The 57,513-nt window shown below is 48.8% G+C and carries 59 protein-coding genes, 2 pseudogenes and 2 riboswitches (2 of these 63 only partly in view); of the genes and pseudogenes, 43 read left to right on the top strand and 18 right to left on the bottom strand.

The annotated features are described in order from the left end of the window. Positions 1-806 carry the 3' portion of a GTP-binding protein gene (locus ADS79_RS31140; protein ID WP_049742371.1) on the top strand. 403 nt of this gene lie to the left of the window's left edge, so the window shows 806 of its 1,209 coding nt (coding positions 404-1,209); its start codon lies beyond the left edge, outside the window; the stop codon is at positions 804-806. A 23-nt stretch (positions 807-829) separates the two neighbouring features. Beyond that, positions 830-979: a 50S ribosomal protein L33 gene (rpmG, locus tag ADS79_RS31135; protein ID WP_049742370.1), complete on the top strand. Its 150-nt coding sequence runs from the start codon at positions 830-832 to the stop codon at positions 977-979. A gap of 88 nt (positions 980-1,067) precedes the next feature. Here rpmG and ADS79_RS31130 read toward each other — a convergent pair whose 3' ends face one another. Next, a complete protein-coding gene (locus tag ADS79_RS31130; RefSeq protein ID WP_049742369.1) occupies positions 1,068-2,219 on the bottom strand; it encodes a cation:proton antiporter in 1,152 nt (383 codons plus the stop codon). A 261-nt stretch (positions 2,220-2,480) separates the two neighbouring features. Between ADS79_RS31130 and ADS79_RS31125 the strand changes: the two genes are divergently transcribed. Next, positions 2,481-2,852 (top strand): cupin domain-containing protein, encoded by a 372-nt coding sequence (locus ADS79_RS31125; RefSeq protein WP_236700163.1) that lies wholly within the window; start codon positions 2,481-2,483, stop codon positions 2,850-2,852. A gap of 56 nt (positions 2,853-2,908) precedes the next feature. Here the strand turns inward: ADS79_RS31125 and ADS79_RS36470 are convergent, their stop codons facing one another. The 3 genes from ADS79_RS36470 to ADS79_RS31115 form a co-directional block, all read right to left on the bottom strand. Continuing rightward, positions 2,909-3,043 carry a hypothetical protein gene (locus ADS79_RS36470; protein WP_255323591.1) on the bottom strand — a complete coding sequence of 45 codons (135 nt, stop codon included), beginning with the start codon at positions 3,041-3,043 and terminating at the stop codon, positions 2,909-2,911. Positions 3,044-3,071: 28 nt separating this feature from the next. Further along, positions 3,072-3,362, bottom strand: a complete 291-nt coding sequence (locus ADS79_RS31120) for a hypothetical protein (RefSeq protein ID WP_049742367.1) — start codon at positions 3,360-3,362, stop codon at positions 3,072-3,074. A gap of 140 nt (positions 3,363-3,502) precedes the next feature. Continuing rightward, positions 3,503-3,916: an Lrp/AsnC family transcriptional regulator gene (locus ADS79_RS31115; protein WP_049742366.1), complete on the bottom strand. Its 414-nt coding sequence runs from the start codon at positions 3,914-3,916 to the stop codon at positions 3,503-3,505. A 118-nt stretch (positions 3,917-4,034) separates the two neighbouring features. Here ADS79_RS31115 and ADS79_RS31110 point away from each other — a divergent pair, with 118 nt between their 5' ends. From ADS79_RS31110 to ADS79_RS31085, 6 genes are all read left to right on the top strand, one after another. Continuing rightward, positions 4,035-4,793: an MBL fold metallo-hydrolase gene (locus ADS79_RS31110; RefSeq protein ID WP_049742365.1), complete on the top strand. Its 759-nt coding sequence runs from the start codon at positions 4,035-4,037 to the stop codon at positions 4,791-4,793. A gap of 456 nt (positions 4,794-5,249) precedes the next feature. Further along, positions 5,250-5,843 carry a winged helix-turn-helix domain-containing protein gene (locus tag ADS79_RS31105; RefSeq protein ID WP_049742364.1) on the top strand — a complete coding sequence of 198 codons (594 nt, stop codon included), beginning with the start codon at positions 5,250-5,252 and terminating at the stop codon, positions 5,841-5,843. Next, complete coding sequence (locus ADS79_RS31100; protein ID WP_049742363.1) at positions 5,840-6,103, top strand: hypothetical protein; 264 nt, start codon at positions 5,840-5,842, stop codon at positions 6,101-6,103. The genes ADS79_RS31105 and ADS79_RS31100 overlap by 4 nt, the downstream gene beginning before the upstream one ends. Positions 6,104-6,143: 40 nt before the next feature. After that, on the top strand, positions 6,144-6,725 hold the full coding sequence (gene clpP, locus ADS79_RS31095; protein ID WP_049742362.1) for an ATP-dependent Clp endopeptidase proteolytic subunit ClpP: 582 nt from the start codon (positions 6,144-6,146) through the stop codon (positions 6,723-6,725). 19 nt (positions 6,726-6,744) lie between these two features. Next, positions 6,745-7,776 carry an NAD-dependent epimerase/dehydratase family protein gene (locus tag ADS79_RS31090; protein WP_049742361.1) on the top strand — a complete coding sequence of 344 codons (1,032 nt, stop codon included), beginning with the start codon at positions 6,745-6,747 and terminating at the stop codon, positions 7,774-7,776. Between the two features lie 222 nt (positions 7,777-7,998). After that, positions 7,999-9,687: a methyl-accepting chemotaxis protein gene (locus tag ADS79_RS31085; RefSeq protein WP_049742360.1), complete on the top strand. Its 1,689-nt coding sequence runs from the start codon at positions 7,999-8,001 to the stop codon at positions 9,685-9,687. A 61-nt stretch (positions 9,688-9,748) separates the two neighbouring features. Here ADS79_RS31085 and ADS79_RS31080 read toward each other — a convergent pair whose 3' ends face one another. Beyond that, positions 9,749-11,053 carry an MFS transporter gene (locus ADS79_RS31080; protein ID WP_084766149.1) on the bottom strand — a complete coding sequence of 435 codons (1,305 nt, stop codon included), beginning with the start codon at positions 11,051-11,053 and terminating at the stop codon, positions 9,749-9,751. A gap of 40 nt (positions 11,054-11,093) precedes the next feature. Between ADS79_RS31080 and ADS79_RS31075 the strand changes: the two genes are divergently transcribed. The 3 genes from ADS79_RS31075 (at position 11,094) to ADS79_RS31065 (ending at position 13,871) form a co-directional block, all read left to right on the top strand. Beyond that, the gene (locus ADS79_RS31075) at positions 11,094-12,902 is read left to right on the top strand and encodes an SgrR family transcriptional regulator (RefSeq protein WP_049742358.1); all 1,809 of its coding nucleotides are present in this window, start codon (positions 11,094-11,096) and stop codon (positions 12,900-12,902) included. An 82-nt stretch (positions 12,903-12,984) separates the two neighbouring features. Continuing rightward, the gene (locus tag ADS79_RS31070) at positions 12,985-13,359 is read left to right on the top strand and encodes a hypothetical protein (RefSeq protein ID WP_049742357.1); all 375 of its coding nucleotides are present in this window, start codon (positions 12,985-12,987) and stop codon (positions 13,357-13,359) included. Positions 13,360-13,436: 77 nt separating this feature from the next. Further along, positions 13,437-13,871 (top strand): metal-dependent hydrolase, encoded by a 435-nt coding sequence (locus tag ADS79_RS31065; protein ID WP_049742356.1) that lies wholly within the window; start codon positions 13,437-13,439, stop codon positions 13,869-13,871. Positions 13,872-13,948: 77 nt separating this feature from the next. Here the strand turns inward: ADS79_RS31065 and ADS79_RS31060 are convergent, their stop codons facing one another. Then, positions 13,949-15,592: a DUF6583 family protein gene (locus ADS79_RS31060; RefSeq protein ID WP_049742355.1), complete on the bottom strand. Its 1,644-nt coding sequence runs from the start codon at positions 15,590-15,592 to the stop codon at positions 13,949-13,951. A gap of 188 nt (positions 15,593-15,780) precedes the next feature. Here ADS79_RS31060 and ADS79_RS31055 point away from each other — a divergent pair, with 188 nt between their 5' ends. The 6 genes and pseudogenes from ADS79_RS31055 to ADS79_RS31030 form a co-directional block, all read left to right on the top strand. Continuing rightward, complete coding sequence (locus ADS79_RS31055; protein ID WP_049742354.1) at positions 15,781-16,695, top strand: LysR family transcriptional regulator; 915 nt, start codon at positions 15,781-15,783, stop codon at positions 16,693-16,695. Between the two features lie 105 nt (positions 16,696-16,800). After that, a complete protein-coding gene (locus tag ADS79_RS31050) occupies positions 16,801-17,904 on the top strand; it encodes a citrate synthase/methylcitrate synthase (protein ID WP_049742353.1) in 1,104 nt (367 codons plus the stop codon). Positions 17,905-18,042: 138 nt separating this feature from the next. After that, positions 18,043-19,071, top strand: a complete 1,029-nt coding sequence (locus tag ADS79_RS31045) for an NADH:flavin oxidoreductase/NADH oxidase (RefSeq protein WP_049742352.1) — start codon at positions 18,043-18,045, stop codon at positions 19,069-19,071. Between the two features lie 120 nt (positions 19,072-19,191). Continuing rightward, positions 19,192-20,571, top strand: a complete 1,380-nt coding sequence (pdxR, locus tag ADS79_RS31040) for a MocR-like pyridoxine biosynthesis transcription factor PdxR (RefSeq protein ID WP_049742351.1) — start codon at positions 19,192-19,194, stop codon at positions 20,569-20,571. A 116-nt stretch (positions 20,572-20,687) separates the two neighbouring features. Next, positions 20,688-21,452, top strand: coding sequence for an HAD-IIB family hydrolase (locus ADS79_RS31035; RefSeq protein WP_049742350.1), 765 nt, complete (start codon positions 20,688-20,690; stop codon positions 21,450-21,452). Positions 21,453-21,512: 60 nt separating this feature from the next. Further along, a pseudogene (locus ADS79_RS31030) lies at positions 21,513-22,073 on the top strand (M24 family metallopeptidase); the annotation flags it as partial. 74 nt (positions 22,074-22,147) lie between these two features. On the opposite strand, the gene ADS79_RS31025 reads toward ADS79_RS31030, so the two are convergent. From ADS79_RS31025 to ADS79_RS30985, 9 genes are all read right to left on the bottom strand, one after another. Continuing rightward, positions 22,148-22,963 carry an ABC transporter permease gene (locus ADS79_RS31025; protein ID WP_049742349.1) on the bottom strand — a complete coding sequence of 272 codons (816 nt, stop codon included), beginning with the start codon at positions 22,961-22,963 and terminating at the stop codon, positions 22,148-22,150. After that, entirely contained in the window at positions 22,960-23,946 is a 987-nt protein-coding gene (locus ADS79_RS31020; RefSeq protein WP_049742348.1) for an ABC transporter ATP-binding protein, read from the bottom strand. The genes ADS79_RS31025 and ADS79_RS31020 overlap by 4 nt, the downstream gene beginning before the upstream one ends. 15 nt (positions 23,947-23,961) lie before the next feature. Continuing rightward, entirely contained in the window at positions 23,962-24,771 is an 810-nt protein-coding gene (locus tag ADS79_RS31015) for an ABC transporter permease (protein WP_049742347.1), read from the bottom strand. A gap of 1 nt (position 24,772) precedes the next feature. Continuing rightward, positions 24,773-25,849, bottom strand: a complete 1,077-nt coding sequence (locus tag ADS79_RS31010) for an ArsR/SmtB family transcription factor (RefSeq protein WP_049742346.1) — start codon at positions 25,847-25,849, stop codon at positions 24,773-24,775. A gap of 168 nt (positions 25,850-26,017) precedes the next feature. Next, positions 26,018-27,355: a DUF4129 domain-containing protein gene (locus tag ADS79_RS31005; protein ID WP_236700162.1), complete on the bottom strand. Its 1,338-nt coding sequence runs from the start codon at positions 27,353-27,355 to the stop codon at positions 26,018-26,020. Continuing rightward, positions 27,352-28,542 (bottom strand): DUF58 domain-containing protein, encoded by a 1,191-nt coding sequence (locus ADS79_RS31000; protein WP_049742345.1) that lies wholly within the window; start codon positions 28,540-28,542, stop codon positions 27,352-27,354. Before ADS79_RS31000 ends, ADS79_RS31005 begins: the two co-directional genes overlap by 4 nt. A 3-nt stretch (positions 28,543-28,545) precedes the next feature. Further along, entirely contained in the window at positions 28,546-29,484 is a 939-nt protein-coding gene (locus ADS79_RS30995; protein WP_049742344.1) for an AAA family ATPase, read from the bottom strand. A gap of 69 nt (positions 29,485-29,553) precedes the next feature. Continuing rightward, positions 29,554-30,801, bottom strand: coding sequence for an MFS transporter (locus ADS79_RS30990; RefSeq protein WP_049742343.1), 1,248 nt, complete (start codon positions 30,799-30,801; stop codon positions 29,554-29,556). Continuing rightward, positions 30,788-31,846 (bottom strand): ArsR/SmtB family transcription factor, encoded by a 1,059-nt coding sequence (locus tag ADS79_RS30985; protein WP_049742342.1) that lies wholly within the window; start codon positions 31,844-31,846, stop codon positions 30,788-30,790. Before ADS79_RS30985 ends, ADS79_RS30990 begins: the two co-directional genes overlap by 14 nt. 258 nt (positions 31,847-32,104) lie before the next feature. Here ADS79_RS30985 and ADS79_RS30980 point away from each other — a divergent pair, with 258 nt between their 5' ends. The 11 genes and pseudogenes from ADS79_RS30980 to ADS79_RS34740 form a co-directional block, all read left to right on the top strand. Then, positions 32,105-33,658, top strand: coding sequence for a sensor histidine kinase (locus ADS79_RS30980; protein ID WP_161807330.1), 1,554 nt, complete (start codon positions 32,105-32,107; stop codon positions 33,656-33,658). After that, positions 33,651-34,277 carry a response regulator gene (locus ADS79_RS30975; protein ID WP_049742340.1) on the top strand — a complete coding sequence of 209 codons (627 nt, stop codon included), beginning with the start codon at positions 33,651-33,653 and terminating at the stop codon, positions 34,275-34,277. Before ADS79_RS30980 ends, ADS79_RS30975 begins: the two co-directional genes overlap by 8 nt. Positions 34,278-34,321: 44 nt before the next feature. After that, a complete protein-coding gene (locus tag ADS79_RS30970) occupies positions 34,322-35,476 on the top strand; it encodes an HD-GYP domain-containing protein (protein WP_049742339.1) in 1,155 nt (384 codons plus the stop codon). Between the two features lie 96 nt (positions 35,477-35,572). Next, positions 35,573-35,767, top strand: coding sequence for a hypothetical protein (locus ADS79_RS30965; RefSeq protein WP_049742338.1), 195 nt, complete (start codon positions 35,573-35,575; stop codon positions 35,765-35,767). A 171-nt stretch (positions 35,768-35,938) separates the two neighbouring features. Continuing rightward, positions 35,939-36,499 (top strand): signal peptidase I, encoded by a 561-nt coding sequence (locus tag ADS79_RS30960; RefSeq protein ID WP_049742337.1) that lies wholly within the window; start codon positions 35,939-35,941, stop codon positions 36,497-36,499. Next, positions 36,481-37,803 carry a SipW-dependent-type signal peptide-containing protein gene (locus ADS79_RS30955; RefSeq protein WP_049742336.1) on the top strand — a complete coding sequence of 441 codons (1,323 nt, stop codon included), beginning with the start codon at positions 36,481-36,483 and terminating at the stop codon, positions 37,801-37,803. Before ADS79_RS30960 ends, ADS79_RS30955 begins: the two co-directional genes overlap by 19 nt. Beyond that, the gene (locus ADS79_RS30950) at positions 37,793-38,461 is read left to right on the top strand and encodes a hypothetical protein (RefSeq protein ID WP_152969587.1); all 669 of its coding nucleotides are present in this window, start codon (positions 37,793-37,795) and stop codon (positions 38,459-38,461) included. Before ADS79_RS30955 ends, ADS79_RS30950 begins: the two co-directional genes overlap by 11 nt. Before the next feature lie 12 nt (positions 38,462-38,473). Further along, complete coding sequence (locus ADS79_RS30945; protein ID WP_049742334.1) at positions 38,474-39,319, top strand: RodZ family helix-turn-helix domain-containing protein; 846 nt, start codon at positions 38,474-38,476, stop codon at positions 39,317-39,319. Positions 39,320-39,334: 15 nt separating this feature from the next. Further along, positions 39,335-39,859: a signal peptidase I gene (locus tag ADS79_RS30940; RefSeq protein WP_049742333.1), complete on the top strand. Its 525-nt coding sequence runs from the start codon at positions 39,335-39,337 to the stop codon at positions 39,857-39,859. 242 nt (positions 39,860-40,101) lie between these two features. Then, positions 40,102-40,701, top strand: a complete 600-nt coding sequence (locus ADS79_RS30935; protein ID WP_049742332.1) for a TasA family protein — start codon at positions 40,102-40,104, stop codon at positions 40,699-40,701. A 40-nt stretch (positions 40,702-40,741) separates the two neighbouring features. Further along, positions 40,742-40,831 (top strand): annotated as a pseudogene (locus ADS79_RS34740) (TasA family protein); the annotation flags it as partial. Positions 40,832-40,929: 98 nt separating this feature from the next. Here the strand turns inward: ADS79_RS34740 and ADS79_RS30930 are convergent. Continuing rightward, on the bottom strand, positions 40,930-42,234 hold the full coding sequence (locus ADS79_RS30930; protein WP_049742331.1) for a homocysteine synthase: 1,305 nt from the start codon (positions 42,232-42,234) through the stop codon (positions 40,930-40,932). Positions 42,235-42,327: 93 nt separating this feature from the next. Beyond that, a riboswitch (SAM riboswitch) is annotated at positions 42,328-42,435 on the bottom strand. Between the two features lie 124 nt (positions 42,436-42,559). Here ADS79_RS30930 and ADS79_RS30925 point away from each other — a divergent pair. The 3 genes from ADS79_RS30925 to ADS79_RS30915 all read left to right on the top strand — a co-directional run bounded on the left by ADS79_RS30925 (position 42,560) and on the right by ADS79_RS30915 (position 43,911). Continuing rightward, positions 42,560-42,799, top strand: coding sequence for a hypothetical protein (locus ADS79_RS30925; RefSeq protein WP_236700161.1), 240 nt, complete (start codon positions 42,560-42,562; stop codon positions 42,797-42,799). 131 nt (positions 42,800-42,930) lie between these two features. Further along, positions 42,931-43,239, top strand: coding sequence for a rhodanese-like domain-containing protein (locus ADS79_RS30920; protein WP_049742330.1), 309 nt, complete (start codon positions 42,931-42,933; stop codon positions 43,237-43,239). A 45-nt stretch (positions 43,240-43,284) separates the two neighbouring features. Next, a complete protein-coding gene (locus ADS79_RS30915) occupies positions 43,285-43,911 on the top strand; it encodes an SCO family protein (RefSeq protein ID WP_049742329.1) in 627 nt (208 codons plus the stop codon). A 4-nt stretch (positions 43,912-43,915) separates the two neighbouring features. On the opposite strand, the gene ADS79_RS30910 is transcribed toward ADS79_RS30915, so the two are convergent. Beyond that, positions 43,916-44,260 (bottom strand): YqzG/YhdC family protein, encoded by a 345-nt coding sequence (locus tag ADS79_RS30910; RefSeq protein ID WP_236700168.1) that lies wholly within the window; start codon positions 44,258-44,260, stop codon positions 43,916-43,918. Positions 44,261-44,508: 248 nt separating this feature from the next. On the opposite strand from ADS79_RS30910, the gene rnjA reads away from it, so the two are divergent. The 6 genes from rnjA (at position 44,509) to ADS79_RS30880 (ending at position 51,088) form a co-directional block, all read left to right on the top strand. Further along, positions 44,509-46,182, top strand: coding sequence for a ribonuclease J1 (rnjA, locus tag ADS79_RS30905; protein ID WP_049742328.1), 1,674 nt, complete (start codon positions 44,509-44,511; stop codon positions 46,180-46,182). 88 nt (positions 46,183-46,270) lie between these two features. Next, entirely contained in the window at positions 46,271-46,702 is a 432-nt protein-coding gene (locus ADS79_RS30900; protein WP_049742327.1) for a BrxA/BrxB family bacilliredoxin, read from the top strand. Positions 46,703-46,821: 119 nt separating this feature from the next. Then, positions 46,822-47,712: an aldo/keto reductase gene (locus ADS79_RS30895; protein ID WP_049742326.1), complete on the top strand. Its 891-nt coding sequence runs from the start codon at positions 46,822-46,824 to the stop codon at positions 47,710-47,712. A gap of 101 nt (positions 47,713-47,813) precedes the next feature. Continuing rightward, positions 47,814-48,509 (top strand): SDR family oxidoreductase, encoded by a 696-nt coding sequence (locus ADS79_RS30890; protein WP_049742325.1) that lies wholly within the window; start codon positions 47,814-47,816, stop codon positions 48,507-48,509. Positions 48,510-48,815: 306 nt separating this feature from the next. Beyond that, positions 48,816-49,370, top strand: coding sequence for an RNA polymerase sigma factor (locus tag ADS79_RS30885; RefSeq protein WP_049742324.1), 555 nt, complete (start codon positions 48,816-48,818; stop codon positions 49,368-49,370). Beyond that, positions 49,367-51,088 carry a DUF4179 domain-containing protein gene (locus ADS79_RS30880; protein ID WP_049742323.1) on the top strand — a complete coding sequence of 574 codons (1,722 nt, stop codon included), beginning with the start codon at positions 49,367-49,369 and terminating at the stop codon, positions 51,086-51,088. The genes ADS79_RS30885 and ADS79_RS30880 overlap by 4 nt, the downstream gene beginning before the upstream one ends. An 82-nt stretch (positions 51,089-51,170) precedes the next feature. Here ADS79_RS30880 and ADS79_RS30875 read toward each other — a convergent pair whose 3' ends face one another. After that, positions 51,171-52,406, bottom strand: coding sequence for an MFS transporter (locus ADS79_RS30875; protein WP_049742322.1), 1,236 nt, complete (start codon positions 52,404-52,406; stop codon positions 51,171-51,173). Between the two features lie 190 nt (positions 52,407-52,596). On the opposite strand from ADS79_RS30875, the gene ADS79_RS30870 reads away from it, so the two are divergent. The 5 genes from ADS79_RS30870 to ADS79_RS30850 all read left to right on the top strand — a co-directional run. Continuing rightward, positions 52,597-53,592 carry an LCP family protein gene (locus tag ADS79_RS30870; RefSeq protein ID WP_049742321.1) on the top strand — a complete coding sequence of 332 codons (996 nt, stop codon included), beginning with the start codon at positions 52,597-52,599 and terminating at the stop codon, positions 53,590-53,592. A gap of 125 nt (positions 53,593-53,717) precedes the next feature. Continuing rightward, a riboswitch (SAM riboswitch) is annotated at positions 53,718-53,833 on the top strand. Positions 53,834-53,923: 90 nt separating this feature from the next. Continuing rightward, positions 53,924-54,937: a methionine ABC transporter ATP-binding protein gene (locus ADS79_RS30865; protein ID WP_049742320.1), complete on the top strand. Its 1,014-nt coding sequence runs from the start codon at positions 53,924-53,926 to the stop codon at positions 54,935-54,937. Continuing rightward, on the top strand, positions 54,938-55,606 hold the full coding sequence (locus tag ADS79_RS30860; RefSeq protein WP_049742319.1) for a methionine ABC transporter permease: 669 nt from the start codon (positions 54,938-54,940) through the stop codon (positions 55,604-55,606). 56 nt (positions 55,607-55,662) lie between these two features. Beyond that, positions 55,663-56,502, top strand: coding sequence for a MetQ/NlpA family ABC transporter substrate-binding protein (locus tag ADS79_RS30855; protein WP_049742318.1), 840 nt, complete (start codon positions 55,663-55,665; stop codon positions 56,500-56,502). A 187-nt stretch (positions 56,503-56,689) separates the two neighbouring features. Then, positions 56,690-57,513 carry the beginning of a peptide ABC transporter substrate-binding protein gene (locus ADS79_RS30850; RefSeq protein WP_049742317.1) on the top strand. It continues 829 nt past the right edge of the window, so the window shows 824 of its 1,653 coding nt (coding positions 1-824); its start codon is at positions 56,690-56,692; the stop codon falls past the right edge of the window.

Raw genomic sequence — 57,513 nt, 5'->3', positions numbered from 1 at the left:
TCACGGTGGTTGATGCGTATCGCTTTTGGCATGATTTTTCCTCTGGTGACAGCCTGTTAGACCGGGATCAAGCGGTGGGGGAAGAGGATACCCGTGAAGTGGTAGACCTGTTGATTAGTCAGATCGAGTTTTGTGATGTTTTGATTCTCAACAAATGCGATCTGGTTGCCCCAGAAGACTTGCTGCAGCTGGAAGGTGTTTTGCGCAAGCTCCAGCCAAATGCGCGCCTGATTCGTTCGAAGCGGGGACAGGTCGAGCCGCAAGAGATTTTGAACACAGGGTTATTTGATTTTGAAAAGGCGAGTCAATCGGCAGGCTGGGTAATGGAGCTGCAAAAGGAAGAGCATACGCCTGAGACGGACGAATATGGTATCTCCTCCTTCGTCTATCGTGGACGCAAACCATTTCATCCCGAGCGTTTTAGCGAATGGCTGTCCGCATGGCCGGAGGAAGTTGTTCGTGCTAAAGGATTTTTCTGGCTGGCGACCCGCAATGATCTGGCGATGACCTTGAGCCAGGCCGGTCCTTCCATCGAAATCGGGACAGCAGGCTATTGGACGGCAGCGCTGCCAGAAGAGGAACGGCAGGAGATTCTGGCAGAAGACCCTGACTGGAAATCTACGTGGGACGATGAGCATGGGGATCGGATCACAGAGCTGGTATTCATCGGAATTGAGCTTGATCAGGCCAAGGTGGAGGAGCAGCTGGATGCTTGTCTGTTGTCGGATGAAGAGTATGCATCTGACTGGAGCCAGCTGCCCGATCCGTTGCCGACAGCAGATACGGTTGTAGAAACCGCTGTATAACGACGAAAGCAGGAGGGATATAAATGCGAGTCAATATTACGCTGCAGTGCACCGAAACGGGAGATCGCAATTACATTACGACCAAAAATAAACGAAATCATCCCGAGCGACTGGAGTTAAAGAAGTATTCTCCGCGACTCAAACGCTACACTTTGCATCGGGAGACGAAGTAGAAATAAAAGCAGGCAGTTCCTTTTTGTCCGTAGACGAGGAACTGCCTGTTTTTTCGTGTAAGCAGAGGCTTGCTTATGCGTTCTTTTTTTAAGCCAGCGACTCCGCATCTTGAGGCTTGTCGGAGAATAGCCATTTCATCATCGGCGGTGTCACAATCGTAGTGATGAGGACAACGACGATCAATACAGCAAACATGTCTTCGGATAGGAGATTATTTTCCAAGCCGATAGCAGCAATGATTAACGCTACCTCGCCACGAGATACCATGGCGGCTCCGATCGCCATCGAATTTCTCCATGGGAAGCCGGACAGCTTTGCCCCAATCGCTCCGCCGACGAGTTTGGAAATAATCGCCAAAATACTCAGAATAACAATCAGCCACAGGTTTTGCAGAATCCCGGAAAACTGTGCGGTCACCCCAATCGAAGTGAAAAATACCGGAACAAAGATGGAGTAGCTGATCGTTTCTACCTTGCTTGCGATCTCATGTCTGTAATTGGTCAGGCTAATGGCAACCCCGGCGATGTACGAGCCGATGATCGCGGCGACACCTGTATACTCTGCGAAATAGGCGAACAGGAAGCAAATAATCAGACCAGCTGAAATCACAGATTCTGTTACTTGCAAGGGAGCGAATTTTTTCAGTACCCACGGAACAACCTTCCAGGAGAGCAGAATAATGACGGCAAAGAATGCCACCTTTTTCAAAACAACCATTCCCAGGTTTACATCTCCGCCAGCAAAGCTCATAAGGAAGGCGAGGGCCAAAATGACAAGGATGTCATCGATGACTGCGGCTCCCATGATCGTAGCGCCTTCTCTCGATTTGAGCTTGCCGAGCTCCTTCAAGGTTTGTACGGAAATGCTCACGCTTGTCGCGGAGAGCAGCAGTCCTAAAAAGATCGCCTCGATAGAGGACAGGCCCATGACAATCCCTGCACCATAACCTAATGCCAGTGGAGCAATAATTCCAGCAACGCCTACATTGGTAGAGGCTTTGGCTGTACGCTTGAATTCATCGATATCTGTTTCTAAACCAGCGATAAACATGAGCAAAATGACGCCAATCTGGCTAATTTCCTTGATGATCTCTGTATCAGTCACCAGACCCAGAACGGTAGGACCGAGAACAATTCCGATCAACAGCTTGCCAAGCACAGACGGCTGACCAAGCCGAACGCTGATATCACCGGCAATTTTGGAGGCAATCAAGATGACGGCTAGTTGAAAAATGAGCATGTAGGTTCCCCCTTTAGTCAAAATAAAAAAGGAGCCTGTAATCACAGGCTCCTAAATGTCCGCTGAAAAAAGACAAAAAGAACCCTATGATGACAGGCTCCTCCAGTAAGACATAAACTATTCGGTTGCTTTACGAAAACATTTTAACATGTGATACAAAAAAAGTAAATACAAACTGACAACCTGCTGCACGCCATGTCATGATAAAAGAAGTGTTAGAGAATGAAATAATGATTGTAAGCCAATAGGAGGCGAATGATTTTGACTCATAATCAAGGTGCGGAGAAACCAGAGAAAATTAGCAAGGAAAATGCCGAGCACTACATATGGGGAGAGAGATGCGACGGTTGGCATTTGGTAAAAGGTCAGGAGCTGAGTGTCATTCACGAGCGGATGCCGGGAAATACAGCAGAGGTTCGTCACTATCATGAAAAATCACGACAGTTTTTCTTTGTACTGTCGGGAGTCGCCATTTTGGAGGTTGCAGGTGTACGGCATGAGGTAGGGCAACAGGAAGGGGTAGAAGTACCTCCAGGTGTAGCGCATCAGATGAAAAATGAAGGGACGAGCGATGTGGAATTCCTAGTCATTTCCCAGCCGACGACAAGAGGCGACCGTGTACAGGTTGATTAACATAAAAAGAAAACCCTGACCGCAGCTTCGGGTCAGGGTTTTGAATATTCATGGAGTTATTTCCAGTTCATATAATCGGTCATTGCCGCGAAGGCGTCTGTCAAAGCATGCAAGCTTTCCGCTGTTTGATAAGCGAAAATAGGCAAACCTACAACAAACAATAATGCTTCTCCGATGTATTTGGCGATCATAAGATCTACCTCCTTTTGGTTTCATCCATTATGCGGAAACTTCCAAAAATCGGTAATCGTATGTATCGGCCTCGCCGTCGAGATGCTGCATGCGCCGGAATAATCGCGAGCGCATCGGTTGCCTTGCCGCCATCGGGTACGTTTCAATCATGCACGGATTGATGGGAGGTTGATAAGTATCACTCTGTTGCCAATCCAAAGCCAGATTGGTTGTGGGAATACGTCGTCTCAAGTAGTAAAGCGACGTAAAGCATCCCGCAAACAGGGCGAGCAAGGCGAAGAAATCCTCCAGCGAAAGCATGAGTAGCAAGTCTTCCATGGCGATTTCCCCCCTTTCTTTGCCTAAGAACAAGGTACCCCGTTCTTAGTATCCATCATTCTACTCCTGTTCACATAATCCGGCAATAGTGAATAATACGGAGAGCATAAAAATAAGCGATGGCTTATTGCTGGGTGATTCTATTTGAGTTTTCCAAGTGACAGATTGACTCGGTAGTTGCCAAAGGCGAGTAATTCTTCCAAAAACGCATTCAACGCCGCTTGGTCGGGCACGCGGACAACCAGCAAATAACAGCCCTCGCCACTTACGCGATGGGCATCGGCTACCTCGCTGCGACTTTTGATAAAACGAATGAAGGGCTGATGCTCTGTAGACATCATGAACATCGTAATCATGGCGGTGAGGAGCGGCCCGACTTTGGTGTCGTCGATGAGTGTCGTGTAGCCGGTGATGATCCCTTGTTCCTCCATTCGTCTGATCCGGTTGCCAACAGCTTGACCGCTCAAATGGACTTGTTCGCCTATATCCTTCCACAAGAGCCGGCTATTTTCACGCAGCAGGGCGAGAATAGAAAGATCGGTTTGATCGAGCATGCGAATCTCCTTTCACGATGAAAGTACAGATGCCCGCATTGTTTCGCGGCATCAGCGTCGAGCCTCGTACAATAGAGGTAACCCAATCTTCATTATACTGACGAAGGAGAGGAAAAACATGCATATTCAACTGATCCGACATGCAACACTGAAGATTACGTTCGGGGGACAGACTTTCTTGGTTGACCCGATGCTGAGTGCCGCGCACACGCTGCCGACGACACCAAATACACCAAACCCGGTGGAAAATCCGCTGGTTGAGCTGCCTTTTTCCGTGGAAGAGGTGCTGAACGGAGTGGATGCCATCGTCGTGACGCATACACATCCCGACCATTTGGATGCGGAAGCGGTAAACAAGCTGCCGAAGCATTTGCCGCTGTTTTGCCAGCCACCGGATGAAGAAAAATTGATTCAGCTTGGCTTCGAGCAAGTCATTGTTGTGGCGGATGAAATGGATTGGCAAGGCATCCGATTTCAGCGAACAGGCGGACAGCACGGTACAGGAGAGATTGGCGTGCAGATGGGACCTGTTTCCGGATTCGTTATGACTGGTGAAGGGGAACCGACGCTTTATTTGGCCGGAGATACCATCTGGTGTGAAGAGGTGGAGCAGGCGATCGGGACTTATCAGCCTGATGTGATTACCTTGTTCGGTGGAGCTGCCCGCTTTTTAGTAGGAGATCCAATCACGATGACCAAAGAAGACATTGCCAAAGTGGCCCAAGCAGCTTCTGACAGCCAAATCGTCGTCGCTCATATGGAGACGTGGAATCACTGCCTGCTTAGCCGCAAGGAGCTGCGTGAGTATGTAGCGGAGAAAAATCTCTCTGCTCAAGTGCACGTACCAGAGGATGGCGAGGGAATAGATTTTCAGTAAAAATGTATAAGAGGAAAACGAGAAAACCCCGTTAAATCAACGGGGTTTTCAACGTTTTTAAACGTTTTCGACGCTCTTTAAGCTTCCCGCCCACCCCCACAAAAAAATGCCTGACACAATCCCAAAAGCTGGACAGAGAAAAAGGGAGAAATAAGCGAAGGTCTTAGGGACACCAACCGAGGAGGAGTGGAAAAAGCGGAGCACGGTCTCAGACTCCAACTCTGAGAAGCTCCCTGACCCAGCTGCTTTTGGAGTCGGTTCCGCTTTTGGAACGCAGCCGGACAGGAATGAATCGCGTAGAAGTGGCCCTACGAACCTGGAGCGTTCTCTCCCTTTTTCTCTTCTCACCTACAGTTTGAGAGTCATGCATTTTTCAGGCTCATCCACCATTTGACAAACAAACTCTCACGTAATAAAATGTTTTTACGTAAATGAATAATGTCATGAGGTGTTTTTGTGGCACATGAACAACTGGAATCGTATGTAGTCGAGACGCCGGAGCAAGCGATGGCGCTTTTGAACCCGCTTCGTGCGGAGATATTGAGCCGTCTGGTTGAGCCGGCATCAGCTGCCGAGGTGGCGCGTGGGATCAATGAAATTCCCCAGCGCGTGAATTACCATCTGAAAGCTTTGGAAAAGGTGGGGCTGGTTCGTCGGGTGGGGAGTCGTCAGGTACGCAATCTGGTCGAGGTGCTGTACCTTGCCATTGCGCGGACGTATGTGCTTTCAGAAGGCTTGAACTGGGCGAATGAAACTGTGCAGCAGATGAAGGATCAGGGAGCTCTGTCCCACTTGGTGAATACAGCAGAGCGGATCAAGCGTGATGCCCTGCTGTTGATGGAGCGCTCCGATCAGGAACAAGAGATCCCGAGTGCCACGCTCGACACGAGCATCCGTCTCGCCAGTGCCGAACAGCGAAGTGCTTTTGTGGAGGAGTACGTTTCACTTGTAAACCAGCTCGTCGAAAAGTATCAGTCAAAAGCAAAAGGACAGGAAACGTATCAAGTCATTCTCGCTGTGTATCCAAAAGAAGGAGGAGAAGAGGCATGAAGGCAGAGGCAACAGCAACTAGCAAGCCAAGATCCGTAGTCGTATGGGAAAGAAAGTCAGAGCCGCAGCGCGGGAATGTGATTGCTCTCCCGAATCGCAACACGCAGGAAGCAGCCGGTGACAGGGAGTCTGTCGTCCAGACCTGGTCGGTTGGCCCTGCCGACAATCCTGCTGTGGTTACGCAGGTTTCCTCTGGCTTTAACCGAGTGAGCAGCAGTGTCTCCTCTCCGCAAGCAAGTCGCATGAGCATGGCAGCGTAATACAATCAGTCAAATCTTGGCACAAACAAGGAGGTTTTTCATGAATTTGATTCCGGTGGTAGTCGAACAAACGAGCTATGGGGAGCGTTCTTATGATATATACTCTCGATTGCTCAAGGATCGCATCATTTTTCTGGGCAGTGCCATAGACGATCAGGTGGCAAATGCTGTTGTAGCTCAGCTGCTCTTTTTAGCCGCAGAGGACCCGAAAAAGGACATTCACCTGTACATCAATTCCCCGGGTGGCTCCGTCACAGCCGGGATGGCGATCATCGATACGATGAAATTCGTTGCGCCAGATGTATCTACGATTTGCACAGGCATGGCGGCTTCCATGGGAGCGATGCTGCTGGTAGCGGGAGCACCAGGCAAAAGATTTGCCCTCCCCAATGCAGAGGTCATGCTGCACCAGCCTTGGGGCGGAAGCCAGGGACAGGCGAGTGACATCAAGATTGCAGCCGATCGGATCATTAGACACCGCAACATGCTGTATACAATCATTTCTGAGCGTACGGGCAAGACTGTCGAGCAAATTGAAAAAGACGCAGATCGGGATTACTTCCTGACGGCAGCAGAAGCGCTTGAATACGGGCTGATTGATAAAGTGATAGAGAAGCTGTAGAGAAAAGGGAGGGGCAGAGATGAGAATCCTCTTGTTGGGCGGGACACGATTTATTGGGCCGCATGTGGTAAAAAGACTAGCACAAGACGGGCATGAGCTAGCGATTTTTAATCGGAGGCTTTCATCAGGTGAAGCCTCTCTGCCAGAAGGAATGGTCACGATCCAAGGCAATCGCTCCAGGCTGGGGGAGTATCGAGAAGCATTCCATTCATTTTCTCCTGACGTAGTCATTGATTTGTTTCCTTACACAGAAGCAGATGCTCACTTACTAATGGAGACATTTCAAGATTTGGCCGGACGAGTGGTAGCGATAAGCAGCTGTGATGTATATCGCGCCTTTGGACGAGTAAATGGAATAGAAACAGGCCCCGTAGAAGCAGGACCGCTCACAGAAAAATCCCCTCTCTGCCAAAATCGGTACCCATTCCGTGGCGGACGTGAAGACCGAAGTGATTATGACAAAGTGTTGGTTGAAGAGGTCGTGATGGGTCACAAGCATTTGCCAGGTACGATTGTACGTCTGCCGATGGTGTACGGTCCAGGTGATTACCAGCATCGTTTATACCCTTATTTACAGCAAATGCGTGATGGCAGAAAAATGATTCTCATAGAAGAGGGCTTTGCCTCATGGAGCTGGGCACGCGGCTACGTAGAAGATATAGCAGAGGCCATACTTCTGGCAGCTACGCTTGATGTGGCCAAAGGTCAGATTTATCATGTGGCGGAGCCTGATTGCCTGACGATGAAGCAATGGATCGAGAGAATCGCGGCACAAATCGACTGGCAGGGAGAAGTAATCAGTGTCCCTGCTACAGACTTGCCTGTTCATCTCGTACCACAGATCAATAACCGTCAGCACATCTGCCTGGATACAGGAAAAATCAGGCGAGAGCTGGGTTATCAGGAAACGCTCACTGCCAACGAAGCCATACGTAGAACCATCGAGTGGGAAATCGCGCATCCTCCGGAAGGGGTTCAAAAGATGATCAATTATACCGAAGAAGATGAGCTTATAACAAAGCTAGGCATTGGACCACGGTTTGGAGAATAAAAATCTGATCTCACTTTTGAGAAATACCGTAACCATCCGTTATTGACTGGCTGTGTGATTTCACGTAGGATATGCAAATGAACAGTAAGCCTCGTACATCGTGCGAGGTTTTTCTGCGTCGCAATTTGGTTTGAATCAAAGGGGGACAGGGAAAGAGAAAGTGTATCGTTTCGACAATATTCGCGATGAATACATATCTTTCGACAACTAGGGGGTTGCGAATTGAAAATCAGAGCAAAATTTATCTTAGCCTTCAGTGTAATTCTCGCTGCCATGTTCAGCTCAGGCACGTATATGTATTTGCAAACAAAATCACTTACCAGCTCATACTCAGAGATGATCGAGGACGAGGAGCTTTTGATCAGCCTGCGAGAGATGCAGTTCATATTGGCTGGCAGAAGTAATGATACACGCGCTTATTTGCTTACGGGCAAGGAAGAATACACCCTAGAGATGAAAGAAAAGGCGGAGAAGCTTCAGGCCCTGTTTCAAAACCTAGAAAGCTATCAAAAGCTGTCCGAGCAGCAGCGTGAGCTTTTAGGACAAGCCGAACAGTTGTATACCGCGTATTTGGAAGCAAGCAATCTTGCAGTGGATGCTTACCATAGGCAAAATCATGATCAGGCAATTGCTCAGCACTTTGGCAAGGAACGTCAGTCGAGAAAAGAGATGGACGCGGTCGTCGGTCGTTTGGTAGAAGATGTAGGCGCGGAAAAGAAAGCAGCTGAGGCAGATCTAGCCGATCAGCAAGCGGTCTCCACGATGATTCAAATCTCCTTTAGCGTTGTGGGCATTTTGCTTGCCATTGTCTTTGGCTTTTATTTGGTACGTACCATTGTATTGCCGCTGCAGCGTGTAAACAAACAATTACAGGCGATTGCAGACGGCAACGGAGATTTGACCCAGGAGCTGAACGTTTCATCCAAGGACGAGATCGGGATGCTGGCCCAGTCATTCAACCGGATGCTGGACAATTTGCGTCAGCTCATCCTGCAAATCAGAGGACATGCAGAACAAGTGGCAGCCTCTGCGGAGCAATTGACAGCGGGCTCGGAGCAAACAAGTAAGGCAACGGAGCAGATCGCGCAAACGATACAAGAAATGGCTGCGGGTACAGAGCGACAAGCGCAAAATGTAGAGGAAAGTCATCAGGAAGTAGAAGAGATGGCAGAACGTATCGGGCAAATATCGACTCGTGCACAAACCGTTACGGACACAGCGAATCGTACTTCGAGGCTGGCTGGTGAGGGCAATCAGACAATCCAGCAAGCTGTCGTCCAGATCAATCATGTCGAGGACACAATGAAGCGTCTGACCCATTTGATGAGTGGATTAGGGGAACGCTCCGGACAGATTGTGCAAATCGTGGAGGTCATTACCCAAATCGCGGGACAGACCAATTTGCTCGCACTCAATGCCGCGATCGAAGCGGCGCGGGCCGGAGAACAGGGCAGAGGCTTCGCTGTTGTAGCCGATGAAGTAAGAAAGCTGGCTGAACAGGCTTCCTCATCTGCCCAAGAAATCACGCAACTGGTCGAAGTCATTCAAAAGGAAACGCTCGAAGCCGTTTTGTCCATGGAAAAAGGGGCACAAGAGGTGACTGTCGGGATGGGAGGCGTCGTCCAGGCAGGAGAGGTATTCTCTCACATTCGCGAAGCGGTTTCCGGGGTGGCCAAAGACGTAGAGGATGTATCGGCAGCATCCCGCACACTGACAGACAGTACGCAGAAAGTAGCCCACTCCATGCAGGTTATATCGTCTGTGACGCAGTCAGCAGTCTCACGTACATTGGATGTGTCGGCAGCAACAGAAGAACAGCTTGCGTCCATGCAAGAAATTCACACCTCTGCGGCTTCACTTGCCAAGCTGGCGGAGGATCTGGAAAAATCAATTGGCCGCTTCAAAGCATAAACAAATGCCAAAAGCCTCGAGCAGCGTGAACAACATTGCTGCTTGAGGCTTGCTTGTCTTTTTACCCGAGTCTCCACAACGAAAGCCTTCGATACACGAAAAAAATCACCACATTCCCCACTGCGGCAGTCAGAAACACGACCCAAGGACCAAGCCAGACTGTCATCCACCCAGACCCATAAATGGAGAAAACAATCCCGAGCTTGAAAATAGACCCGGTGATTCCGCTAATCCTGCCAATCATATGAGCGGGCGTAGTCTCCTGGCGAAACGTCCAGATACAGATGCTTTCAATCGTGCTGATGAGTCCTGTAAGAAACAGAGAAAGGCAAAGCACCCACGCACTCGAAGCAAACACCATGAGAAAATAGGAAAGACCGAGCAGCAGGATCGTCATCCCCATGATTTTACCGATCGGAAAGCGTCGGCGCAGCTTTGCTACCACAGAGCTGCCGAGCAGCCCGCCCACTCCCGCAACGGATAGCACGAGTCCCAGCTCGGAGTTTTCCAGCTTCAAATGATCCTTCGCAAAGAAAATAATCATCGCATCGTACATCCCGGATGTGGCATTGAGAAAAATCACGAGCAGTGTAATCAGCCAGAGAGGACGGTTGCCAAGCAGCTCTTTCCAGCCAGCTTTGAATTCCTGCCAAAAACCGCCCGTTGCCTGCACAGAAACATCAGTGCGTTCCAAAAGAGAAATAGCGATCCAAGCGAGCAAATAGGCAATTCCGGTGATGAGCAGTCCGGAGTGCAGGCTGGACAACAGCAGGATAAATCCGGTGATTGCAGGGCCCATAATTTCAATAAAGGTGCTCATGAAAGAAAAACGGGCATTGGCTGAGGTGAGTAAAGGGGTTGGAACCACTTGCTTGATCATGCTGACGCGTGCATTGTTGAAGCCATAGTTGAAAGCCATGAGCAGAAAGCCCGCAATGTAGTAATGGATGACTTGAGCATGACCCGTTTCTGTCAGCCCGTAGAGCGAAAACAAAAGCACCATTTGACCAAATACCATCCACTGGGACCACCGTTTTTTGGAGAAGCGATCCACCAGCACGCCAATGAACATGGCCAAAAGCAAATTCGGCAAAAACTCAATGCTTTTCATCGTCGTCATCGTGACTGGAGATTGTGTCATATCGTACAAGAGGAGCGGCAATGCCAATTCATACACCTTTGCTCCACAAGCAAGAAAGGTAGAGGTGAAAAAGAGGACGAGAAACGGTCGGTTACGCCAAATGGATTGGTTAGTGGATATACCCGGTTTCATCGCAGGGGGTGTTTTTGCTAGGGACATGTAAGAAACCTCCTTCTTCGTCTTTATTGTAGCTAGGAAAAGGGGAAGAAAAAGGGTAGAGTATATTGTAAATGACTTCCCCTTTTAAAAAGAGGTGAACCCCTACATGCTGATTGCCCAGCATTACTTGCACCTACGCCAGCATTTTGTAGGCAGGCAAGAAAATGAGCAACAAGAGGTTACATTGGCTGAATTGGCAGCTGTTTTTTTCTGTACGATCCGTAATGCCAAGATGATTATAAAGCAGCTGGCAGAACAGGAGTGGATCGAATGGATGCCCGGCAGGGGCAGAGGAAACGTATCCCGAATCGTATTTTTACGAAGTGTGGAGCAAGTGGTTGTGTCTATCGCCAAAGCACATGTCGCACAGGGTGATCTGGATAAGGCGATGCGCCTTTTAGGTGAACCCATGACTCCGCTTCGGGCCAAAGAACGCTTTCTGGATTGGCTGTCAGGGCAGTTCGGATTTCGCACGGAGGAGATAGAGAAGCGTACGCGTGATACGCTGCGGATGTCCTTTTACAGAACGATTCCCGCTCTGGACCCTCCTTTTGTAGGCAGACGGACAGAATCACACATGGTCAATCAAATATTTGATACACTCATTCGTTATGACGAGCTGCAAGAAGCTTTTTTACCGCATCTGGCTCATCACTGGGAAGCTGACGAGAGCGGAACGGAATGGACGTTTTATTTGCGAAAAGGGGTCCTGTTTCATCACGGCCGTGAGCTGACTGCGCATGATGTCGTTTGGACGTTTCAACGGATAGCTGATCCGAAGACAGGATCGCCCTATCTCTATATGCTTGCGGAAGTGGAGCGAATCATGGCTGTTAAAGATACAACAGTAGTAATTACGCTCAAACGCCCGAACCATATGCTGCTCTCCTTTTTGGCATCGGATCGTATGTCGATCCTTCCCAGCGAGATCGTCGCCCAGAAAGGCGCAGAGTTCACCAGGCTGCCAGTAGGTAGCGGTCCCTTTCGATTAGTCAGAAACGATGAGCAAATGTTTATTCTGGAGGCTGTTCCTACCTATTTTCTCGGCAGAGCACACTTGGATCGGGTAGAAATCTGGGTAGTGCCTCAGAACAGCCTGCGGGAGAATTATTTCTCTAGTGAGGGAGAGGTGCACTTCCAGACGTTTTGGAAGACACTGGAGCCGATGGAAAAATGGACAGGGCTAGAACGGATCGAGAGAGGCTCTACCTATCTAGCCGTTAATTTAAATCGCACGGGACCGCTTCAAAAAAAAGAGGTTCGACATGCGATCCATCGCCTGCTGGATCGGGAGAAAATGATAGCAGACTTGGGAGGGAATCGGCACGTCCCTGCCTATGGTTTTTTGCCCGATGAAAAAGCGGTCTCGCCTATAGACGCTCCTATGGAGCTGCAAGAAGCGCTGAAAGTTCTGCAAAAAAGTATCAACAAGGATGAACGAATCCGTCTTTTTACATACGAGGGAGCGGGAAACGAAAATAATGCGGGGTGGCTGCAGCAGCATTTTGCGCAATACGGATTACTGTTCGACGTCACTGTGCTTCCGATTGAAGAACTGAGAAAGCCGGAGGTATTGCTCCAGGCAGACATGGTTTTCTCTGGCGAAGTATTCGATGAGCAGTGGGAGCTGGGATTGCTGGAATTGTACAAATCTGACGCCAGCTTTGTGCGAATCATGTGGGACGCAGCTACACGGACGCGGATGGATGCAGAGCTGGATTTATTCATGCAGGAACAGGAGAAAGAGGGGCGGCGAGAGCGTCTTCGTCATATAGAAGAATTGCTTCGCGAGCAGCATGCTGTACTGTTTGTATTCCATTCCTTGCAGCAATCTGCGTATCATTCTGCACTGGCAGGCGTGTCACTCAATGCGCTGGGGCTGGTAGAATACAAAAATATTTGGTTCAAGCAGTAAAGTTTCAGAGGAGAGAGTCTGTTAATTGGTATGTAGATTACGTTAAGATGGTAGTTCAGCGTTTCGTAGCGGAGGGGAGAATATGCAGCTATTCCGTTTTGATCAACTGGCAGGCAAATCGATTGACCGTTTTGAATCAGTCAATTCTACGATTTCTCGCGTCATGCGCACACCTGGCTCGGTGCAGATCGGGTGCATTCATGTAGGAGAAGCAGGGGTAGTTGGTTATCATCCGGCAGTGTGTCCACAGCTGTTCCTCGTGGTGAACGGGAAGGGCTGGGTCTGCGGCGAGGATCGTAAGCGGATTGCGGTCGGTCCTGGCCAGGCTGCTTTTTGGATAACAGGGGAAGGGCATGAGTCAGGCAGTGAGACTGGTATGACTGCGATCATAATCGAAGGCGAGGGACTGGACCCGGCCAGCTTCATGCCGCAAAGCGATTCGGAACTGTCCGGCTAGTCTGGTCATTCTACGCCATTCCACCAACGTGTACAAGCTCCTCAGAATAAACAGAAGAAAGTCGGTGTGAAAGGCAAATGTTGTGGAAAACGCATCTGGTGCTGGGCGCAATCGCCGGCTACTACGCTTATCCCTCCTGGAAGGGGAGCGTGATTGGAGCTACAATGGCATTGCTGCCTGACATTGATCAAGCAAGAAGCAAGCTTGGGAATCTGGCCAAACCTGTATCACGTGCTGTCCAAAAAGGATTTGGTCATCGCACGATCACACATTCATGGGTCATTTTGCTGGTTCCCTCGCTCCTGTTTGGGAATTCACCTGCGGCTATGGCTGCATTATGGGGAATATTGTCTCATCTGATCAGTGACATGCTGGTGGGACGTATTCAGTTATTTTGGCCACTTAGGTTTGGCTGGATTGGTATCCCGCTTTCCAAAAGAATGTACAGTGCAATAGACCAAATCGTTTTTTATGCGGCGCTTGGCTACATTGTGTACACAGGCTACCAATAACAAAAAGTTCGATATGATAGGCAGAAAATGAAAGAACCCCGTCTTGGTGGACGGGGCTCTTTGCTGTAGACGTGCTATTATGGCATCATGAATTGTTGAACCAACGCTTCGTTTTCCGCCATGAATTTTTCCAAAGCCATTCCTGCTTCCTGCTGGATCTCCATCATCTGCTGGTCAGTGATGGTTGCCAGATTGATTGCATTTGCTTCGGACATAGCTGGAATCTCCAGTGCTTTGCCGAATTCCTGCTTGGATTTCAGCTTCATGCTTACGCCTTTTGGCATATCAGGTGTAGGATTATCAAAGTTGAACTTGATACTGCCCTCTGAATCACGGCCATTTTCGGTTGCTGTCTCGGACAGAGTCACATTACCGGAGAGCGTAATCGGCTGTGCAGAATACTCATCTTCTGCAACGAGTTTAAAGTCGTAAACGCCCGTTTCTTTCTTGTCTTGTTTCGTTACTTCGAAAGTGGTGGAGAAGTCGAGCACAGGGTCTTTCGTTTCTTTTATGAGAATATCGACTTTCCCTGCTTTTTTACCATTTTGCTCGGTTGCTTTGTAGGTGAAGGACAGTTCTCCTTCTTTCCCTTCTTCAGGGGCGTTTAACGTATAACGATAGTACGTATCCGCTCCCTTGCTGTAGGCAACACTGGTCCAGATTGTGTCGTCCTTGTTGTCTTCGTTCACAATCAGCTTACGGGACAGGATCTGGTGATCACCGTCTACCAGTACTACCATTTTGATTTGATCCTTGCTGTTTTTGTCGGTCTGGGTGATGTCAGCGAGCAGGTCGTCGAAGCTTTTATCGTAGTTTTTCTTGAACTCGTCTTTGGAAATTTCCTCGACTGGATAACCGCTGTCTTTCATCAATGTCGATACGTTGTGATAGCGGGAGTAGATCAGATCGAACAGCTTTTCGTCTGCTTTTGCCTTTTCAGCCAATTGCTTCACGAGAGTTGTCGCTTCTTCTTGGTTAAACGTAACGGTAAGCTCACGAACATTGGCTTGCAAACCCTCTTCAGAGAAAGAAGCTTCTTTGTTCATCGTTACCTGGCTGTCCTTAATATTGCTTGCGTACAGCATGGCATAAGGGGTCACGATGCTTTTTACTTCATCTTCCTTAATGGCAACAGCTGTATACAGGTCGCGATAAGTGAGGAATCGCTTCGGCAGCTCTTCACCCAATTTTTCTTTGACAGCATCACGATCTTTCAAGTCGATATAGCCATACTTAGAATAAAACTCTGGCAGACGGAAGCCCATCAGCGTATCGTTAAGGAAATACTCGATTGTTGCGAGTTTTTTATCCTGGAGATGAACCTCAAAATTTCCGGATTGTTGATTCTTTTGCTCATCGATGTTGCTTTGCATGACGAGCTTGGCGCTTTTGAGCATATCAAGAATTTTTTGAGCTTGCGGGTCAGGGATGGTCGCATCTACAGTGATTTCGCTCAGCTCAGTCGTAGAATGAACAGGCTTTTCTAAATAAGGCTTCATATAAGCCTCATATTCTCCATATGCCTTGGATGCATCCGCAGAAAATTTCATCATGCTTTCTGCTTCAGATTGCAGGTAAACAGATTTTGCGCTTTTAAACAAATCGAATTTGGCGTAGGCGGTCCCTAATCCTCCTAGCACAACAACAACTGCCGCCCCGGCAATCAGAAGCGTTTTCTTCATGCTTTTACGCGGCGTGTTCAAGCTCGGTGTGGTTTCCATGTTTTCCTCCCCTAATCTCTCTCTGTGTGAAGTGCGATTCCAAAAGGTTTTTGCACTCGATTTCGTATTGTACCACATGGAAGAGTCATGAAAGGGGTTTCCAGTAAAAATTTTCAAAAATGAGGAAGAAAGACCCAAAAAGAGAAGTTTCATCATCATCATGAGCAATAAGAAAAGGGGGAATCTTTGTGGACTTTCGTGTGCTGCAAACGTTTATGATGGCGGCTCAAACGGAGAATTTCCATCAGACAGCAGAGGCATTATATATTGCTCAACCTACTGTCAGTCAGCATATCCGGCAACTGGAAAAAGAATTGGGAATTGACCTGTTCGAGCGGGTGGGCAAGCGTGTGCGTCTGACAGCCGCAGGGAAGCGATACTTGCCTCATGCAAAAGGGCTGCTGGAGCAATGGCATAACGGGATAGAGGATTTGCAGGCGTGGAGGCAGGGCTATCGGGAGAAGCTGCAGCTGGCTGTGTCGCCAATCATTGCGCGCGCCAAGTTTTCGCATTTGCTGCATCGTTATACCAAGCTGTATCCTGACGTCGATATTTCCATTAAGATTGTGGACTCCGTAGACATCGGGCCGCTTGTTCAGAGTGGACAGGCAGACCTGGGCTTGACGCGGATTGTACCGGGAGAGTTTCAGCTGACGACCTTCATGCTGTATGAAGATCCCATCGTATTTGCGGTTCCTCACAGTGGTGGAGATATGGAAGCGCCATTGCCCGATTGGGAGGCGGAGGTACAGTCCAATCGGCTTTTGACCCATAACCACCCGGGGTATTGGGATGAGCTGCTGCTGCTGTTGCGTCAACGAGGACTGTTTTTGCGAACGATGGCTGTTTCACAGGTGGATATTACGAAGCGATTCATTGAGGACGGATTAGGTGTGTCCTTTTTGCCCCGTTCGGCGGTGACGCGAGAGCTGTTTGAAAATCGCTTTATCGAATTACCGACACCCGGCTTGCAATTGCCGAGTGTGGCTTCCTATCTGCTCGTACCGAAGGGCGGAATAAGCGAACCGGCCCAGCGTTTTGTTGAAGTTTTGCAAGTATTGTACCCACCTATGCATCCTGTACAGAACAGCGGGCGTTCCTGATAATTAATTATAAAACATAATCGATTGACTGGTTTTATTTTATTTCCTTTTGTATTTGCAAATTACTATACTGAAAGAAAAAGAGACGGAAAAGGAGTGGCGATCATGACAAAACAACATACATTAGCAATTGGACTGGATGGTATCGCCGTAGCAGAAACTGATTTGAGCCTCGTGGATGGCATTAATGGATTGCTTGTGTACCGCGGGCATTGGGCGCGCGATCTGGCGATTCACCATACGTTTGAAGAGGTTGCGCACCTGCTCTGGTTTGGACATCTGCCAAGCGATCAGGAGCTAGCGACACTGAAGGACAAGCTGAAAGCAAACCGGGAGCTTCCTGAGCATGTAAAAGGCATTCTCAAGCTAATCCCGGCTGATGTAGATATGATGAGTGTATTGCGTACAGGTGTTTCAGCGCTGGGCAGCTCTGCGCAAAGCTGGCCACCGAGCATCGACGAGGTTATTTCATTGGCTGCGAAAATGCCGACGATTGTTGCCTATCGTTTTGCCTGTTTGGAGGGACATGAACCAGTGGCACCAAATGCCGAGCTGGATCATACCGCCAACTACTTGTACATGCTAAAAGGTGAGCAGCCAAATCCTGCACATGTTCGCGCACTGGATGCGTACCTGATTTTGACGCAGGAGCACGGCATGAATGCTTCCACGTTTGCTGGACGTGTCGTAACCTCGACTGAGTCAGACCTGATTTCCGCTATCTCTGCGGCAATTGGCACGTTGAAAGGGCCGCTGCACGGTGGCGCTCCGTCCGAAGTGACCGAGATGATCGAAGCCATCGGCACAAAGGAGAATGCAGAACCGTGGCTGCGCAACAAGCTGGAGAGCGGCGGACGTCTGATGGGCTTCGGACATCGCGTCTATAAAACAATCGATCCACGCGCTACTGCACTGCGTGTTGTAGCATCCGAGCTGTCTGCAAACGATCCGTGGTTCGATCTGGCCACACATGTAGAAAAGGTAGGGCTGCAGCTCCTGGAGGAATACAAGCCAGGTCGCAAGCTGAATACAAACGTAGAGTTTTTTGCCGCAGCCGTTATGCGTGCGGTAGGGCTGGACGACAATCTGTTTACCCCGACGTTTGCAGTCAGCCGGGTTGTAGGCTGGAGCGCTCACGTACTGGAGCAAGCAGCCAAAAACCGCATCATCCGTCCACAGTCGAATTACATCGGCACCATGCCGGAATAATAGATACGAGCGATTGAACAAAGGCTATCCGTTCCCATGGATAGCTTTTTGTTTTGTTTGGGGAAGAAAGTGCAACTAGGCATTGCAGAACGAGCTAACTTTTGGGATGATAGTGAAAAAAAGTAAGGAGTGGAGCAAATGGCTTTGTTGGCTACCCCGTTTCAATTCAAAGGATTGACTTTGAAAAATCGTATCGTCATGCCGCCTATGTGCCAATATTCGGTAGAGGCACACGATGGCACGCCAACGGATTGGCATTTTGTTCACTATGTTTCCCGTGCTGTGGGGGGAACCGGACTGATTATCATGGAGATGACGGATGTCGAGCCAGATGGACGCATTTCCAATGGTGATTTGGGCTTGTGGTCGGACGAACAGATTCCAGCCTATGCTCGCATCATCTCCGAGGTACATAAATACGGTACGAAAATCGGGATTCAAATTGCCCACGCCGGACGAAAAGCAGAGGACGCAGAGGTTCCGGTATCTTCATCTGCGATTGCTTTTCCAGGATCTCGTTACAAAACGCCGCGTGCTTTGACGACAGAAGAAGTCAAGCAGATGGTGGTCAAGTTTGCCGAGTCGGCACGTCGTGCAGTAGAAGCAGGTGTGGATACGATTGAGATTCACGGTGCGCATGGATACTTGATTCATCAGTTCCACTCCCCGCTCACGAATCAAAGAGAGGATGAGTACGGACAGGACAAGGCGTTGTTTGGCGTCGAAATCATTCAGGCGATCAAAAAGGTCATCCCAGCAGACATGCCGTTGATCATGCGTGTATCTGCCTTGGAGTATGTCGATGGCGGTTATGGTCTGCAGTATAGTACAGAGCTCTGCCGTCGATATAAAGAGGCAGGCATCGACATTTTCCATCTGTCCAGCGGTGGAGAGGGTCCGATTGGATCAGCAGGACGTCCGGGTGTTCATCCTGGCTATCAGGTGCCGCTGGCTCGCGCGATCAAGCAGGCGCTGGATGTTCCGGTAATCGCAGTAGGAAACCTCGATGATCCGAATCTGGCAGAAGCCTCGCTCGGAAACGGGGATACAGATTTGGTCGCGGTAGGTCGTGGAATGCTGCGTGATCCTTATTGGGCGCTGCATGCGATCAAAGCACTTTCTGCGGATGAGCTAGAGCCGCCTAAGCAGTATTCGCGCGCATTTTAATTAGAATCAATAGCGTTGGTGATCGGAGGGGCACTGTTTGGTCTGCAAAGGACTGAACAGTGGCCCCTTCGTTATGTGGTAGACTAAAACAAAAACTCACTGGAAGGAGGTCCCAGTTCATTGAAAGAGCTGTCTGCCATTCGTTTTACTGACCAAGAACCACTCTTTACCCAAATCTATCATTTTTTAAAGGATGAAATCTTGTCTAATCAACTGCCGTACGAGGAGTTTCTTCCTTCCATCCGAAGCTGCGCCAGGTCGCTTGGAGTAAGCAAAAATACGGTAGAAGTGGCGTATCAGCTTTTGGTGTCAGAGGGGTATGTCAAAAGTATTCCAAAGAAAGGCTACCAGGTTGTTTATCTCGCAGAAGCACCCTCCAAGCAGCATGACAAGAGGGGAGCAGAACCACGTCTGCCAGATGTGCGCTTCGACTTTCGGTACGGGAATATTGAGCTGGGCACCTTTCCTTTTCATCAGTGGAATAAGCTGCGAAACAAAGTGATCGCCTATCATCAGCAGCATTACATGGTAGAGGGACTGTCCCAGGGCGAGTACATCCTGCGAAAAGAGCTGGCGAAGCTATTGCACGAAGCGAGGGGAATCATCTGCACACCGGAACAGATCATTGTCGGAGCCACTCCGCAGCAGCTTGTCTCTCTTCTCACTCAAATTTTGGACAGAGACCGGCATTTCATTGGCGTAGAAAATCCGGGCTATGACGGTGCGAGAAATACATTTTTACATGGTGGCTACCGCGTACAGGGAATTTCTCTTGATGTAGACGGAGTTTCTATCAAGGATCTGGAAAAAAGCGGGGCAAATGCGATGTATGTAAGCCCATCCCAGCAATTCATCCATAAAATGACGATGTCGCTTGAAAAAAGAACCGAATTGGTCAAGTGGCTCGACTCCCATGCATACCTCATGGAGGATGACTATGAGTGGGAATTTAAATATCAGGAGAGCTACATCCCTTCCATACAGAGCATGGCTCCACAAAAAGTCATCTATATCGGGCGACTCTCCAAGGCATTGCTTCCACTTGTAAACGTAAGCTACATGGTTTTGCCCTATGAGCTGCTAGCCTGCTTTCACCAGCGGGTGTCCGAGTACGATCAGCCTGTCTCAAGGCTCGATCAACTGACGCTGTCTGCATATTTGTCTGAAGGATACTGGCATAAGCATGTACAGTATATGCGAAAAAATTATGCGGAAAAGCGAAAGGCGTTTCTCCAAGCTATCTCGTCCTACATGCCGGGGCAAGTCGAGATGGAGGGGAAGGACACAGGACTGCACGCCTTTTTGACCGTGAAAAGAAAATGCGCAGAAGCAGAGCTGATGGAGCTTGCCTACAAGCGTGGCGTGAAAGTATATGGAACCGCCAGATACTGGTTTCGTGGAGTACATGAGTATCCGACCGTTTTATTAGGGTATGGTGCGCTGAGTCAGCAGGACATTCAGGAAGGGGTCCGGTTGCTGGCGGAAGCTTGGTTCGGGTAACGAATGGCTAGTCTGTCCCATTCATTCTGTACAATCTGTCCCTTCATAGAGGAGTGGAGTTTCCATTACGATGAACAGGAAACCGACAAAGAAATGGTGGAGAAAGCGATGCATTTATTTTTGATTTGGATGGGACAATTTGTTTTAAAGGTCAGCCGATTTCAACGCGCATACTCGATTGCTTGCTTGATTTGGAACAGGCTGGTCATACGGTGGGGTTTGCGTCAGCAAGACCGTGCCGGGATATGCTGCCTGTTCTGGACGAGAGATTCAGGAACCACCTTTTGATTGGTGCGAATGGGGCGATGACACATCATCGGGGAAGCCTGCAGAGCCATGTTCCGATCCCGAATCAGTTGGCTCAGGAAATTATCAACATCCTTGAGGAGCATCGCGCGATCTATTTGATTGATGATAAGTGGGATTACGCCCATAACTGCGACACTGTGCATCCTTTTTTGCAAAATATCGATCAGAAGCGCTCAGCCAGTCGCGTAGATTTTGATCAACTGGATCAAATCCTGAAAATCGTCATTTTGTCGAGCGATTGCTTTGATGATCTGTCTGCGAGAGTCAAAGAACTGGATGTCACCGTGCATTATCATTCCGCTGAGGGCATTCTCGATTTGACGTATAAAGGAGTAAACAAAATGGCTGCCCTGCACCGATTTGGCATCTCCAAGGAGTCTTTCATTTGTTTTGGAAACGACATGAATGATCTGCCGATGTTTAAAGAAGCGCAGCACTCCGTTTTGATCGGTGGCTACGAGCCGCTGTTGCCGTGGGCAAAGGAACAGATTGTAGTAGATAATCAGGTAGAAGAATCCATTATTTCCAAATTGCAGGAATTGGAGGTAGCGTACAAGCTGGCCCACACGTAATACTTTCCAGGAGGGGATCACAGATGAACCAATCTTTAGCCAAAAGACATCAAGCACTGAATTTACGATTTGGCTTTCCAATTATTTGGCATCAAAAAGTATTGGCACAAGCGCATTGTACGAGCGGGACGAAACACGCTGTATCCATACAGGGAAAACCCGCCTGATCTGACTGTATCTTCTGAAGACATTGTGTTTCTTGACTTTGGGCCGATTTTTGAGGATTGGGAAGCTGACCTGGGGTGGACGTACGTGCTGGGGAATGATCCGGTAAAAATCAAGCTGCGCGATGATATCGAAAAGGCGTGGGACCTGGGCAAGGCATATTTTGAGTCCAAGCCGGATATTACGAGCAGCGAGCCTTTCAACTACATGTGCGAGGTTGCCAAGGAGCATGGTTGGGAGTTCGGCGGCCCTCATGCAGGTCATCTCATCGGTGAATTCCCTCATGAGAAAATTCAGGGGGAGGATATCATTAACTATATTCATCCCGATAACCATAAGCCGATGAGAGACCCGGATCAGAAAGGGAATCCGCGAGATTGGATCCTGGAGGTACATTTTGTTGATCGTGAGCGGGAAATCGGCGGGTTTGTGGAAAAGCTGTTGACTGTTGACTAGTCTTATAGCCACCACGTTTCCTGTGGCAGCAATCGAACCTCGACAGCGGGAAAATTCCGTTCAAACCAAGGCTTTTAATACATCACCATATTGCCCGTTTCTTTCATATGCTTTTCGGCTTGCTTTAACAAAAGGATCGTAGCAATGACAAGCACCAGCAAGACAGTCGCCAAGAGTCCGATTTTCGGAGTAAGTGCCAGCAGCGTTTCCCCCTCCATCAATAGGCCCCGAACAAGCTGCAAGGCGTAGGTCAGGGGGAAGCAAAAGGAAATGACCTTGGCCCACAGAGGAAACGCCAACGGTGGCAGGCGAACTCCTGAAAAAATCAGCATCGGTTCATCCAGCACCGTATAAAGAAAGCTTGCGTCACGGGAAAACAGAAACAGAACGGAGAGAAATCCACCCCAGATGACAGCCGAGACGATCAGGATGACAAAGGCCAACAGAGGTGCCCACCAGCCGCTTGGATGAATCCCGCCAACGAAGATGAGCGCCAAGAGGACGAAGCAGAAGAACAGCCAAACACCTTCTACAAGCGAGGAAAGTGAGCGCCCATATAAAAAAGCGAGTCGGTTGACCGGGCTGATAAAAATCATTTCCATTGTGCCTGCTTGCCGCTCAAAGCTCATTTGCCACGCAGACTGAACCAGACACCAATAAAAGATATACCCGAGGTAACCCGTCAGTAAAAACAGCGGCAGCTGATCGGCGGCAACGAACCGGGCAAGCGGCGAGTCAGGCCCCATGCGAAACGGGGCAAAGGAATAGTAAGCCGTCACGAACATGATTACAGGCCACACCAATAGACTGAAATAGATCATTTTGCTGTGAAACGAATGGCGGTGTTCTTTTTTGATTTCCGCCCAAAGGTAGCTCGACAGCTGTTTCATGCTCCCCTCCGATCTGCCATGTGCAGGATGACATCCTCGAGTGATGGCTGCTCGGTATGTAGACGCAGTACAGGGGAGTCGTGAGTAGCTAACAGGGAAAGCAAAGGTGTTGTCATGTCATTTTCCCCGCGAAGGGTGATTTCCCATGTCTGTTCGTCTGTTTCTGCAATTTGGCGTTGACCTCCATACCGCAGGGCAAGCTGGCGCAAATCGTAATCGAGCGAGTCAGAAAGCGCAGGAATGATGACATGCAAGGTTGTTTCGAGATTCAGCGATTGGGTCAGATTCGCCGGGGTATCATGTGCGACCAGCTTTCCTTTGTCAATGATGTACACCTCGTCGCAAAGCTCCTCGACCTCGTGAATATAGTGGCTGGTTAACAGAATCGCTTTTCCTTGTTCTAAAGCCAGCTCTTTTACATGCTTGCGCAATTGCCGGGCAATCGGGGCATCGAGTCCGAGCGTAGGCTCATCGAGAAACAAATAGCGGGGGTCATTGATCAGGCCGCGTGCGATTTGCAGGCGCTGCTTCATGCCTTTGGAATAGCGCTCGACAGGGGTATCGGCGGCTTCCATGAGTCCGACCTGTAGCAGCAGGGTGTCGATTCTGTGCTGCAAGCTTTTGCCACGAAGACCGTAGAGACTACCAAAGTACTGCAAATTTTCCCTTCCGGTCAGACGCCAATACAACATCCGCTCACCCCCGGCGATCATGTTTACCTTGGACTTCACAAATCGGTCATCTCGCACAGCGTCATAGCCGTCCACCGTAATAGAACCACTCGTTGGGGTAAGCAGAGTAGAGCACATCTTGATCGTCGTTGTTTTCCCCGCACCGTTTATTCCCAGAAGTCCGATGATTTTTCCTGGCTCCATTCGAAAGGAAAGGTCAGAGACGGCCTCCACTTCCGTCCATTTTTGCAAAAGCCATCCCTTTCTCTCCTTCACCCGATACACTTTTCGTACGTTTTCCACGATGAGCATGATGTCGGCCTCCTTTTAGCCAAAAATAGATTCTACGACGCGTTTTTCCATTCGGCGGATGCCCCATGTCCCGATAAGGAGATAGATCCCTGACAGTCCCGCCATATGAAAGAGCTGTGGTGAAACAGAGAGAAGCGGCTTCCCTTGAATCACGCACTGGCGGAACGCATCGAGCGCTGGCGCGAGTGGCATGATTTGTCCGAGCGGATGAAGCCATTCCGGCAGATAAGGAATGGGAAACGTCACACCCGAGACGAATGCCATGATGACAAACAGCGTATTTTGCGTGATATACGTATCCCGAAAACGAAGCATCAGACTGCCGAGCACCAGTGCCTGACAGAAAAAGGCGACGGTAGACAGGACCCAAACCAGTACGGCGCTCCATATGTTGGTGTTCGCCAGTGTCAGGCCAAAAACAGCCCCGACAACGAGGATGACCGAAAATTCAAACACGGTGCGCATGATCTGCTGACAGACATTACCCAAAAAGTACCCCCGCCGAGGGGAGGGAGTGAGGAGGAGCGCCTCTAGCGTTCCTTCGCGCAGCTCGGTAATCAGCGAACGGCTGACATTCATCAGGGTCGATACGGCAAAAGCATAGAAGGCGCCTCCCAAAATGGCATAGGACAGATAGTCGGATGAGCCGGATAGCTGAACGAAACGCTCATCCAGTTGCCCGGCAAAGACATAGTGATAGGCAAAAAAGGCAAACAGCACTGTATACACGCCAGATAAAATGTGACCGATGACAAATGACCACGGGTAGGCGCGCAGCATCACCAGCGTATTGCGGATAAAGGTGGCCTTGGCAACTTGCAGCATGTCAGTTCCTCCAATCGGATAGATCAATTCCAGGTGCAGGCATATCAATGAACTCGTGCAGATCGACTGCCAGCTGCTCCAAACGGGCTGTAATCCCGCGGTAAAATACATAGCGTCCCCGGCGTTCACTCCAGACGAATCCGGCATCAACCAAAAGCTTCAGATGCTTGTTCACAGCCGGCTCACTAATCCCATGCAAGTCTGCGAGTTGCTGTGTACAGTAAGGGTGGTCAAGCAGTGTCTTGAGGATCGCGGTTCGGGTGGGATCGCCGAATACTTTCATCTTGGTAATAAAATCAGCGGGAATGGCTGACTTGGCTGTCGTCCCCGGGACATCGACGGGGAATCCTACACTGATGTGATCACCGTAAATGCCAAGCAAGAGATGGGGCGAGACAAAGGTAGAGACACGCAGTTGAATATGGGCGAGCTGCTGATAGGCAAAGGTATACGTTTTGGCCTTGTGAAAATGAAGGGCATCTTCATAGACATGCAAACGAGGGTGCACCTGGGATAAGAAGCGAATTGGATCTGTAGCGATCTTCTCTTGTGCTTCAAGTACCGCACTGACAAGCCATGGCTCGATTCTACGCTCCTCGGCCTGGAAGTAAGGGAGGTAATCGTAGCAAAATTCCAGGAATGCCCGCTTGGTCGACAGAGGGTGGCGCAAAAGCTCCCGATGCTCTGGCTTGAGCTGTTCAAAGCCATCATCGACTCTTCCTTGCAGCCAATGGTTGATTTGCTGCGGATGATAGACGGGACCGATCATCGCTTCGGCAAACTCACTGGCGTCCAATGCCTGTATTCGTTCCAGACCTGCTTCGACGGAGTGCTGGTACATCTCTTCCGATGGCACCAGGACATCCATAATGTCGAGAAATTTGGATGACATGGCGGAGAAGTAATGCAGCCCTTCGATGAGTGGACGCGGAAGGGCAGCTAGCATTTTCTTTGCCCATTCCAGTCGTGTGACATGGTGCTCAGGATTTTCGAGTACGTGCAGGCTGAGAAAAAATTCATGACCGGGTACGTAGGTGATCGAGAGATGCTTTTGGAGCCAGAGTGACAAATCTTGCACAATGATTTCCTCCTTTCGTTTCACAGTGTGATTTTCTTGATTAACCATTTGGTGAATTCATTTTCGGAGTAGGCAAAAGTGAAGAGATTATGCAGGATGCTGTTCAGGATGTCAAGGAAAGAAAAACAACCGCGGCTATAAAAAGCGCACGGTTGTGGAGTGATCAGGCTATGTCTCTGTTGGTGGCGGCGAAATGGAACGTAATGCTTGCACAGCCTCCTGCATGGCTTCCAGATCAGTGTCACGAAGCGATTGCTCCTGATAACGATACTGCTCGTAGTAGCCAGTAATTCGGGAAGCAAGCTCCAGTCGATTCGGATTCGGCAACGGATGTCTCTGAATGCGACGCAAAAATTCCTGACTGGTCTCATGACGATGGATAGTAAAGCCTTGCTTGGCCATTTCCTGCAAAAACTGAAAATAGGCATAGCGAGCAGGCTCCTCGGCTGGTCCTATCGGTTTTTTAAACCATTTGGCAACATCCCATGAGGTATCGTCCTGATCGGGAACAGAGGAGACAGGGGTATAGACGGTAGGAGAGGCCGTTACGGCTTCCTTTTTGCTCTCTTGTATTGCCTGATAACGCCGCTTCCACATGTATCTGCCAAGCAGGATCAGAAAAACGAGAATGACAGCCGCGATTAAATAAGGCTCCAACATGGAGATTAGGGGTTCGCCAGCGTTGACTTGTTCATGTGGCATTTCTTCCCCTTGCCCTTGATTGTTGAGTAAATCCGTCACGCGCCGGTCTTTTCCCATTTTCTCAGACAAGCCTTCCATCCATTCCGTCAACACCTTGAGCAAAGGCACCAGCAAGAAATAAAGGGCGGAGCCGATGGGGCCTTTTAGCCATGACCAGAGCAGCTGCAGCAGACCGAGCAGGGCAGAACCACCTGCTAGATAGAGGGCGATCAAAAGTAGACGTGAGCCGAGCACCTGACCACCAAGTGTCATCCTTATTTTCGCAGACAAGCGGACGGGTAAAGATTCCTCCCGCAACACATACGCTCCCATGGAGACGAGGAGAAAGCTGCCAAGGATGAGCGTCAGCATCTCGTAATAGACGCCGGGATCAAAGGTGTCAGGATGGGCAACGGAACCATACACTCCAGCTACGACCAGCTGCATCAGGCAAACCATCAGAGCGAGTACAAATCGTCGCTGTAAATTCGCGTGTCCGATGCCGTCAGCCGAAACAGAGTGAATTCGCCAATAATAGAGACCTGCCAATAGCAAAGCGATCAGCCAGGAGCCGAACATGTAATAGCTGAACAGTCCGACTCCCAAGACGGTCGGGTAGAGCAGCAGATGCAGAAGCAGACTGCGCCCGCCCCCCTGATAGAGCCAGCTGCCAGCTACTAGAAGCAGCAGGGAGATGACGGTAAAAGCAAGCAAGGGAGAAAGGCCGGCTGACAACCAGCCGAGCAGTGTTAAGCAACTGCCAATGAGCAGGGCTTCCAGCCAAAAAGCGAGCGTCCAGCGGCCTACGGTTGAGAGTGTCATCATGACATCACCCTCCTTTGCCGGGTCGGTCGCATTGCTTCAAAACGGCGAAGCACTGCTTGTTCTTCGGATACGTCGAGCAGCGCTACATGATGACCACGTCGAAGCAAGCGTTCGATGGAGGCGTGTGTTTCATCATCCAACCGAGGTGTGACGAGCAGGATCGCTTCACGGGCCGGGCTGTCCTCGAGACGGCGCAGCAGATGAGCTAGTGGCGAAGTGACGTAGTGGTGCATCTGGGCAAGCTGTGTCATCACATGCAAGTGATGGTTTTTGCCACCGCCTGCGGGCAAATGGTAGTGCTCGCGTCCCCGCTGTCTTAGTGTAAGGAACAGCTCGTAGCCGTACGATTTTTTTCTGCATAGGACAGAGAGCGCGGCGAGACAGGAGATCGTGCGTTCATTGACCACGTCATTGTGCCGTTGTTGCATCGGTTCATATGAAGGCAGAATATGGCCGACAATTCGCCAGTTTGGTTGAGCTGTATGCTCGAACAATCGTGTCTCCAGTGAACCTGTCTTTGCTGTCGCTTTCCAGTGAACGTGCTTCATGCGGTCGCCGGGAAGATACGGCCTCACACCACGCTGAAACGTAACATCGTCCTGCTGCCGTTGCCGTGAGAGTCTGGCTCCGTCCGGCTCCGTCTCGTCCAGCACAAATGCAGGAAGGGGGAGCGGCAACGGATAGACGAGCAGGGAAAAGGAAAGCGGGAGAGTCAGATCGCTGCGTTCATCTCCAAACAGCGGCAGGGATTCGGAAGCTGCCTCATTCAACCATACGGTGCCGCGCTTATGCGGAATCAGCGTGAGATTGCGCGCCGCGCTCTGTCGCATGGGGAGATCAAAGCGAAGCCGAACGACCGTCCTTTGATTGCTGATTTTTACCTCGTCCGCTCCTTCTACTGAGACATGCTCAGGCAGTGAAAAACGAATCCAGGTTGCCGGTAGAGGCAGCCACGAATGGTTGTGCAGGCGTACAGTTACATGGACGGCTGTTCCTGGCATGACCCGATGTTGATCGTATGTCCAGTCCAGCTTCACCCATTTGGACATAGAGGACAGCCACCAGCCTTGCAGTGCAGGCATGAAAAAGAAGATGCCGCCAAACAGCCAAAGAAACCAGCTGCCGGAAAACAGGGCGAAAAGCAACAGGAGAAAACCGATGACATGAAACGTTTGCTTCGTGTTCATGTGCTACACGCTTTCTTCCACCGGGGCTGGCACACTCGTCAAAATTTGCTCGACCACTTCCTGCTCGGTTACATGCAGCTCTGCCTCAATGGATAGGTGGATGCGATGGGTGGCGAGACTCGGGAACACCGCTTTGACATCGTCTGGCAACACGTAAGAACGCCCCGATACAAAAGCAAAGGCTTGAGCAGAACGCACGAGGGCGAGCATAGCGCGAGGACTGATGCCAACCTCTACAGAGCGATGGTTGCGTGTAGCTTCTGTCAGATCGATCACATATTCTTCCACGGCCTGACTAACATGGACAGCCGCGACTTCCTTTTGCAGGGCAGCAATTTGTTCCACGGTGATGACAGGCGAGACTTGTTCGAGAGGAGACTCGCTGCGGAACCTCTTCAAGATCTCTTTGGAATCCGCGCGTGTACCATAGCCGAGTGAGAGCCTGAACAAGAAACGGTCCAGCTGCGCTTCTGGCAGCGGATAAGTTCCTTCCGATTCAATCGGATTTTGGGTAGCGATCACCAGCATGGCCTCTGGCAGGGGCAAGGTGATTCCTTCAATCGTCACCTGGCGCTCCTCCATGCACTCCAGAAGTCCGGATTGGGTACGAGGAGTAGCCCGATTGATTTCGTCTGCGAGCAGAACATCAGCAAATACGGGTCCTTTGCGCAGCTCGAACTCGCTTGTGCGCTGGTTGAAAACATGCAGCCCTACGACATCGGAGGGCAATAAATCAGCAGTGAATTGCAGACGATTATAGCTGCCACCAATCGCTTGAGCCAACGTTTTGGCGAGTACGGTTTTCCCCATGCCGGGCAAATCCTCGAGAAGGACATGACCACGAGCCAAAAGTGCGGTTACGAGCAAACGGATTTGTTTTTCTTTTCCGACAATGACTTGGTTGATTGTAGCAAGCAGTGAATCCAGGGAAGGATGAGCCATCATAATTCTCCTTTAGATAATTGAGATGAAAGGCTGTGAAAAACTTCTGTACCGTCTAAAAATCTTCTATTAAAAAGCGCCCGTTCCTTCATCTATTTTCTGCAATGCAGATTTTTTTGCAAATTTTTGAAAAAGAAGTCCGAATAAGGAAGCTCCTACGATCAGGGCGCCCATCCACATAAAGAGCGGACGAGGCCCTAGCGAATCACCGAGCTGCCCACCTGTCCATATTCCGAGTGGCATGGTTGCACGTAGGATCAACAGTCTGACAGAAAACACGCGTCCCATCAGATGAGCAGGTACAAAACGTTGATACAGGCTGGTACTATGCACATGAAAAAAGGGAGCAAACAGACCGGACAGGATTTCGATCCCAATCGCCAGCCACAAATTGTGCGTAAAGCCCAGCGCAATAAACGTAGCGCCTCCAATCGCAAGCGAGCCTAACATGATGATGTGCTGCTCGAATCGTCCACTCATTCGGGGAACAACGAGAGAGCCAAACAAATAGCCAAAAGGGTACCCGGCGAGAAACAGTCCAACGTGAAAGGACGACCCATGCAGCTCAGCCGTTATATACGGTAGGTTGAGAACGAGTGTAATGCCGACAGCGAATTGAACGAGGGCGGCATAAATACTGAGCCAGAGCAGAAGCGGCTTTTCGGAAAATACAGCCAGTCCCTCGCGAAACATGGCAAGCCATGACTGTGTGGGACGAGCCGCTACCGGATTGCTTTGACACATGAGTAAAAGTCCGCCACTCAGAGCGTAGCTGAACGCCACCAAGGCGATGACAGCTGTACCCCCGATCCATGCTACAAGCAGCCCGCCCAGAGGTGGACCAGTGATCATGGCGATTCGCAAGGCGCTGTCTAAATAGGCATTTGCCTTCACCAGGCTATCACTATGAACAAGGGAGGGCAACAGTGACTGACTGGCAGGAACGTAGAGCGGTTGGATCAAGCCATTGATCAAGGAGATGAGATACAACGGCCATAACGCATCCGGCTGGATAAGAATGGCCCCAACGGCCAGCCCAAAAGCGCCGCTTCTCACCCATTGTGAAAAGACCATGACTCGCTTTTTGTCGAAACGATCGAGATAAGGACCGATGATGAGCTGTAAGGCGAGGGAAGGCAGGAAGTAAAGGAGCCACATTCCGCCGACAGCAGCCTCGGAGCCTGTTGCTTGGTAGATCAGCCAGCTAGAGGCTAATGTGCCAAGTGAAGCCCCTAGCTCCGAGATGAGTTGACCGAACAAAATCAGGCGATACGAGCGCAAGCGCCAAACAGAAACGGATTGCTCAGTGCCCTTCATCAGCTCGGTCCCCCAAAAATTGTTGCAGCAGAGCAGGCATTTTATCCAATGCTTCGCGCTTTAATCTGTATTTATTTTCTTTGCTCTCGACTAAGTATGCGGAGCGCAGCAAGGACAGGTGGTGGTGCACTGTCGATTTGGCTCCACCTAGTCGTTCTGTCAGTTCTTGCAGGCTCAATTCTTTTTCTGACAGCATTTTGACCAGACGCAGGCGGTGCTCATCTCCCAACACTTTTAATGTCTGCACCAGAGTCTGTGGAGGACGGTATGGATCTGTGCTGTCATGCAGGCTGTCGTCTGCTACCGGATAGTAGAAAATTTTGGTCCCCACGTCGTTTGCGTGAATGGTCCAGGGGCGGTAAATGACGTGCGGGATCAGCAATACACGGGTGATGGCTGGCTCTGGCGGATAGCTGCCATGCGTCGCCCATTCGACGAAGGCTTCGGCAGAGAGCTTGTCCCGCATGGCTTTTTTATACGTGAAGTCACGCTCCAGGATGCGGTTGATGTCAGTTTGTCGCGGCTTGATGTGTGCGTCATACCAGCCTTTCATCAGGAGTAGCAAATGATTGCGTAAGGTCTCCTGCTCCACGTAGGCGATATGAGCAATATAGGCCGGGAAAAAGAGGTGGGAAGAGCAGGCGTTCTGCAAGGCAAGTATCGCGGATTTCTTTCCGCTTGCAGCCTGATGACGGACGATTTGCAGCTCATCACCCAGGTAGGGAAGTGCTTGGTAGCGCAGCTCCGCGGGGGATAATTCTGTGATGTAGGAAAGAAAGGATGACAAATCAGCAAACGAACGCTGGTGGAGTAATTGCAGCAACGTTTTCCACGTATTGTATTGCTTAGCGTAGTCCAATTCGCGCTGTACGGCGGGATCAAGCTCTTTTACCAGCTGCTCCCAGTATTCTGCCGGTTGTTCCAGAGTTGGTCGAATATCATCGTATGTAACGGCTGCAATGCCGAGAGCGGCTTCAAAGAGTGGGGAAAAAGCCAGCTCGACATGATAGGTGGTACGTTCACTACCAATGTTCAGGATATTCATGATTGGATTTCCTTTCCAAATCGATATAAGAGAATTATAAAATATTCGAATGATGTATTCAATTATTTTCGAATTTGTAGATTTGCAGCTTTGGGAGGAAAGCATCGAATGCTCTAAACAAGAGGGTTTTTATTCAACAGGAGGTGTGGAGTCTTATTATTCGACATTTTTCACACATTGTCTTTGTGTACGCAGGTGAAGTACGATTACTTTATATTTTTTGATTTATTTTGACAAAGAGGAATGGAGCAAAGCTCTATGATTCGACTGCTGAAAGAAATAAGACTGGTGATGTACTTTTTCCAATGGGTGCTTCTATTGGCTTTTTTCTTTTTTTATCTGGACGAGCCTACCTGGAACTACGGTTTGTTGATGATTTTCGTGATCGTTTGTTCTCTATACATTGTGATTCTGTGCTATGCGATTCCAGAACGATCGTGGTTTTTGCTAGGGCTGGTAGATATGGCAATAGCCCTGTTCTTTATTGTCCAGACGGGCAAGTGGAGCAGTCCGTTTATGCTCTATGTGTACACAACGATGCTGTGGCTGATGATCGTTTTACGGATAGAGCAGGTGCTATTTATTCTTGGTTCGTTCTTCCTTGCCGCCTCGCTCCTCCCTGAATATCATTCCTTTGGTATGATCCTTCCCCCAACCAAACTCGACCAACTTCGCTTGCTTCTTGATATTACGATCTGGATCAGTGTTATTTTTGTCTCACTCACGCTGTTGAGAATGATGAAGCTGCTTTATGCAAAATGCTTTCACCTTTACCTGTTTATGAGAAAGGTTGCATCTGTCCCCGAGCTGAATCTGTGCGCCTATACCGAGCAAATGATTCGACGCGTCTATCGGTGTGAGCAAGCGTATTTATGCCTCTACCAAGAAAATGACGTGGACGGGGATTGGAAGAGAGAATATTTTCTCAATACGTTGCTAGATGCCGGTGCCCAGGAGTGGAAACGATTGTCCATTCGGCAATTCGTTGACTATGCGGGGCAGGAGGATACATACGCATGCATGCCGCTTCGACTGGATGGTGAAACATGGGGGTGGCTGATATTTTCGCTATCGTCGAAAAACGATTTGAATCGAGTTGATCGGCTATTGCTAAAGGGAGTAGCGGCGATCGTTTGCCAGCAGAGAAAACAAAGCCGTGCGCGCTACGAGCTTGCCCAGTCTCTGCACAAGGAAATGCGAAAAAAGCTGGCGCAGGATATGCATGACGGACTTGCGCAGCAATTGTTCTTTTTATCCGCACAGCTTTTTCAATTAAAGCGTTCCATGCCAGCAGAGGTCACGAAGCAACTGACAGAACGTTTGGAACTGATTGAGGAGCATGTCAAGTGGTGTCATCAAGAAGTACGTCAAACGATCACACATTTACGAGAGTTTCGGGAATCGGAGCAAATCGCAGAGGCAATCGAGCAACTGCTAGAGCGCATGGGGGCTGGCTCTAATTTGCAAATTCGGTTTAGTGCCAAAGGACACGCAATCGACGAGGATTTGCAGGTCCAGGATGCGATTTATCGCTTGGTAGAAGAGGCTGCGGCAAATGTAGTCAAGCATGCACAGGCGCAAAGCTTGTCTGTTTCGATGGAAGCATCATCGCTGCAGGTAAAGGTACGGATCAAGGATGACGGTATCGGGTTTTTGCCAGAAGAGGCGTCGGGAGAAAAGACGTTTGGCGTTATCGGGATGAAAGAGCGGATCATGCAGGTGGGAGGGACCTTCCAGATCCGATCTCAGCCTGATGCAGGAACAGAGGTGCTGGCGATAATCCCGAGGAGGGGAGTGGAGAGATATGGATAATGTAAGGCTTTTATTGGTTGATGATCATTGGATTGTGCGTGAAGGTTTGAAAATGATTCTGGAAAGCTCACCTCGCTACGTCGTGGTTGATGAGGCGAGCGATGGAGACGAGCTGGTGACCAAGGCGCTTGCCCTAAAGCCTGATTTGATCGTATCTGATTTGAAAATGCCCGGGGCTTCGGTTATAGACAGCTGCAAAGTGTTAAAAGAGCAGCTACCCGATATCAAGCTGTTGATTCTGACAGCCTTTGATGAAAGCGAGGATGTCTTTCGCGCTCTGGAAGCGAATGTAGATGGCTACATCATGAAGGACACAGCGCCAGAGCAAATTTTGAGTACGATGGATATGGTGATGATGGGTTACTCTTGCTTCCAATCCAAGCTCCAGCAAAAAAAGAAAGATAGGCTCGAAATTTCTTTTACGGATCGCGAGCAGGAGATCTTCGAGTTGATTGTCGAGAACCTGAGTAACGCAGAGATTGCACAGCAGCTGTACATCTCAGAAGCTACCGTGAAAACACATGTCAGCAGCATCCTACGAAAAACGGGACAACCCAACCGATCACAGGCTGTTCTGTATGCGCTTAAGAAAGGTCTGGTCAAAGTACCACGTAAATAATCTTTCGTTTCATTACGTGGAAAAATGGTGAAGAGGGAGTGCCGATGAAACTGCGAAGGAAAAACAGAAATCACGCGGAGTATCTGGCGGATTCCATGTTTTACTGGGTATCTATTTTAGTCAGTATCGATGCATTGTTTGCTGTAGCTTTGCACGCTTTGGGTCTTGTCATGTCCAACTGGACAGTAAGGGCAGGCCTCATCGTTTGTGCAGCGGTTGCCTGGACCGTTTATGCCTTGCATAAGCGCTATGTCATGACAGAGACTAGCTCGTATCACGTGTCATCCTTTCTAGGTGTTTCCCTGATATTATTTTTATGCTTATACAACCCGCACCAGATTGCAAACGCCTGGTTCGTATTTTTGCTCTATCCGATCTTTCTCAGCTTTTTTCACGATAAGGTCTTGTTGTGGGTATGGGGAACTGTCAGTTATATCCTTTACGTGTTGTCGCTGGGTACAGGATATAGTCAGGCCTTCAGTCTTGCTACGGTCTTTTATCTGATTCTGGCGGCAGCCAGCGCCATTTGTGCATGGCTGGGATACGGTACAGTAAATAAAATCATGCACGATACAAAACGCTCCCAAGAGGCGTACAACCGGGAATACGCCATCACTTTGCTCAATACGCTTGTCCCCATCGTAGAGAGGAAGACGCAGACCAGCAGCAGGGAAATCGATCAGATGAGCCGCCTGATGAAGCGGATACTCCGAGAATTTCCGAACGAAGAGGTTACGGATTGGGAAATCAAGCTGCTCTCGCTGCTGCATTATGTGAGCAGGATCAAATGGCCTGATTATGTTTTTGAGACGCATGAGAAGCTGACGGCTTTCGAATTCCAGATTATTCAGGAGCACTGTCATTTTGGGCGGGAAATGTTTGGAGATGACCCGGCATTTGCGCGTGTGATTCAAGCGCTGGAGAATCACCATGAGCGATTTGACGGCACAGGATATCCGCATAAGCGAAAAGGCGAGGAGGTTTCCCTGCTACCGCAAATTTTGGGACTGGTGGAGTGCTATTTGGCGATGACGACTGCGCGCTCTTATCGTGAAATCGTGACATTGGAAGAGGCGTTTGACGAAATTTGCGCGATGGCTGGTACTTCTTACGATGAAAAGGTAGTGCGCGCGTTTGCTGTTGCAGTGCAGATTCAGTCACCAACTCTTGTATCCAAAGCTCCTTCCATGGTGGGATGAATCTCATCCTGATGGCTAGATACAATGGTTCCGGCTCCCGATGTACGTAAAGGGACGGGATGGATAGAGTAGAGGTATGGGGAGGGGATGAGTTTGATGCAGAAAAAATGTAAGAATTGCGATCGAAATTCCTATAGTAGCGGCGATTGGTACCAATGGATTTGTCCGTATTGCGGCAAAGATATCACGCTGCTTACAGCCTCTCCAGTCACCCAAAGGATCATCGTTGTTCGTCCAACCATACCGAAGCGATTACAGCTGGTACAACCTGCTGAAGAAGATACCGCATAAAAACGAGACTGCCCCCGAGGCAGTTTTTTTTCGTTCCTCCTCATCCTTCAGTATGAGACGAGCTCATTCTGGATGGTAAAAATCTTCCTCCTTTTGAGGGACGGCAGTCCTTCCAGTGGTGGAAGATAAGGGATGACCTGTCACGTACAATGAAACAAAGAGGTGGTCGGAGTGGGAATTCGCTTAGTGAAGCAGGGTGTTATCATATTGCTCGCTATTTTTATCTTGCTGAATCTGTTTCTTTACGCGAGTAGCCGGTTCAATTCTGATGGTATGCCAGGGGCAGGAGACTGGAGGGTGCTATCTGTTTTGACAGGAAGTATGGCACCTGCCATTCACACAGGGGATATGGTCATCGTCACGCGGTATAGAAGCGATGTGCCGCAACCGGGTGATGTAGTGACGTATTGGAAGGATGACCAGTCGCGTTCGTTAATTACGCACCGTGTCGTGCAGCGGCTGGATAATGGCTATCTCCAAACAAAAGGAGATGCCAACCTGGAGTCTGATGGGGGATGGACAGACCCGAACCGTTTAGTGGGAAAGGTCGTATTTACGATTCCATATGCGGCAAGCATTCAAAAGGGGTTAAAGGAACCCATTACGATGATCATGTCTGTAACAAGTTTTTTCGTGTATGTCTTTTACTTGCAGTATAGGCAAAGACGCAGTCAGAAGCCGATTCAGACCGAGATGATTGAGGGGGAGCTATCATGCAGTGGGAGCAAATGAAAAATTGGCCGTGGAGACGGATTTTGGTTGGTACGGCTTTGATTAGTTCGATTGCCGCGAGCACCAGCTTTGGCACTTACGCATACTTTACAAGCCAAACAGAAGCGGGAAATACCTTTGCTGTCGGCAAGCTCGAGATCAGTCTGGGACAAAGTCTAGCTGCTTTTCAGTCAAAAGAGGATCAGCCGTTTTTGCCAGGAGTACGCGTCCAAAAATCACTGAGTATTCAAAATAATAGCGATGTGCCAGTAAAGTACGCCTTGCTCGCTGAAAAAGGCGTTGGTGACGATATCGTATACAATCAGTTGGTTGCAGAGATCAGAAGAGGCAGCGATGATCACCTGCTCTACCATGGCCGTGTCCAGTCGTTGACGCAGGCTAACGTGGTTATTCCCGAGCTGGAAAAAGGCACGAGTGATCAGCTGTATTTTACGGTCTATTTACCGGAGAGCACGGGGAATGAAGTCCAGGAAAAAATGGCAGAGATCAACTTTGGTTTTCTCGCCACCCAGCAGGAAAACGGCGATTACTTTGCCCAGAGCGGTCCTGTCATGACCTTTACGCCAAATGATCTGAGCGGAACGTCTCTTTTGGAAACGAGGAAGCTGGCAAACCGGATCGAAAAGGAAGAAGACGCCAAGCTTGCATCTGGCGAAGCCAAGAAAGGGATGACCTTTATTCTGGCTGAAGGCAGGTATGACCTGAGTGGATTGGATCTGCCCAAAAACATTACATGGAAAGCAGCCCCTGGTCAGGAGGGCAAGGTTATCGTCAGTGCGGATGAGCTGGAGGTCAGCCAAACCGCTTTCGAAGGAATCCGATTTGAGGGCAGTGGGACGGGACTTTTAGTCGGGTCCAATGTCAGCTTCCGCAATTGCATCTTTGCTGGCTACGATATCGCGATTCAAACCGGTTCAGGCAGTCATACTGACAGTAAAAGTGATGAGGATACCAATTCTGGCAGCTACCTCGAAGGCTTGACTGTAAAAGAAAGTACATTTGACGGAGGGAATCAAGCGATTGTCCTCGCGGATACGATCAAAGCGGTTATGGTGGACAATAACATTTTTAGTGGAGTAGAACATGCGGTTGTCATCGCAAACGACAACCAATCGCAAATCCAAATCATCGATAACGACTTTACCAAAGTAAGCAAGCATGCAGTAGATAGCGACGGAGTCCGGGTAGGTGATGGCATTGACGGATTTAAGGAGATCAAAGAGGGCGAAGGCGAGGCGACAAAGCTGGCTCTCCATCTGCACAAAGCAGATGTGTACCTGGAAAACAACAACTATGGGGAATAAGCCGGACAGGCTCTCTCGATCACGCCGTCGATCCAGAGTGGGTTGGGGATTGGTTCGTGATCAGATAATCGGATGTTTCTTTGTGGTTGGCGTAGCCAGCACACTGTGGGGGCAGCCTGCGAATACGTACAGCTGGATGTGGCAGGAGGTCAAGGATTCCGGAAATCCTTTTCGCATTGGTTTGCTGGACATATCCAAAAGCAGTCTGGGGAGTGAGTGGCAGGTCGTACAAGGCGGTAATCAGTCTATCGATCTATCCCGGATGATCCCGGGGGATGCTCGTCAACTGAAAGCGACGCTTTCCAAAGGAGGAAGTGATCTGGACTTTTCCTACAAAATCGTAGCCAGGGTCAAAGATTCCGAAAAGCCGGGCGGTGCGCAAAAGCTGGAGGAAGTCCTTCACATACGAATTGAGGAAGGCAAGGACAAAATCTACGAGGGTCTGGTGCGCGAGCTGCATCAGGAAACACCTGGCCTAGTACACGTGAATGGCACAGAGAATACATTTCATACTGAGGAAGGCGGCGACAAAGCGTTTGCCATCACGGTCTATCTGCCAGAAGAAGGCATCGATCATAGCTTTCAGTCTGTGAGTGGGGAGCTGGAGCTGCGTTTTTTGGCGAAGCAAGCAACAGCAGACGCGGTTTATGCTGAGTAAGGGGGGAGGGAATTGAAAAGAGTGGCGATTGGGTTGATGGCAGTCACGCTTGGACTGAATATCTTTCCTTTTCATGGAACGCTTTCTTTTTTGACCAGTGAAAAGAAACAAGCCTATTCGGTTTCGACTGGAACAAATGAGGATGTATTCGTGACGGAAACAGAGCAGCTGGAGCTGAGAACGCAAGTAACCAATCGAGTGAAGGTGAAGCGCACCCACAATGCAGACGGTAGCTCAACGGAGTCGACAGAGAGCAGAACCTCCGTACAAGAAGGGGTTCAACGCATTTCGTTCATTCCCCAGCGCGATCATCTCGAACTGGACGTGGAAAACATACAAGTAACCGGGATGGCGGATGACGAGGTAACAGTTGAAAAGGTGGAGGCGATAAAGGGAGAAGAGGGAATCGTATTTCGGATTGCCCATAACCGCAATAAAGTTGATACAGCAAATAAAACGGAAAAAGGAGAACTGCTCATTACAGCGCTCGGAGGGTTTTACTCCTTGAAGATTCCGTTGACTGTACATACCGCGTACAGCAGTTCGACAGAGGTGAGCGAGGAGGCGGCACCTGGGACGCCAGCGCCATCAGGGGGCACGCCGTCTGGTTCTCCTGCACCGTCAGATCCTCTGCCTACCGCGGAAACCCCCGTACCGCCTACCGATGCGGGTACACCTGTTGATTCAACGGATAATGCGAGTGGCCCAGTGCCTGGCTCATCGGAGGAGCCTCAGACAGATTCCTCAGCAACGGTACAGCCTGAAACGGATTCAGATCGTAGGCAAGAACCTGTTGTAGAAGAACCAGTCTCAGTAGAAGGAAACGATGATCAAGGCTTGGCAAAGGAAAACGAATAGGAGGGAAATCCTAAAATGGCTATGGTAAAAAGAACGCTATCTCTTTTCACTACCATCCTACTTGTACTTGTGATTGCGCTAACGGCATTTCTGTTCATAGGAAAAATGAATGGCGGAAAAACAACCTTGCTTGGAAATGAGATTATGGTTGTACTCAGCGGCTCCATGTCCCCGACGTTTAATACGGGAAGTATTGTGGCGGTTGGGCATACACCGTTTGCGGATATCAAAGTAGGAGACATCGTCACGTTTAAAAATGAAGACAATCTGACGGTAACGCACCGGGTCATGGAATGGAAGGACGGTGCGCTAGTCACGAAAGGGGATGCCAATAACGGGATTGATTCTGTCCCAGTAACCTCAGATCGCCTGATCGGAAAAGTCCAGTATTCAGTACCGCTGATTGGATATCTGATCGATTTTATCCAGTCAAAAATAGGCATGCTCGTCTTCCTCGGAATACCTGGTGTTTATTTGATCGTCAGCCAGATTTGGAAGCTGTTTAAGCTGGTAAAAGAGGCAGAGGCACCGGCAAACTAGCAAGGGTAGGAGATCTCGATCGAATCGATCGGGATCTTTTTTTGTTGGATTTATAAGAACTCATACTCAAGTAGGAGGGAGGGTAGCGGATGAGTTGTAGAGAGAGTTCATCCATCTCATCCTCCTATTTTCACCCTGACGCAGGAAGATAGAATCTTTCAAAATCCGTACTATGAAAAGTGTAAGGCACACCAACCATAGGTGCCATAAATGAAAAAATAAGGTATAGGAGGAATTGAAAAATGAATTTGAAAAAGCAATTCGCATTGGCTTTGGCTTCCGTAGGCTTGGGTGCAGCATTGATCGGTGGAGGAACATTTGCATACTTTAGCGACCGGGAAGAGGTTAACAATACGTTCGCAGCAGGTACACTGGATTTGTCCGTGACACCAGAAGTAGTCTTTAACGTAGATAACATGAAGCCAGGTGATTGGGCAGACAGATGGTACAAAATTACAAACAGCGGCTCGCTCGATATCAAAAATGTATACCTGACGACAGAGTACTCTGTGACAGATGCAAAAAATGACAACGGAAGCGATGACCTCGCAAAGCACATGGTGGTTGAGCTGATGGACAACTATGAGCAAGGCAAGCGTGTGATTCTGCGCGAGAGCGTGTACAACCTCAGCCAAAAGCAAGGAACCAATCGTCCTGACCTGCTCAAAGCTTATAATGAAGCAACCGGCCAATCTCTTGCTAGCGGTGTTGACAACAATATCGTCGCTCGCATCATCTTCGTAGACAACGGACAAGATCAAAACATTTTCCAAGGCGATGGCTTGAAAGTGAAATGGACTTTTGACGCTACGCAAACAGCTGGTACACATATCAATCCGTAAATCATGATGAGATGACGAAGGTGGGGCAACCTTTCATGACAATGGCCAAGACCAGAATGTGTTCCAGGGTGACAAGCTTACGCTGAGCTGGAGATTCGAAGCCTTGCAGGGGAGGGGAAGCGCACATTAAAAAGCACGTAACTCGCCAAGTGAGTTGCGTGCTTTTTGTTTTTGCAATGGCCCTGCCAGCCTGAGGGCCGACAAGGTCATGTTTTGTTTGGAATGAGGTTAGCTGATAGCGGAGAGCTCAGTTGCTTTCTTCAATGCCTGCTCCAAATCGCCAATAATATCCTCAATTGCCTCTGTACCGATCGAGAGACGGATCAGGCCTGGTGTTACACCTGCTGCAGCTTGCTCTTCCTCATTCATTTGCTGATGCGTTGTGCTTGCCGGGTGAATGACAAGCGACTTGGAATCACCAACGTTTGCCAGATGGGAGAACAGCTTCACAGATTCGATTAGCGTTTTGCCTTCTTTTACGCCGCCGCGAATGCCAAAGGTAAGGATTGCGCCAGCCCCTTTTGGCAAATACTTTTGGGCAAGAGCATGATTGGCATCGCCCTCAAGCCCCGGATAGCTGACCCAGTCCACTGCTGGATGGTTCTGGAGGAACTTCGCCACTGCGAGAGTGTTTTGGCTATGGCGCTCCATGCGCAGGTGCAATGTTTCAAGTCCTTGCAGGAACAAGAAGGAGTTGATAGGTGCTACGGCAGCACCAATATCACGCTGAAGCTGTACGCGAGCTTTAATGATATAAGCCAGCGGGCCGACTGCGTCAGTATAAACGACGCCATGATAGCTAGGGTCTGGAGTCGTCAGGCCAGGGAATTTGCCGTTGTTCCAGTCGAATTTGCCAGAGTCAACGATGATACCGCCGATTGCTGTACCATGACCCCCGATGAATTTGGTGGTGGAATGGACGATGATATCAGCGCCATGCTCAAATGGACGGCACAGGATTGGGCTGGCAAAAGTGTTGTCTACAATCAGCGGAACACCGTTTTCATGAGCGATATCGGCAATCGCTTGCAGATCGGCTACGTTGATGCGTGGGTTGCCGATGGTTTCGCAAAAGAGTGCCTTCGTGTTCTCGTTGATAGCTGCACGGAAGTTCTCAGGGTTGGACTGGTCTACAAAGTGAACCTTGATTCCGAGGCGCGGAAGTGTATGGGCAAACAGATTATACGTACCGCCGTACAGGCTGCTGGACGCTACGATCTCATCTCCTGCATGTGCGATATTGAGAATGGCAAATGTAATGGCTGCCTGACCAGACGATGTCGCCAGAGCGCCTACGCCGCCTTCGAGGAGAGCGACGCGCTTTTCGAAAACGTCTTGTGTAGGATTCATGATCCGTGTGTAAATATTGCCCAATTCCTTCAAAGCGAACAAATTCGCTGCATGCTCTGTATCACGGAATACATAGGAGGTTGTTTGGTAAATAGGAACAGCGCGTGAGCCTGTAACAGGGTCAACCTCTTGTCCCCCATGGACTGCAAGTGTTTCTGGTTTCCATTGTTGTTGATCCGACATCATCATCTCTCCTTTTTCTATGGTAGAATGAATGCAATAAAAAACGGAGCCATTCTCCTGAGAAGAAGAAGGCTCCGGTCATACGCGGACTTGCGCTCATCTCTCAGAATCTATGGATTCTGCAGGAATTGGCACCGCGCATAGGCTTATGCTGGTTGCCGGGTTTCATAGGGCCTGTCCCTCCACCGCTCTTGATGAAAAAAGTGTGTCATTCATGTTGTCACAATTGTATGAAAAACAATGCTTTGCTGTCAATCCATAAATGTAAAGTTATCAGGGTGGATATTGAGGATATTTTTTGCAAAAGTATGAGGAGGAATAAAGATTGCAGGATGAACCTTCAACAAACCAGCAGAAAATAACGAAAAGAATCGCGTTGATCATTGTAAATTTGTTTTGTTATGGGCTTGTGATCTACTTTGGGAAGTATGTCATTGAAAATGGAAGTGGTCTGAGAGAAATCAATGAGTTTGGCAAGTGGGTATTCATGCTCTTCTGCCTGTTGCTCGCCTCCCTCTATGGCTCCTTTCGCATCGTGACATGGATTCGCGAAGGAAAAATATAGAAACGTCACAATTTCGCCTTTGGACGTTCACTTTCCGCTGGGGTGACCCGTTAGAAATGAGTAATTCCGTATGATATGATGAGAGTTGATCATGATGCATGCAATGTACATATTTAGGAGGATAAATGACGATGGAATACGGCGTGAAAGAAATGACACCACAGGAGCTTCTGGAAAAGCTGGAGGCAAATGAAAATGTGCAAGTGATCGATGTACGGGAGCTGGAAGAGTGGAATTCTGGTCACATCAAACAGGCAAAGCTCATTCCGCTCGGCTTCTTGCCCCATCGCCTCGAGGAACTGGATAAAGACACTCCGATTGTGATGGTATGCCGCAGTGGCGCACGCAGTCATTCAGCTACAGAATATTTGAGTGCACAAGGCTATGACGTGGCGAACATGGTCGGCGGAATGCTGGCGTGGCCTGGTGAGAAGGAATAGACCTACATAGAGAAAAAGCTTGGAAAAGCAGGGGAGGAAGTACTCGTGAGTGAAGGCGCACAGCAACAACAGGCATCAGGGCTGCAAAAGCACTGGTTTCCTGTGTTGGCAGGAATCATTATTCTGGCAATCGTTGGGGTGTTGGGCTACAAGTACATGGCGAGAGAGCAAATACCTGTCATGAAGCCGCTTCAGGATTTTTCCTTGGATAACAGCAACGGGTCTGCCTTTACTTTTTCAGAAGGAAAAGGGAAGGTTCGCCTGGTTGAATTTATGTTTACCAATTGTCCCGATATTTGTCCGGCGACTACCTACAACATGTCTAAGCTGCAGGATCAGCTGAAGGAAAAGAAGCTGTTTGGAGACAAGGTAGAGTTCATCTCCATTACGTTTGATCCTGATTTTGATACAGCGGAGGTCTTGCAGCAATATGCGGATAAATTTAAAGCGGACCAAAACGGCTGGAAGTTCTTGCGCGGTGATGAACAGGCTATAGAAAAGGTGACCAAGGATTTCGGCATCGCGGTACTGAAGCAGCCGGATGGCACTATCGCCCATACAGCCCGCATGTTCCTCGTCGATGGGGACGGAAACATGCGTCGCGCGTACGGGATGGCAGCCGATATGGACATGGATCAGATGATGAAAGAGATGGTACAGCTAGCCGACTAGCTGCTCATGCTCGTTCATCAAACGTGATACGTACGACTTTTTCCGTGTTGTTATCGAATTCAATATGAACGAACAACGCCCGCTTGCGATTGCCCTCCTGGAGCAAAAGCTTGAACGTCTCCTCAGACGTGGTGGGCGTTTTCTTTATGCGTCCTACGTGCAAGTAATCGACAATTTGAGCTTGTGGATAATGCTGCTTGGTTTGCTGCATGGCCATTCTTCCCCACTTGGCATACGGAGGCTCGGCATAAGCTGGAGAGACAAAGGTCAAGGCTATGAGAAACGTGAGCAAAACAGTGATACGTGCGCTGATCCGCGGAAAATTGGCGAAGACAAGCAGCGTAGGCACCTCCCACAAAAAAATTTCGTTTGGTGTATGCCTAGTGTGCACAAAAAAGGGAAAGATCCGGTTGGTCGGTTCTGTAAGTGTCGCAGCTTGCTTTTACCCTGTCTCTTTAGGTACAATTTTCCAGTCACTAACAAATAATGGCTCGTTACTATGTGTAGATTGCTGAGACAAGATGAAACGAACGCCTCGCGTTGTGTTACAATAAGAATGGCATGCTTGGTTCGGGTTCCCCAAAAAAATCATGCACGATGAAGTTAGGAGGAAAGAGATTGGGCGACGTTAAGATTTTCGCGATGGGCGGCCTCGGCGAGATCGGAAAAAATATGTATTGCGTCGAGTATGAAGATGAGATCATCATCATTGATTGCGGGGTAAAATTCCCCGAGAATGAAATGTTCGGCATTGATTTGGTTATCCCGGATGTTTCCTATTTGGTAGATAACCAGCATAAAATCAAGGCACTCTTGCTGACGCATGGACATGAGGATCATATTGGGGCGATTCCTTATATTATGCGCCAAATCAAAGTGCCGATTTACGGTGGTCGTCTGACCCTGGGCTTGGTCAAGGCGAAGCTGGAAGAACACAAAATGCAAAATGATGTAAAGATGATCCCGGTTTCGGAAGACACGGAAATTCCGTTCAACCGGATGAAGGCGACCTTCTTCCGCACGAACCACAGTATTCCGGATTCCCTGGGAGTCGTTCTGCAAACGCCTGAGGGAATGGTCATTCATACAGGTGACTTCAAATTTGATATGACACCAGTGGGACAAACAACGGAGTACGGTAAAATTGCCAAGATTGGTGCGAGCGGTGATGTATTGGCGCTGCTCTCCGATAGTACAAACAGTGAGCGTCCCGGCTTTACCATGTCAGAGCGAACCGTAGGCGAAGGTATCCTCGATGTTGTCCGCAAAGCGCGTGGCCGCATCATTCTCGCTACCTTTGCATCCAACGTTCACCGTCTGCAGCAAGTCGTGGATGCGGCTGAACAGTGCAATCGCAAAGTAGCGGTAATCGGTCGCAGTATGGAAAAGGTATTTTTGATTGGACAAGAATTGGGCTATATCCAGATGCCTGAGGGCATGCTGATTGACATCAAGCACATCGACAACTATACGGATAACCAGGTGCTGATTATTTGCACAGGCAGCCAGGGTGAGCCAATGGCTGCGCTGACGCGTATCGCCTCCGGTTCGCACCGTACCGTTTCGATCTATCCGGAAGATACCGTGATCATCTCGGCTTCTCCGATCCCTGGCAACACGATCAATGTCAGTCGGACGATTGACAAGCTGTATCGTGCTGGTGCGAATGTGGTGCTCAGTCATGTATTTGACATCCATGCATCAGGTCACGGTAGCAGTGAAGAGCTAAAGCTGATGCTTAACTTTATCCGTCCGAAGTATTTCATTCCGATTCATGGGGAATACCGGATGCTCAAGACGCACTCCAAGCTGGCGCAGCAGGTGGGAATTGAGGAGAGCAACATCTTTATCATGGATAACGGCGATGTACTGAATTGCAATCGCGAAAAGGCATGGCTCAGTAAAGTACAAGCAGGTATCGTTCTGATTGACGGAAGCGGTGTAGGGGATGTTGGAAACATCGTGCTGCGCGACCGCAAGCATTTGGCTGAGGATGGACTGATGGTAGTAGTCGTCAGCCTGGATATGAAAAACTTCAAAATCCTGACTGGCCCAGATATCGTGAGCCGTGGCTTCGTGTATGTTCGCGGGTCCGAGTCTCTCATCCAGGAAGCGACAATGCTCGTCCGTCAACGACTGCAGGAAGCACTGGAGAAAAAGATCAAAGAGTGGTCCGAGCTGAAATCGCAAATCAACGAGGTTATCAAGCCGTTTATTTACGAGAAGACAGGACGCAACCCGATGATCCTGACGATTTTGATGGAAGTGTAGTTTGAACGCACTTGCTGATTCTCCAATGGACATAAACGGGGTATAATATACGTAATGGAAATGTGTTAGACAAAGGAGAGGTTGCCCAATGATGTCATATGAAGCATATATGAGCCAAGTGATTCAACCAATGCGTGATGAATTGACTCGCAACGGATTCCAAGAGCTTCGCACTGCGGAAGAAGTAGAGCAAACACTGCCTAACCAAACAGGCTTGTCTCTGGTTGTAGTGAACTCCGTTTGTGGCTGTGCTGCTGGTCTTGCACGTCCAGCTGTTGTTCATTCCTTGAACCATTCCACGAAGCCAGACCATATCTACACGGTATTTGCTGGACAAGACAAAGAAGCGACTGCAAAAGCTCGTGAGTATTTTGAAGGCTATGCACCTTCCTCCCCGTCCTTTGCGATCATGAAGGATGGCAAGATCATGACAATGATCGAGCGTCACCAGATTGAGAACAACGATCTGCAAACGATCTCCAATCTTTTGACCAGTGCTTACGAGAAGTTCAGCGAGTAAAAGAATAGAACGTACATCAAGACGCTCGGATAACGGGCGTCTTGTTTGTACGCATGAAGCTTACATACAATAAGAGGATGGAAAAGGTTTCTACTACCAGAAAAGGAGGCGAGAACAGGATGAAAACCCGTTCATTTGGACGAGACCCTCATCAAGTTTCTTTGCTTGGGTTTGGTGCCCAGCGGATTGTAGATGAGCATGATTGTACAGAGGAAGAGGCAGTCGCGATTATTCGCCGTGCTGTGGAAGCCGGGGTTAACTATTTTGATACAGCGCCTAGCTACAGTGATGGTCAATCAGAGACACGTGTCGGACTAGGGCTCAAGGGCTTGCGTGACAAAGTATGGATTGCAACCAAAACCGGGGGCAGGACACGTGATTTGGCACTCAAGGATTTGGAGGGCAGCCTGAAGCGGCTCCAGACGGATTATGTCAATGAATGGCGCATGCACAATATCATGCAGCCACATGACCTGGAAGCGATTTTTGCCAAGGGCGGAGCGCTCGAAGCATTGCTGGAAGCAAAGGAACAAGGACTGATCAAAAAAATTAGCATCAGTGGCCATACAGACCCTCGTCTTTTGGCAGAAGCGATTCGCCGTTATCCATTTGACAGTGCGTTGGTAGCTCTTTCTGCGCTTGATCACTTTATTTACAGCTTCGCCCACGATTTCGTGCCGCAAGCCGTAGAAAATGGTGTTGCCGTAATCGGGATGAAGGTAATGGGGCTTGGAAAGCTGGCTCCGTGGACAGAGCAAGCGCTTCGTTATACCTGGAGCCTGCCTGTTGCAACCTCAATCCTTGGCGTCAGCAAAATGGAGGAGCTGGAGGCTGATCTTGCTGCTGCAAATACATTCGTGCCGATGACAGATATTGAACGAGTGGAGCTGTTCCGCGAGATCATGCCGCTGGTTCGTCCGGACGTTCTGCGCTGGAAAGCACGTGAATGGATGTCTGGTGAGTGGTATCAGCTACCCGAGTTGCCTTTTCTGAAGCAGCAGGACAAGTGAGTGGATAAGTCCTTTTTCCATTAATGTGGGAAAGAGGGCTTTTATTTCGCTTGTTATTATACTAAAATATTTAATATATAGAAAAAAGTAAGGGGATACATATGAGCAAGCTTGTGGTTATTACAGGCGTAACCAAGGGATTGGGCAGGGCGATGGTAGATCGCTTCCATGAAGCCGGCTGGACAGTAGCAGGCTGCGGACGTTCGGAGGAGGAAGTGATGCGACTACGCAGCCAATTCGGAGATAAGCATGATTTTACGGTAGTCGATGTAGCGAATTGGGGACAGGTAGAAAAATGGGCAGAGCATGTCTTTGCTGAAGCTGGTGCTCCTGATTTACTGATTAACAATGCTTCTATTGTGAATCGCAACAGTCCTGTCATGAATCTCACAGCGAGTGAGTTTTCCACAGTCATGAATGTGAATGTAAACGGTGTTTTCCATATTACGCGGGCTTTTTTACCTGAGATGATTCAGCGCGGGCTGGGGGGAGTCATCGTCAATATCAGCTCTTATTGGGGCAGATATGGTGAAGCGATGCTAGCCCCTTATAGTGCTTCTAAGTTTGCCATCGAAGGCTTGACCCAGTCACTTGCTGCAGAATTACCTGCAGGAATGGCAGCGGTTGCCCTCGACCCCGGGGGAAGCATCGATACTTCTATGCTTCGTTCATGCTCGCCGGATGAAGTGGCATCTGCACCGAATCCAGATGCGTGGAGCCATGTTGCAGTTCCTTACATAATGGGGCTTGGTTCAGCAGCGAACGGAAAGTCGCTTACATGTCCGCCGGTAAACTAAAGAATCGTGAATGGAAGAGCTGTCCGAGGGAATCTCGGCAGCTTTTTTTATTTATAAAAAAGCTATGTCTTGCCAGGTTTTGTCTTATCAGCAAAAATAGTTGCGATCTTTTCCCACCATTTTCCGTCTCTTATAAATGTAGGAGCAAAAAGGCGGATAGCTGCGCAGCGAGCCTTTTTACTGAATCAGAAAGTAGCTCTCCTCGCACTCGCATCCTGGTTCAGCGGGCACAACCTACTCTAGCATCCGGTAGCGTTATCCATGAACTGGACTCGACAAGAGGTTTTTTATAGGAGGATTAGACAGATGCAGGACGATAGGGTGATTGTTGAGGAGGTCCTTCAGGGGAACAAAGAAGCTTACACTCAGATCATACAAAAATATAACAAACGAATTCGCTTGCTCATTCGCAAAATGATCGGGCAATCCGTGCATGAGCAGGATATGGCTCAGGAAATCTTTATCAAGGTGTATTATCACTTGGGCGAATACAACAAAAACTTTGCGTTTGGAGCGTGGTTGTACAGGATCGCGACGAATTATTGCTTCGATGAGCTGCGAAGACGCAAAAGGTCCTTCCAGATGACAAACGATGAAGTGGAGCTGTTCACAACCGAGACACCCGAGCTGGAGTATCTGGCGAAAGAGCAAAGAGCCTTTTTGCAAAACCGGATGATGACCCTCGAGCCCAAATATCGTATCGTCCTGGAACTTCGCTACCTCCAATTTATGAGCTATGAAGAAATTAGTGAAAAGCTGGGTGTTCCGCTTAGTACCGTTCGAACACGCATCTCCAGAGGAAAATCGAAGCTAAGAGATTCCATAACGAGAACAGGAAAAGGGGGTGACTTTTATCTATGACATGCTTGGATAAAGTTATGCTGGACGCTTTTTTGGAAGACCAGCTCTCTTTCGAGGAAAAGCAAGAGCTACAGCATCATTTGATGACATGCGGCTCATGCCTAAACAGGTTTGAACAATATATGGATGGATTGGACATGACTGATGGCGAAGAAGAACAATGGGATACAGAGGCAATTGTCCAAAATGTCATGGAAAAACTCCCCGCCTATCCGTTGAAGGTGCTTAAAACGATTGACCCTCAATCATCCGTTCAAAAAAACTGGAAAAAACGGAGTGTGGATATAGTGAAGAAAACGACAATAGCAGTTGCTGGATTGGCAGTAATCGTAACACTCGGAACGGCTGTTTCCCCTACATTTGCTTCTTATGTAAGTGGATTGTATCAAGCCGTAGGCATCTCGAGCCCTGTAAGCCAGATCAAGGGGCCTTATGCAAATGTTAGTAATCAAGTCGTCAGCTTGTTCGATGAGAAAGAGACGGATCGGGGAGTACTTGCGGCAGCCACCAAAGGGTTTGTAAAACCACTCGATTTGAAAGCGACAGATCAGGGGTTAACCGTGGAAGTAAAGGCAGTTTTGGCTGATCCATTGCGCTTGGCGATTTTGGGATCTGTGACGAAGAAGGATGGAACAAAAATGAATTCACTCGTGGAGGACCAATATACGATCATTGACAGTTCAAATGTAAATGAATTCCGTGAGATTCGATTAAAGGACAAAAACGGGAAAGTATTGACTCCCTTCTACAAAAAGAATTTGGAGGCATTTGAGTGGAGACTACTGCAAAACGGTGAAAATTTTTTGATTCAACGAGACCTGACCAATTTCTTTGATGAAAAAAATCCGCTACCAGACGAACTCATTGTAGAGCTGCGAGTGAAGCGCTTGGGCGAAACAAAAGGAACCTGGAATCTGGATATTCCGATTGATATGCGACCAGCCAAGGCTGCTTCGAAAACAGTAGCGATCAACAAGCAGTTTTCTGGTCCACAAGAAACGTTCGTTGCTCTACAGGAGGTGCGGTATGCGCCAAGCGGTACACAATTCGTGTTTTCAGAGAATAAAGCAGGGAAAGGAAAAAGCTTTCTTCATTATCAATTAATTGATGAAAAGGGTACAAATCTTGGCAGCTGGGAAGAAATAAGAGTGAGATTTTATGAAGGTGACGACTACCCTGATACAAACGTGATCTGGAATGGTCCTAGTCGTGTCGAAGCTGTAGACTGGTTTGAAACGAAGAAATGGATTCACACGTTTACCCCAATTGAAAGTACACAGAAAGCAACGATGAAGCTGGATGCTGTCTATACAGAGGAGAAGTCTTCTTTCCGTACAAAACTGAACTTGGCTGAACTTGAGAAAAAACCAATAAAAGCGGAGAGTGATGGAAATCAATTTACGTTCCAATTGGTTCAGAAGCAAATTGATAGCGGGCGTATCGTCTACGAAATGAAAGTAGAAGGTACGCTTGCCAAAGACATTGCTGCTATTGTTACTCGAACTTGGAAAGCAACAGATGAGGAAGGGAAAGCAGCTGTGAGAGCGCTGGGGGCCATGTCCAAAAAAGCAGTACAGAAAGATGGCAGGGTAGAGTTCAGTGGCCAACTCGCTATAATTAGCGAAAAGGAAGATTTGAAAGAGGTTACGCTTTCGTTTGACCAGATGATCAAAGAGCACAAGGTGGATTGGGAAATTCCACTTCAACGAGAAAAGTAATCGTACGTGTCGATCCATGAATCACCAAAAAGCCGCTCGTTCCTGAAAAGGACTCGGGCGGCTTTTTGTGCAAAAAATATGTCTAAAGCGACGAGCTGGCTGATTGACTGGGCTTTTCACGCTGGAAAAAGGAGTGCAGCAGACAGAGCAGGACGGAAGCCGTCGCGACAAGCGTTGCTAGCAACAAAGTAGGTTCAACTCCACCCTGATCATACATGTAGCCAATCGCAAGTGGACCGAGCAGTCGCCCTCCTGTCGTAATTGCTCCCACTACGCCTAAATAAAACGGTGCGAACTCCCCGGTTCTTTCTGTAATAAATGTAGGGATGGTAGGGGAGATCAGCATTTCACCAAAAGTTGTAATGATCATTCCAGCGATAAACGCGGAGTAGCTGTCGTGGTACAAGAACATAAATCCGAAGCCTACTGCATACAGAACTGCACTGGCAATGAGTTGGGCAGACAGATTTTGTCGCATGATGCGCTTGAGCCAGGACGTAATCGGTTGACCCGCAAAAATGATAATGCCATTGACCGTCCAGAGCCAGCTATAAGAGGATAGCGGCATCCCTTTTTCAGTAATGTAAGGAGCCACGCCTGTGTTCCAAACGGTATTGGAAAAGAAGATGAAGCCAGCACCAAGCGCCATGAACAAATAGAGCTGATAGCGAAAAAGCAGGGTAAACGGATTTGTGCGCTTCTTTTCCTTGTGTGCTTTGGCAGCGTCTCCAATGAGTTCTTGATGTGACATGTTTTTCATAAATAGGAAGAAAAACAAGGCAAACAGCAATGTGCTCACACTGTTGAACAAAAAAGTAAGCTGAAAGGAAAATGTTGCGATCACACCAGCCAAGGAGGTGCCGATTGCCATCCCTAAGTTATTTCCAACATAGACAATGTTAAACAATTCTCTGCGCTGTTCTTTCCAACGAAAACCGATAAATGCCTGAATGGCTGGAAAGGACAGGTTGAACGTGAAGCCAAGTCCAGTCATAAGTGCCAAATAAAGGGGCCAGCTATGCACAAAAGGAATCGACAGCTGAATGAGACCTTGAACGAACAGAGCTCCTACAATTAGGCGCTTGGCTCCAAGTCGATGGAATAGTGAACCACCGACGAATTGTCCCACGATTCCGGCCAAGGATTGAATCATTAAAACAAAGCCGGCTTCAGTCATGGAGCGTTGTAAAATCGTATGTACGTATAGCGTAGTGAGGGGCCACATGAAGGCGCTGCCAGAAGAGTTGATGAAGCTGGCAACCAGGAAAAATAGCGCTTCGCGTGGATAACGATTAAGCAGGGACGCTGGGGAAAACACGGTGACTCACCCCTTAAAAATGGATTTACAAGTAGTATAGCGATCATCAAATACTTTGTAAACTAAAAAGTATAATAAGTATATATAACCCAAATAAAGGCTGCTCCACTTTTTTCGGTTTCGAGTTATACTAAACAAAGTGGAGAGTTGAGTTACATGGATACGAAGACTAAAGGTGGAGTAGTTTTTTATGCGAATATGGAAACGAGTGTTGCTCCTGATGCTTGTAGTTATCGCTGCAACAGCAGGGTACTACGGATATTCCTTCTATGAGTTTGCACAAAATATTCAAGAGCCGAATGTGATAACGCCGGCGCCACCAGATGGTGGGGCAGCGACAAAGGCAGCCGAGATCCCGCAGTGGGACGGCAAGGAGCGAGTCAACATCCTGCTGATGGGTGTAGACCGCAGGGGTGTGAAAAATAACGGACTTCCGCGTTCGGATTCGATGATGCTTGTCAGTGTAGACCCGCTGACGAAGCGATATGATTTATTCTCGATTTTGCGGGATACGTATGTCGATATACCGGGCAACGGAAGCTCCCGGATTAATTCCGCGATTGTTGACGGTGGACCGGAGCTCGCAATGAAGACCGTGAGTCAATTTACGGGATTGCCAGTGGATCGCTACGTCATTACCGATTTCGAGGGCTTCAAGGCACTGATTGATGCTGTAGGCGGCGTGGAGCTGGATGTAGAGAAAAACATGTACTACCACGATCCGACTGACAAGGGCGTTTACGATATTCATTTGAAAAAGGGCTTGCAGCAGTTGGACGGAAACAAAGCCTTGCAATACGTGCGTTTTCGTCATGATGCTACCTCAGATTATACGCGCACCGAGCGGCAGCGTAAATTATTGGCCGCAATAGCAAATCAGATGAAAAATGGTACGACCTTGATTCAATTGCCAAGCATTTTGAAAGAAGTTACGCCATATGTCCAAACGAATATCGGCTCGATGGATATGCTGAAGCTATCCGCACTCGGACTCAGCTTGAATACGCAGTCGCCAGGAAACTATCAGCTGCCTCCGATGGGAATGTTCCGTGAATCAAACAAAGCAGGAGCCGTTTTGGTTCCAGATGTAGATCAGGTCCAAACCTTTATTCAGGAAAAGCTTCAACCACCTACTACCGAAGCCATGCAGCCGGTGGAAGAAAAACAGAGCAGCACGCCAAATTGAGCGTGCTGCTTTTTTTTGCCTACAATTTTACCTACTATTACTATTGACTTACTATTTTCAAAAGAGATATAATCCGACTTGTATCATGAAAATATGCAAAACGAACATAATATACGTGGAAATCTTTCTTATCAAGAGAGGCGGAGGGACAGGCCCTATGAAGCCCGGCAACCGGTCTATTTTCGAATAGACGTCGCGGTGCCAATTCCTACAAGATTAATTGGATCTTGATAGATGAGAAGGGTGGATGCGAACGTATAAATTGCGTTGCAGCCCCTTTTTCGTTTGATGAAAAAGGGGCTCGTTTGTTTTTTACGGGAGGTGGAAATGGTTGATTCAACTGCGAGAGCTGCATAAGAGCTATCTGGTACAAGGTAATAATATCCCGGCATTAATGGGAATTAACCTCTCTATTAAAAAGGGAGAGATATACGGCATTATTGGTCATTCCGGCGCGGGGAAAAGTACATTGATTCGTTGTATGAACCTGCTGGAACGCCCAACTACAGGCGAGGTCATGATAGACGGTGTTGATTTGACCAAGCTGGACGATCGGAAGCTGCAGGAGCAGCGACGTCATATCGGTATGATTTTTCAACACTTTAATTTGCTGTCCTCGGCTACAGTCGGAGAAAACATCGCTTTTCCGTTGAAGCTAGCAAAGCGCCCAAAGGCCGAGATTAAGAAAAAAGTCGACGAACTGTTAAAGCTGGTAGGCCTCGAGGATCATCGGGACAAATATCCAGCACAGCTGTCAGGCGGACAGAAGCAGCGAGTGGGGATTGCACGTGCATTGGCGAACGACCCGAAGGTACTCCTGTGTGACGAAGCTACTTCGGCACTCGACCCGCAGACGACCAACTCCATTTTGGCATTGCTTCTGGACATTAATCGCAAGCTGGGATTGACCATTGTGCTGATTACGCATGAGATGCAGGTCATCCGTCAAATTTGTGATCGCGTAGGTGTCATTGACGGTGGACTCATTGTCGAGGCAGGCGATGTGGTCGAAGTATTCCTCAAGCCGAAGCATCCGACTACACAGGAATTTGTGGAGCAGGTGGCTGATTCCCATGAGCTGCGCGAAGCAGTAGCATATGAGAAGGCTTCTGGTAATCGTACAATCGCACGCGTCACTTTCCTGGGTGAGCAGACGTACAAGCCGATTCTTTTCCAAACGATGCAAGAGACGGGCACTGTGTTCAGTATCCTGCAAGGCACGATCTCACGGATGAAGGACACTCCGTACGGCCAACTGGTGGTCGAGCTCGAAGGCAGTGCAGAACAAAACTCGCAGACGATCGAGAAGCTGCGTCAGCGTGGCCTGGAAGTGGAGGTGATTTAGATGGAGTGGTTGGAACTTAAAAATGTGGATTGGTCCGAGATTGGCATTGGAACCGTTGATACTCTTTCCATGCTTGGCTTTTCAACCCTGTTTACCATCTTAATCGGATTGCCGCTAGGTGTGATCCTCTTCCTCACCTCAAGAGGACAGCTTTTGGCCAACCGTGGATTTTATCTCGTCGCCTCTTTTGTGGTGAACGTCCTGCGTTCCGTTCCGTTTATCATTTTGATGATCTTATTGATTCCTGTTACCAAAGCAATTGTAGGTACATCACTCGGCGTGCTCGGCTCCATTCCACCGCTGGTTATCGGGGCTGCACCGTTTTTTGCCCGCTTGGTTGAAACCTCTTTGCGGGAAGTGGATCGTGGTGTGACTGAGGCAGCGCAATCCATGGGTGCTTCGAACTGGCAAATCGTCTTGAACGTACTTTTGCCCGAGGCTCGTTCGGGCCTGATTGCAGGGATTACGATTACGACAGTCGCTCTCGTTTCCTATACGGCGATGTCTGGGGTTATCGGTGGCGGTGGCTTGGGTGACCTGGCGATCCGTTATGGATATCAGCGTTTCCAGACGGATGTCATGATTGTGACGGTTGTTATTTTGTTGGTGTTGGTTCAGATCTTACAATCGCTGGGGGACCGACTGGTTCTGAAATACAGCCGCAAGTAAGGTCTTTCCATAAAACGTTTTAGAAGTGGTTTACAAATAAAAGGGGGAAATCTACTGTGAAGAAACTGGTTGTATCTGTACTTTCTACTGTATTAGCATTTTCTTTGGCAGCTTGCGGAAGCAAAACAGAAACCGCACCTGCTCCATCTACAGGTGGCGCTCAGGGTGGACAACAAGAAGTTACTTTGAAAATTGGTGCTACTGCTGTACCACACGCAGAAATCCTGAAGTTTGTTCAGCCTAAGCTGAAGGAACAAGGTGTAAACCTGGAGATCAAAGAATTCACTGACTATGTACAACCAAACGTACAAGTAAACGAAAAACAACTGGACGGAAACTTTTTCCAACATAAACCATACCTTGAGCAATTCAATAAAGACCAGAACATGACTTTGGAGCCTGTGACTGCGGTGCACATCGAGCCATTCGGTGCTTACTCCAAAAAAATCAAAAGCGTTGATGAGCTAGTTGATGGCGCAACAATCGCACTGCCAAACGACGTAACCAACAACGGTCGCGCACTGGCTCTCCTCGACAAAAACGGCGTAATCAAGCTGAAAGACGGCGTAGGCATCAGCGGTACGGTAAAAGACGTCGTAGAGAACAAGAAAAACCTGAAATTCAAAGAAGTTGAGGCTGCTATGCTGCCGCGCGTTCTGGATGAAGTAGATCTGGCTCTGATCAACACGAACTATGCGTTGGAAGCGAAGCTCGTACCTGCCAAAGATGCTCTGTTCATCGAAGACAAAGAGTCTCCATATGCAAACTTCCTGGTAGCTCGTGCTGACAACAAAGATTCCGAAGCCATGCAAAAGCTGGCAAAAGAACTGAACTCGCCTGAAGTGAAAAAATTCATCGAAGACACATACCAAGGCGCGATTCTCCCAGCGTTCTAAGTAACAAGTTATTTGAACGATCACATAAACCCAATCTGGTTACCACAGCTGATTGGGTTTATTTTCCTTTATAATAGAATAAATATTCATAAAATTAAATTAAATATCTTCAAACCCCATTCTCAAGCCCATTTCTGTCGAGTATATTGGTGTCGATAGAAAAAAATTGATAAGGGGGAATATTTGAATGAGACAGAAAATTTCTATCATTACCGGTATGATTATGATTGTCGGAATGATTTTGACAGGGTGTGCAGGAGGGGGACAGACGCAGCAGCAGCCTCAGCCGAATTCACCAAGCCCCGGTGGGGCGACACAGGTGGCTGAATCAAAAGCTCCGCAAATCTTCCGCGCAAACTTGACGAGTGAGCCTTCGACGGCTGATCCTGGGCTAGCCAAGGACGCTACCTCGGGAACGGTCGTGCGTGCTACCTTTGACGGCCTGACCCGTCTGGATGCTGCCTCCAAACCGATGAATTCGATAGCTTCGGACGTAAAGGTCTCGGAGGATAACCGGATCTATACGTTCACGCTCCGCGATGCCAAATGGAGTAATGGCGATCCGGTGACTGCCCAGGATTTTGAGTTTGCCTGGAAGCGTGTGCTTGATCCTAGCTTGGGAGCGGAGTATGCTTATCAGCTCTATTACATCAAGAATGCTGAAAAGGTACACAAAGGGCAGGCAAAAGCCGATGAGCTCGGCGTGAAGGTCATCGACGACAATACATTAGAGGTGACACTGGAGAATCCTACGCCATTTTTCCTGGAGCTGACTGCTTTTTATACGTATTATCCTGTACCGAAAAAAGTGGTGGAAGCGAATCCGAAGTGGGCATTCGAAGCAGCGACACATGTGGCCAACGGTCCGTTCAAAATGACGGAATGGAAGCACAAGAGCAAGATCGTTCTGGAAAAGAACGAAAATTACTGGGATAAAGACGCAGTCAAGCTCGATAAGATTGAGTTTGTGATGATTGAGGATGATAGTACGGCCTTGTCCATGTTTGAAAA

The organism is Brevibacillus reuszeri (assembly GCF_001187725.1).
GTDB classification, from domain to species: Bacteria; Bacillota; Bacilli; order Brevibacillales; family Brevibacillaceae; genus Brevibacillus; species Brevibacillus reuszeri.
Note: the sequence above shows the minus strand (reverse complement) of the source record. Positions and strands in the feature narration are given on the sequence as shown.

Coding starts and splice junctions, on each gene's coding strand:
- rpmG (WP_049742370.1), top strand. CDS start 830: ATGCGAGTCAATATTACGCTGCAGTGCACCGAAACGGGAGATCGCAAT.
- ADS79_RS31130 (WP_049742369.1), bottom strand. CDS start 2,219: ATGCTCATTTTTCAACTAGCCGTCATCTTGATTGCCTCCAAAATTGCC.
- ADS79_RS36470 (WP_255323591.1), bottom strand. CDS start 3,043: ATGATCGCCAAATACATCGGAGAAGCATTATTGTTTGTTGTAGGTTTG.
- ADS79_RS31120 (WP_049742367.1), bottom strand. CDS start 3,362: ATGGAAGACTTGCTACTCATGCTTTCGCTGGAGGATTTCTTCGCCTTG.
- ADS79_RS31115 (WP_049742366.1), bottom strand. CDS start 3,916: ATGCTCGATCAAACCGATCTTTCTATTCTCGCCCTGCTGCGTGAAAAT.
- ADS79_RS31110 (WP_049742365.1), top strand. CDS start 4,035: ATGCATATTCAACTGATCCGACATGCAACACTGAAGATTACGTTCGGG.
- ADS79_RS31100 (WP_049742363.1), top strand. CDS start 5,840: ATGAAGGCAGAGGCAACAGCAACTAGCAAGCCAAGATCCGTAGTCGTA.
- clpP (WP_049742362.1), top strand. CDS start 6,144: ATGAATTTGATTCCGGTGGTAGTCGAACAAACGAGCTATGGGGAGCGT.
- ADS79_RS31090 (WP_049742361.1), top strand. CDS start 6,745: ATGAGAATCCTCTTGTTGGGCGGGACACGATTTATTGGGCCGCATGTG.
- ADS79_RS31075 (WP_049742358.1), top strand. CDS start 11,094: ATGCTGATTGCCCAGCATTACTTGCACCTACGCCAGCATTTTGTAGGC.
- ADS79_RS31070 (WP_049742357.1), top strand. CDS start 12,985: ATGCAGCTATTCCGTTTTGATCAACTGGCAGGCAAATCGATTGACCGT.
- ADS79_RS31065 (WP_049742356.1), top strand. CDS start 13,437: ATGTTGTGGAAAACGCATCTGGTGCTGGGCGCAATCGCCGGCTACTAC.
- ADS79_RS31060 (WP_049742355.1), bottom strand. CDS start 15,592: ATGGAAACCACACCGAGCTTGAACACGCCGCGTAAAAGCATGAAGAAA.
- ADS79_RS31050 (WP_049742353.1), top strand. CDS start 16,801: ATGACAAAACAACATACATTAGCAATTGGACTGGATGGTATCGCCGTA.
- ADS79_RS31045 (WP_049742352.1), top strand. CDS start 18,043: ATGGCTTTGTTGGCTACCCCGTTTCAATTCAAAGGATTGACTTTGAAA.
- ADS79_RS31025 (WP_049742349.1), bottom strand. CDS start 22,963: ATGAAACAGCTGTCGAGCTACCTTTGGGCGGAAATCAAAAAAGAACAC.
- ADS79_RS31020 (WP_049742348.1), bottom strand. CDS start 23,946: ATGCTCATCGTGGAAAACGTACGAAAAGTGTATCGGGTGAAGGAGAGA.
- ADS79_RS31015 (WP_049742347.1), bottom strand. CDS start 24,771: ATGCTGCAAGTTGCCAAGGCCACCTTTATCCGCAATACGCTGGTGATG.
- ADS79_RS31005 (WP_236700162.1), bottom strand. CDS start 27,355: ATGATGACACTCTCAACCGTAGGCCGCTGGACGCTCGCTTTTTGGCTG.
- ADS79_RS31000 (WP_049742345.1), bottom strand. CDS start 28,542: ATGAACACGAAGCAAACGTTTCATGTCATCGGTTTTCTCCTGTTGCTT.
- ADS79_RS30995 (WP_049742344.1), bottom strand. CDS start 29,484: ATGGCTCATCCTTCCCTGGATTCACTGCTTGCTACAATCAACCAAGTC.
- ADS79_RS30990 (WP_049742343.1), bottom strand. CDS start 30,801: ATGAAGGGCACTGAGCAATCCGTTTCTGTTTGGCGCTTGCGCTCGTAT.
- ADS79_RS30985 (WP_049742342.1), bottom strand. CDS start 31,846: ATGAATATCCTGAACATTGGTAGTGAACGTACCACCTATCATGTCGAG.
- ADS79_RS30980 (WP_161807330.1), top strand. CDS start 32,105: ATGATTCGACTGCTGAAAGAAATAAGACTGGTGATGTACTTTTTCCAA.
- ADS79_RS30975 (WP_049742340.1), top strand. CDS start 33,651: ATGGATAATGTAAGGCTTTTATTGGTTGATGATCATTGGATTGTGCGT.
- ADS79_RS30970 (WP_049742339.1), top strand. CDS start 34,322: ATGAAACTGCGAAGGAAAAACAGAAATCACGCGGAGTATCTGGCGGAT.
- ADS79_RS30965 (WP_049742338.1), top strand. CDS start 35,573: ATGCAGAAAAAATGTAAGAATTGCGATCGAAATTCCTATAGTAGCGGC.
- ADS79_RS30955 (WP_049742336.1), top strand. CDS start 36,481: ATGCAGTGGGAGCAAATGAAAAATTGGCCGTGGAGACGGATTTTGGTT.
- ADS79_RS30950 (WP_152969587.1), top strand. CDS start 37,793: ATGGGGAATAAGCCGGACAGGCTCTCTCGATCACGCCGTCGATCCAGA.
- ADS79_RS30940 (WP_049742333.1), top strand. CDS start 39,335: ATGGCTATGGTAAAAAGAACGCTATCTCTTTTCACTACCATCCTACTT.
- ADS79_RS30935 (WP_049742332.1), top strand. CDS start 40,102: ATGAATTTGAAAAAGCAATTCGCATTGGCTTTGGCTTCCGTAGGCTTG.
- ADS79_RS30930 (WP_049742331.1), bottom strand. CDS start 42,234: ATGTCGGATCAACAACAATGGAAACCAGAAACACTTGCAGTCCATGGG.
- ADS79_RS30920 (WP_049742330.1), top strand. CDS start 42,931: ATGGAATACGGCGTGAAAGAAATGACACCACAGGAGCTTCTGGAAAAG.
- rnjA (WP_049742328.1), top strand. CDS start 44,509: ATGAAGTTAGGAGGAAAGAGATTGGGCGACGTTAAGATTTTCGCGATG.
- ADS79_RS30900 (WP_049742327.1), top strand. CDS start 46,271: ATGATGTCATATGAAGCATATATGAGCCAAGTGATTCAACCAATGCGT.
- ADS79_RS30895 (WP_049742326.1), top strand. CDS start 46,822: ATGAAAACCCGTTCATTTGGACGAGACCCTCATCAAGTTTCTTTGCTT.
- ADS79_RS30890 (WP_049742325.1), top strand. CDS start 47,814: ATGAGCAAGCTTGTGGTTATTACAGGCGTAACCAAGGGATTGGGCAGG.
- ADS79_RS30885 (WP_049742324.1), top strand. CDS start 48,816: ATGCAGGACGATAGGGTGATTGTTGAGGAGGTCCTTCAGGGGAACAAA.
- ADS79_RS30880 (WP_049742323.1), top strand. CDS start 49,367: ATGACATGCTTGGATAAAGTTATGCTGGACGCTTTTTTGGAAGACCAG.
- ADS79_RS30870 (WP_049742321.1), top strand. CDS start 52,597: ATGCGAATATGGAAACGAGTGTTGCTCCTGATGCTTGTAGTTATCGCT.
- ADS79_RS30860 (WP_049742319.1), top strand. CDS start 54,938: ATGGAGTGGTTGGAACTTAAAAATGTGGATTGGTCCGAGATTGGCATT.